Source organism: Pseudomonas wayambapalatensis, from assembly GCF_049942315.1.
In the GTDB taxonomy this organism is placed as follows: Bacteria; Pseudomonadota; Gammaproteobacteria; order Pseudomonadales; family Pseudomonadaceae; genus Aquipseudomonas; species Aquipseudomonas wayambapalatensis.
On the sequence record NZ_JBNFMU010000114.1, the window covers coordinates 1 to 40,836 of the forward strand.

A 40,836-nucleotide genomic window follows, 5' to 3' on the forward strand; every position below is an offset into this window, starting at 1 on the left:
CCACACCGATGATCACCGACTCACCCCAGCCCTTGTGGCAGCACTCGAGCGCCGCACGCATCAGTTGGACATTGCCGATGCACTCGAAGGAGAAGTCAACGCCGCCATCGGTGAGGTCGACGATCACTTCCTGGATCGGGCGATCGTAGTCCTTCGGGTTGATGCAGTCGGTAGCCCCCAGCTGGCGGGCGATCTCGAACTTGGCCGGGTTGATGTCGATGGCGATGATACGCGAGGCCTTGGCCTTCACCGCGCCGATCACCGCCGACAGACCAATACCGCCCAGGCCGAAAATGGCCACGGTGTCACCCGGTTTGACCTTGGCGGTGTTGAGTACCGCACCGATACCGGTGGTCACGCCGCAACCAAGCAGGCAGACCTTCTCCAGCGGCGCTTCCTTCTGGATCTTGGCCACGGAGATTTCCGGCAGGACGGTGTACTCGGAGAAGGTCGAAGTGCCCATGTAGTGGAACAACTGCTGCCCTTTGTAGCTGAAGCGCGTGGTGCCGTCAGGCATCAGGCCCTTGCCCTGGGTGGCGCGGATGGCCTGGCACAGGTTGGTCTTGCCCGACAGGCAGAACTTGCACTTGCCGCATTCCGGGGTGTACAGCGGGATCACATGATCACCAACGGCCAGCGAAGTGACCCCCTCACCCACCGCCTCGACGATTGCCCCTCCCTCGTGACCGAGGATCGACGGGAAGATACCTTCCGGGTCCGCACCGGAGAGGGTGTAGGCATCGGTGTGGCAGACACCGCTGGCGACCACGCGCAGCAGTACCTCGCCCGCCTTGGGCATGGCCACGTCCACTTCGACAATTTCCAGGGGTTTCTTGGCCTCGAAGGCAACAGCGGCGCGGGACTTGATCATGGTGGTCTCCAAGCTAGGTATCAGTTAAGGCCACCAGTGTAATTCATGCTTTTTTGATGAATAATCCGAGCAAATGCAAAACATTATTGCCATGAAGGGATAATCAATGAGCAGTCGCTGGGAAGGAATCGACGAGTTCGTCGCCGTCGCCGAGTCGGGCCAGTTCACTGCGGCCGCCGAACGGCTGGGGGTTTCCTCATCGCATGTCAGCCGCCAGATCGCTCGCCTGGAGGAACGCCTGCAAACCCGCCTGCTGTACCGCAGCACTCGGCGTGTGACCCTGAGTGAAGCCGGGCAGACCTTCCTGCAGCACTGCCAGCGCCTGCAGGATGGCCGCGAAGAAGCGCTGCGCGCGATGGGGGACCTGGCCAGCGAACCCAAGGGCCTGCTGCGCATGACGTGCGCGGTGGCCTACGGCGAGCGTTTCATCGTGCCACTGGTGACACGCTTCATGGCGTTGTATCCACAGTTGCGCGTCGAGGTGGAGCTGAGCAACCGCACCCTGGACCTGCTGCACGAGGGCATGGACCTGGCCATTCGCCTGGGACGCCTCCAGGATTCACGCCTGGTGGCCACGCGCCTCGCACCGCGGCGCATGTACCTGTGCGCATCGCCGGCTTATCTGGAACGTTACGGCAGACCGCACAGCCTGTCGGAACTGGCGCGGCACAATTGCCTGGTGGGCAGCTCGGACCTGTGGGTGTTGCAGCAGGATGGCCGCGAAATCAGCCAACGGGTACAAGGCAACTGGCGCTGCAACAGCGGCCAGGCGGTACTCGACGCGGCGCTGCAAGGAATGGGGTTGTGCCAGTTGCCGGATTACTACGTGCTAGAGCATCTGCATGCCGGGGCACTGGTGCCGCTGCTGGAGGCGCACCAGCCGCCGAACACCGCGGTGTGGGCGCTGTATCCACAGCAGCGGCATCTTTCACCGAAGGTGCGGCGGTTGGTCGACTACCTGAAGGATGGGTTGGCAGGATTGCCGGAGTATCAGCAAGGCTGAAGCGCTGCGCTTGTGCCGATGGCCTCAGCGCCGCCCAGCCCAGCGCTGACGCAACCACTCCAGGTCTTCCGGCCGGGTCACCTTGATGTTGTCGCTACGCCCTTCGATCAGACGCGGCGCATGCCCGGCCCATTCGATGGCAGAGGACTCATCGGTCACCGCCACATCCGCCACCAGGCACTCGGCCAGTGCCCGGTGCAGCATGCCAAGCCGAAACATCTGCGGCGTGTAGGCCTGCCAAACAGTGCTGCGGTCCACCGTGGAGCTGACCCGGCCAGTCGCGTCGGCACGCTTGAGGGTATCGCGCGCAGGCACCGCCAGCAGCCCCCCCACCGGATCGTCGGCCAGCTCCGACAGCAGTTTGTCCAGATCGCTACGCGCCAGGTTCGGCCGCGCAGCATCGTGCACCAGCACCCAGTCGTCGTCGGCCGCCCCTTGGGCGTGCAGCAGCAACAGGGCATTCAGTACCGAATCGGCACGCTCGCGCCCACCCGCTGCACGCTGGATGCGCGGATCGCTCGCACAGCGCAAGCCAGGCCAGTAGGGATCATCTTCGGCAACGCTGACCACCACGCCCTTGAGCGTGGGATGGTCGAGAAAACAGTCGAGGCTATGCTCGAGGATGGTCTGCCGGCCCAGTTGCAGATACTGCTTGGGGCGGTCGGCAGCCATGCGGGCACCAATGCCCGCGGCAGGAATCACGGCCCAGAAAGCCGGCTGTTCTTGGATCATTTCTGTGGCAACTGGTAGAGGGTTTCGCCCTCCTTGACCATTCCCAGTTCATGACGAGCCCGTTCTTCCACGGTCTCCATACCTTTCTTCAACTCCAGGACTTCAGCGTCGAGCACGCGATTGCGTTCCAGCAGCCGTTCGTTTTCGGCATGCTGGTCGGCGATCTGCTGTTGCAGCTCGGCCACTTGCGCCAGGCTGCCATTACCGACCCAGAGGCGATATTGCAGGCCTCCGAGCAACAACAGCAGGACGAGGAACAACCAATAGGGACTGCGCATGAAGATATCCAGGGTAAAAGGCCGCCGCAGCGAGCTTCCGATAGCACGAAGCCTGGCCGAGGCCAGGCTTCGTCGACAGAAACCCGTTTGAAGGCGCTGAACACTCAGTAAGAACGTTCAGACAGCCCCGGCTGCTGCCTTTTTACCATCTCTTGCTCAGCCGCGAAACTCGGCACGGCCACGGTAGACGGCCTTGGCACCCAGTTGCTCTTCGATACGCAGCAGTTGGTTGTACTTCGAGACGCGGTCGGAACGGCACAGCGAACCGGTCTTGATCTGGCCTGCGGCGGTACCGACAGCCAGGTCGGCGATGGTCGAATCTTCGGTTTCACCGGAACGGTGCGAAATGACCGCAGTGTAACCAGCGGCCTTGGCCATCTGGATGGCTTCCAGGGTTTCGGTCAGCGAGCCGATCTGGTTGAACTTGATCAGGATCGAGTTGCCGATGCCTTTCTCGATGCCTTCCTTGAGGATCTTGGTGTTGGTCACGAACAGGTCGTCACCGACCAGCTGTACCTTGGCACCGATCTTGTCGGTCAGGATCTTCCAGCCAGCCCAGTCGGACTCGTCCAGGCCGTCTTCGATCGAGATGATCGGGAAGCGCTCGGTCAGGCCTTTCAGGTAGTCGGCAAAACCTTCGGCATCGAACGACTTGCCTTCGCCGGACAGGTTGTACTTGCCGTCTTCGTAGAACTCGGAAGCCGCGCAGTCCAGGGCCAGGGTGACGTCGGTGCCCAGCTTGTAGCCGGCTTTCTCGACCGCTTCGGCGATGGCCGCCAGGGCATCTTCGTTGGAGGCCAGGTTCGGGGCGAAGCCACCTTCGTCACCCACGGCAGTGTTCAGGCCGCGGGCCTTCAGAACAGCCTTGAGGTGGTGGAAGATCTCGGTGCCCATGCGCAGGCCGTCGGAGAAGGTCTTGGCGCCTACCGGCTGGACCATGAACTCCTGGATGTCGACGTTGTTATCGGCGTGCTCGCCGCCGTTGATGATGTTCATCATCGGCACCGGCATCGAGTACTGGCCAGGGGTGCCGTTGAGGTTGGCGATGTGCGCGTACAGCGGCAGGTCCTGGTCCTGGGCAGCGGCCTTGGCAGCAGCCAGGGACACAGCGAGGATGGCGTTGGCGCCCAGCTTGGCCTTGTTCTCGGTACCGTCCAGTTCGATCATGGCGCGGTCGAGTGCTTTCTGGTCGGAAGGATCCTTGCCCAGCAGCAGGTCACGGATCGGACCATTGATGTTGCCGACGGCCTTCAGCACGCCCTTGCCCAGGTAACGGCTCTTGTCGCCATCACGCAGCTCCAGCGCTTCGCGCGAGCCAGTGGAAGCACCAGACGGCGCGCAAGCGCTGCCAATGATGCCGTTGTCGAGCAGCACATCGGCTTCCACGGTGGGGTTGCCACGCGAATCGAGAACTTCACGACCTTTGATGTCGACGATCTTTGCCATTGTTGTAAGCACTCCAGAATTGACGAAAACAACGCAGCTTTGGGAATTCTTGCCGTTCACCAGGCGACATGGCACGGGCAGGCCTGGCGAAGGGAGCCCCTGACCGGCAGGCCAGGGGGTGGAACGGGCGGTACTTTACCCGAGAAATGAGCTTTACGCGGTCTCTACCGTCGGAAAACTTTTCACCAGATCGTCCAGTTGCTTGAGCTGCGCCAGGAACGGTTCCAGCTTGTCCAGGCGCAGGGCGCACGGGCCATCGCACTTGGCGTTGTCCGGGTCCGGGTGAGCCTCGAGGAACAGGCCAGCCAGGCCCTGGCTCATGCCCGCCTTGGCCAGGTCGGTGACCTGGGCACGGCGACCACCAGCGGAGTCGGCACGGCCGCCAGGCGTCTGCAGCGAGTGGGTGACGTCGAAGAACACCGGGTACTCGAACTGCTTCATGATGCCGAAGCCGAGCATGTCGACCACCAGGTTGTTGTAGCCGAAGCTCGAACCGCGCTCGCAGAGAATGAGCTGGTCGTTACCGGCCTCGACGCACTTGGCGAGGATGTGCTTCATCTCGTGCGGGGCGAGGAACTGGGCCTTCTTGATGTTGATCACCGCGCCGGTCCTGGCCATGGCCACCACCAGGTCGGTCTGGCGCGAGAGAAACGCCGGCAGCTGGATGATGTCGCAGACCTTGGCCACCGGCTCGCACTGGTAAGGCTCGTGCACATCGGTGATCACCGGTACGTTGAAGGTACGCTTGATCTCCTCGAAGATCTTCAGCCCCTCTTCCATGCCCGGACCGCGGTACGAAGCGACCGACGAACGGTTGGCCTTGTCGAAGCTGGCCTTGAACACGTACGGGATGCCGAGTTTCTCGGTCACCCGCACGTACTCCTCGCAGACCTTCAGGGCCAGGTCACGGGACTCCAGGACGTTCATGCCGCCGAACAGGACGAACGGCTTGTCGTTGGCGATCTCGATGTTACCGACGCGAATGATCTTCTGGGTCATGGATCAGGCCTTGTTCTTCTGTGCCAGGGCTGCCTTGACGAAACCGCTGAACAGCGGGTGGCCGTCACGAGGCGTGGAGGTGAACTCCGGGTGGAACTGGCAGGCGACGAACCATGGGTGATCCTTCGACTCGACCACTTCGACCAGCGCGCCATCTTCGGAACGACCCGATACCACCAGGCCGGCGTCAATCAGTTGCGGCAGCAGGTTGTTGTTCACTTCGTAGCGGTGACGGTGACGCTCGGTGATCACGTCGCTGCCGTAGCAGTCGTGAACCTTGGAGCCGGCGATCAGCTGGCAGTCCTGCGCGCCCAGGCGCATGGTGCCGCCCAGGTCGGAAGCTTCGGTACGGGTTTCGACGGCACCGGTGGCATCGGACCATTCGGTGATCAGGCCGACTACCGGGTGGCCGCTGTTGCGGTCGAACTCGGTGGAGTTTGCGTCTTTCCAGCCCATGACGTTACGGGCGAATTCGATCACCGCGACCTGCATGCCCAGGCAGATGCCCAGGTATGGAACCTTGTTCTCACGGGCGAACTGCACAGCCTTGATCTTGCCTTCCACGCCGCGCAGACCGAAGCCGCCCGGCACCAGGATGGCGTCGGCGCCTTCGAGCAGGCCCGTGCCCTGGTTCTCGATGTCTTCGGAATCGATGTAGCGCAGGTTGACCTTGGTGCGGTTGGTGATGCCGGCGTGGCTCATCGCTTCGATCAGCGACTTGTACGCATCCAGCAGCTCCATGTACTTGCCGACCATGGCGATGGTGACTTCATGCTCGGGGTTGAGCTTGGCATCGACGACCTTGTCCCACTCGGACAGGTCGGCGCCATTGCACTGCAGGCCGAAGCGCTCGACGACGAAGTCGTCCAGGCCCTGTGCGTGCAGCACGCCCGGGATCTTGTAGATGGTGTCGACGTCTTCCAGCGAAATCACCGCACGCTCTTCGACGTTGGTGAACAGGGCGATCTTGCGGCGCGACGAGGCATCGACCGGGTGGTCGGAGCGGCAGATCAGCACATCAGGCTGCAGGCCGATGGAGCGCAGCTCCTTGACCGAGTGCTGAGTAGGCTTGGTCTTGGTTTCACCAGCGGTGGCGATGTACGGCACCAGCGTCAGGTGCATCAGCATGGCGCGCTTGGAGCCTACTTCGACACGCAACTGACGGATGGCTTCGAGGAATGGCTGCGACTCGATGTCGCCCACAGTGCCGCCGATCTCGACCAGAGCCACGTCGGCATCGCCGGCGCCCTTGATGATGCGACGCTTGATCTCGTCGGTGATGTGCGGGATGACCTGGATGGTCGCACCCAGGTAGTCGCCACGGCGCTCCTTGCGCAGCACGTGCTCGTAGATGCGGCCGGTGGTGAAGTTGTTGTTCTGGGTCATCGTGGTGCGGATGAACCGCTCGTAGTGGCCCAGGTCAAGGTCGGTCTCGGCACCGTCGTGGGTGACGAACACTTCACCGTGCTGGAACGGGCTCATGGTACCCGGATCGACGTTGATGTACGGGTCCAGCTTGAGCATGGTGACCTTGAGCCCCCGCGCTTCCAGGATGGCCGCCAGGGAAGCCGAGGCAATGCCTTTCCCCAATGAAGAAACAACACCGCCCGTGACGAATATGTAGCGCGTCATGAAAAACCCTAGAAGTCTGCGTTAAGGCGGCCAGCGCCGCCGGAGAAAGCGAAGGAAGGCCGAAGCCCCCGATCACCTGCGTCAATCACAGTGCATCTCGAACAACTGCCGCGTCTGTACAGACCGGGGGTATCCCCAGTGTGGAGCTCGCTCGTCATTTTAAGAATCAGCCCAGCAAAAAACTGCTTGGTAATCGGCAACTCCTGTGTTTTCGAGGAACCCACAGAAGCTGTATCAAGAAGGGAGGGTAGTCTACCGGAATGTACCCTTCAGCTCAAACCTTGCACGTTCGTCGGCGGCTGCCACTGCAACTGCCAACCTGCCGGCCCTAGCTCCGGCAGGTTGGCCACCGCCAGCAGGCGCTCGCCCTGCCACAGCAGCGGCAGGCGATGACGGATGAAATGCGGCACGTGACACTCGTTGAGCAGGCGCTTGAGGTCGCGGTGGCCGCGCCCTGGAATATCGAGCACTTCGCCGCCCTGGCGATAGGCGACATGCAGGCCAGGTCCGGGAATGGCACCTACCACTTGCACGCTGCCATTGCCGGGTAGTGAGAGAGACTGGCTCGGGTCTGGCCAAGGCGCCCCACCCTGCGGCGCCTGCAGCCAATCGCCGCTCAACCACCACAACCGCCCATGACTGCGCTGCAGTTCACCATCGGTCAAGCGCCAGAGCGGCTGGGCATCGGCGGCGGCATCACGCAGGTTGTCCCAGCCGGCCCAATGGCGGCTATCGGGTAGACGTGTACGACTGCTAAGCCAGTACTGCAGGGCGTTCCGCTGGCGCGCCGGCGAAAGCGCCGCCAGCACCCCCAGGTCCAGCGAGTCCAGGCATTGCCAAGGCGCTATTGCGCCAGGGCTTGCGGCAGCGATGTCGGTGGCGGCGAGTTCGTCCAGCAGCGCCAGGGCCTCGCCCAGGTGCGCGGCGCTGCGCGCCAGGCTCTGGCTCGCTTGCGGCCAGCGCTGGTGCAGCAGCGGGAACACGTCGGCGCGCAGGAAATTGCGGGCGAAGCGGGTATCGGTGTTGGACGGGTCTTCGATCCATCTCAGCCCCGATGCCTGGGCATACCGCTGCAACTGATCCCGCGCCAGATCGAGCAACGGCCTGACCAGCCGCCCCTGCCCCAGCGGACGGGATGCGGGCATCGCCGCCAGACCGCGCAGGCCGGCACCGCGCAACAGGCGAAACAGCAGGGTCTCGGCCTGGTCATCGCGGTGCTGGCCGGTGAACAGCACTTCGCCCGGCTGCAGAACCTCGGCGAACGCGTCGTATCGCGCCGTGCGGGCGGCTTGCTCGAGGCTGGCGCCTGAAGATACCTCGACATGAATGACATCGAGCGCAATGCCCAGGCTGTCGCAGACATGGCGACAGTGATCCGGCCAGGCGTCGGCAGCGGCTTGCAGGCCATGGTGAATGTGCAGGGCACGCACCGGTGGACTGTCGTGTTGCCGGGCGTGACTGGCGAGGAGGTGCAGCAGGACAGTGGAGTCGAGGCCGCCGGAGAAGGCAATGTACCAGGTGGGGGCCTGCTGCCAGGGGAGCAGCTTGGGGGTGAGGTCAAGCATCAGGCCCTCACAGGACTTGGAATTGCCGGAGCCGCTCGCGCCCCATTCGCGGGCAAGCCCGCTCCCACAGGGAGATTGGGCTGGACTTTAGATGTTGAACAAGACAGTTGCTCCCAAATAGCATCGTTGCTTCTGTGGGAGCGGGCTTGCCCGCGAACAGGGCGCAAAGCGCCCCTGCCAATCAGAGACCGTAGCTCATCAGGCGATCGTAGCGACGCTTGAGCAGAGTATCGTTGTCGAGCTTGCCCAGCATGTCGAGCTGCTCGAGCAGGTCGGCACGGATGCTGGCCGACATCTTGGCCGGATCGCGGTGAGCGCCGCCCAGTGGCTCGCTGATCACCTTGTCGACGATGTTCAGGCTCTTCAAGCGCTCAGCGGTGATGCCCATTGCTTCGGCAGCGTCCGGCGCCTTGTCGGAGGTCTTCCACAGGATCGAGGCGCAACCTTCCGGCGAGATCACCGAGTAGGTGGAGTATTGCAGCATGTTCAGTTGGTCGCACACACCGATGGCCAGTGCGCCGCCCGAACCACCTTCACCAATCACGGTGGCGATGATCGGGGTTTTCAGGCGCGCCATGACGCGCAGGTTCCAGGCGATGGCCTCACTCTGGTTGCGCTCTTCGGCGTCGATGCCCGGGTAGGCGCCTGGGGTATCGATGAAAGTCAGGATCGGCATCTTGAAGCGCTCGGCCATCTCCATCAGACGGCAGGCCTTGCGGTAGCCTTCAGGACGCGGCATGCCGAAGTTGCGACGGACCTTCTCACGCACTTCGCGGCCCTTCTGGTGACCGATGACCATCACCGGCTTGCCGTCCAGGCGCGCGGTACCGCCAACGATCGCGGCGTCGTCGGAAAAATGACGGTCGCCGTGCAGTTCTTCGAACTCGGTGAAGATGTGATCGAGGTAGTCCAGCGTGTACGGACGACGCGGGTGGCGTGCCAGGCGGGCGATCTGCCAGCTGGTCAGGTTGCCGAAGATGCTTTCGGTCAGGGCACTGCTCTTGTCTTGCAGACGGGCAATTTCATCGCTGATGTTCAGCGAGTTGTCGTTACCAACCAGGCGCAGCTCTTCGATCTTGGCTTGCAGGTCGGCAATCGGCTGTTCGAAATCGAGAAAATTCGGGTTCATAGGCATCCGTCTTGGGTCTACGGCCAGGCGGCCGGCCGGTTGATCCGTTTGGCGCCATACCTTACGGGATCTGGCGCATTCAGGTCGAGATTAAAATTCGTCGTTTCAACGGTATTGCAGGAAGACGTTCTCACGTCCGAACTGGTCACGCAGCGCCTGAATCAGGCCATCGGCGGGATCGATCGACCACTCGTCGCCGAACTGCAGCATGGCCTTGGCATCGCTGCCGGTGTACTCCAGCGTGATCGGGCAACCGCCGCGATGACGGGTGATCAGCTCGCCCAGCCAGGCCAGGCGATCTCCCTTGAGTGCTTCGTGGGCGATCTTCAGGCGCAGGCTTTCGGCCAGCTTGGTGCGGGCATCCTCCATGGTCATCACCTGCTTGACGCGCAGGCGCAGGCCGCCGGAGAAGTCGTCGTTGCTGACCTCGCCTTCGACCACCACCATCGCGTCGGTCTGCAGCAGCGCCTGGGCCGCCATGAAGGCATCGGCGAACAGCGAGGCCTCGATACGACCGGAGCGGTCGTCGAGGGTGACGAAGCCCATCTTGTCACCCTTCTTGTTCTTCATCACCCGCAGGGCAATGATCATCCCCGCGATGGTCTGAGTGTCGCGTGAAGGCTTGAGGTCAACGATGCGCTGGCGAGCGAAACGGCGGATCTCGGTTTCGTACTCATCGATTGGGTGACCGGTGAGATATAGCCCGAGGGTATCCTTTTCGCCTTTCAGGCGCTCCTTGAGCGTGAGCTCGCGGACCTTGTGGTGGTTGGCATAGACATCGGAATCCTCTTCGACGAACAGCCCACCGAACAGGTCGATATGGCCGCTGTCAGCGGTGCGAGCGGTCTGCTCGGCCGACTTGATCGCCTCTTCGAGCGCCGACAGCAACACCGCGCGGTTGCGGTCGATGTTGGCCTGGTAGGCCTTGATCTCGTCGTGGAAGTGCGGCCCCAACCGGTCCAACGCACCGCTGCGGATCAGGGCATCGAGGGTGCGCTTGTTGATGCGCTTGAGGTCGACGCGCTCGCAGAAGTCGAACAGGTCCTTGAACGGGCCGCCTTCGGCGCGCGCCTCGACGATCGCCTCCACCGGGCCTTCACCCACCCCCTTGATCGCACCCAGGCCATAGACGATACGACCGTCGTCGTTGACGGTGAACTTGAAGTCGGAGAAGTTCACGTCCGGCGCATCGAGGCGCAGCTTCATGCTGCGCACTTCCTCGACCAGCACCACCACCTTGTCGGTGTTGTGCATATCCGCCGACAATACCGCAGCCATGAACGGCGCCGGGTAGTGGGTCTTGAGCCAGGCGGTCTGGTACGAGACCAGGCCATAGGCTGCGGAGTGAGACTTGTTGAAGCCGTAACCGGCAAACTTCTCTACCAGGTCGAAGATGTTACCGGCAAGGTCTGCATCGATGTTATTGGCCACGCAACCTTCGATGAAACCGCCGCGTTGCTTGGCCATTTCCTCTGGCTTCTTCTTGCCCATGGCCCGACGCAGCATGTCGGCGCCACCCAGGGTGTAGCCGGCCATCACCTGGGCGATCTGCATCACCTGTTCCTGATACAGGATGATGCCGTAGGTGGGGGCCAGTACCGGCTTGAGGCCTTCGTACTGGTAATCGGAGTGCGGATAGGCCAGCTCCGCGCGGCCGTGCTTGCGGTTGATGAAGTCGTCCACCATGCCCGACTGCAGCGGGCCGGGGCGGAACAACGCCACCAGTGCGATGAGGTCTTCCAGGCAGTCGGGCTTGAGCTTCTTGATCAGCTCTTTCATGCCGCGCGATTCAAGCTGGAACACCGCCGTGGTCTCGGCCTTCTGCAACAGCTCGTAGGTCTTGCGGTCGTCCAGCGGGATGAAGTCGATGTTGACGTCGGGCAGGTCTTTCTTTTTCTGCTCGCGGTTGATGATCTCCATCGCCCACTTGATGATCGTCAGCGTCCGCAAGCCGAGGAAGTCGAACTTCACCAGGCCCGCAGCCTCGACGTCGTCCTTGTCGAACTGAGTCACCAGGCCGCCGCCCTCTTCGTCACAGGCGATCGGCGAGAAATCGGTGAGTTTGGTCGGCGCGATCACCACACCACCGGCGTGCTTACCGGTACCGCGAGTGACCCCCTCGAGCTTGAGCGCCATGTCCCAGATCTCGCGAGCGTCTTCATCGCCCTTGAGGAAGTCGCGCAGGATCTCTTCCTGCTCGTAGGCCTTCTCCAGGGTCATGCCCACTTCGAACGGGATCATTTTCGACAAGCGGTCGGCCAGGCCGTAGGACTTGCCCTGCACACGCGCCACGTCACGCACCACCGCCTTCGCGGCCATGGTGCCGAAGGTGATGATCTGGCTGACCGCATTGCGCCCATAGGCCTCGGCCACGTAGTCGATCACCCGGTCGCGACCATCCATGCAGAAGTCGACGTCGAAGTCGGGCATGGAAATACGTTCGGGGTTGAGGAAGCGCTCGAACAGCAGGTCGTAGGCCAACGGGTCGAGGTCGGTGATCTTCAGCACGTAGGCCACCAACGAACCCGCACCCGAACCCCGGCCCGGCCCCACCGGCACGTCGTTGTTCTTGGCCCACTTGATGAAGTCCATAACGATCAGGAAGTAACCGGGGAAGCCCATCTGGATGATGATATCCAGCTCGAACTTCAGGCGGTCCAGGTAGACCTGACGTTTCTCTTCGTAATTGGGCGTGGTCTCTTTCGGCCAGAGCACGGCCAGACGTTCTTCCAGGCCCTCGTGGGAGACGTGGCGCAGGTAATCGTCGATGCTCATGCCGTTGGGCGTCGGGAAATCGGGGAGGAAGTACTTGCCCAACTGCACCGTGATGTTGCAACGCTTGGCGATCTCGACAGTGTTGGCGATCGCGTCCGGCAGGTCGCTGAACAGCTCGGCCATCTCCTCGGCCGACTTCAGGTACTGCTGATCGCTGTAGCCGCGCGGGCGCCGCGGGTCGTCCAGGGTCCAGCCCTCGCCGATGCAGACGCGGGTCTCGTGGGCGTCGAAGTCAGTCTGTTTGATGAAGCGTACATCGTTGGTCGCCACCAGCGGCGCGCCGACCTTGTCGGCGAGGGCCACGGCAGCGTGCAGGTATTCTTCGTCGCCTGCGCGATTGGTGCGCTGCACTTCTACATAGAAGCGCTCCGGCAGCATCTGCATCCAGTCGCGTAGCAAGGCCTCGGCCTCGTCGCTGCGACCGGAGAGCAGCGCCATGCCGATATCGCCCTCGCGCGCCGCAGACAAGCCAATCAGGCCCTCGCTGGCGGGCGCGATCCATTCACGCTGGATGATCACCAGGCCGTTGCGCTGGCCTTCGGTCCAGCCCTTGGAGATCAACTCGGTGAGGTTGCGATAGCCCCGGGGGTTCATGGCCAGGAAGCAGATACGCGACAGCGGTGCCTCCGGATCGGCACCGGCCAGCCACAGGTCGGCGCCGCAGATCGGCTTGATCCCTGCGCCCATGGCGGTCTTGTAGAACTTCACCAGCGAGCACATGTTGCTCTGGTCGGTGATCGCCACCGCCGGCATGTTCATTCCGGCCAGGGCCTTGGCCAGCGGCTTGATCCGCACCAGACCATCGACCAGGGAGAACTCGGAGTGCACACGGAGGTGAACGAAGGAGACCGACATTGAAGATCCTGTGGCAATGCTGAACGACAAGGGCGGGATTGTAGCGTAATTAGCCGGAATGTTTTGGGGCCGCATAGCGGCCCCGACAGATCAGATCAGCGTACTGGCACGCCCTTCAAGGACTTCCCAGGCGGCCCTCACCGGTGCGAACGAGCGCCGATGAATGGGCGTAGGCCCCAGCCGCGCGAGAGCTTCGAGGTGCAACGGCGTCGGGTAGCCTTTGTGCCCGCCGATGCCGTAACCCGGGTAGATCAGCTCGAACGCGCTCATCTCGCGATCACGCGTGACCTTAGCCAGGATCGAAGCAGCGGCGATGGCTGGCACCTGGGAATCCCCCTTGACCACCGGCGCAGCTGGCACCGACAGTTTCGGGCAGCGGTTGCCATCGATCAACGCCAGTTTCGGCGTGACGCTCAACCCTTCCACCGCACGCTGCATGGCCAGCATGGTGGCCTGCAGGATGTTCAGCTGGTCGATCTCACCGACCGTGGCACGAGCGATGCAAAACGCCAGTGCCTTTTCGCAGATTTCGTCGAACAGCAACTCACGACGTGCCTCGGTGAGCTTCTTCGAGTCGTTCAGGCCAAGGATCGGCCGCTGCGGATCGAGGATCACCGCTGCCGTGACCACGTCTCCGCACAGCGGGCCACGCCCGACTTCGTCTACACCCGCGACCAGGTCTTCGACCAGGTTGAAATCAAGTCCCATCTGCATGTCATCGATCCTTCAGCAGGCCCAGCACTGCGTCGGCAGCCTGGTTGGACGCATCACGGCGCAAGGTGCGGTGAATCTGGTCGAAGCCTTCGGTCTGCTCATTGCCCTGCGTCACCAACGGTGCCAGCGTGGCCGCCAAAGCGTCAGGCGTTGCGGCGTCCTGCAGCAGCTCAGGGACCAGCAGGCGCTGGGCGAGCAGATTGGGCAGCGACACATAGGGACTCTTGACCATGCGCTTGAGAATCCAGAAGGTCAGCGGCGCAAGGCGATAGGCGACCACCATGGGGCGCTTGTACAGCAAAGCTTCGAGCGTGGCAGTACCCGAGGCAATCAGGACCGCATCGCAGGCCGCCAACGCCTGGTGCGATTGCCCATCGAGCAAGGTCAATGGGAGCTCGCGCCCCTGCAGCATCTGTTCGATCTGGGCACGTCGTGCAGGATTGGCGCAGGGCGACACGAAACGCACACCCGGCACCAGGGTTTGCAGACGTTTGGCGGTCTCGAGGAACAACTCGCCGAGCCGCCCCACTTCGCCACCACGACTACCCGGCATCAAGGCTACCAGCGGCCCTTCGCCCAGCCCCAGCGCTGCGCGCGCGGCAGTGCGATCGGCCTCGAGCGGGATGGTATCGGCCAGCGGATGGCCGACAAAACGTACCGGCACACCCTTTTCTTCGTAGAATTTCGCCTCGAAGGGGAACAGCGTCAGCATCAGGTCGCAACCTTCACGAATCTTCAGCACACGCTTCTGCCGCCACGCCCAGACCGATGGACTGACGTAATGCACGGTCTTGATCCCGGCCTGACGCAGCTTCAGTTCGATATTGAGGGTGAAATCCGGTGCGTCGATGCCGATGAACACGTCGGGCTTCTCGCCGATCAGTGTCTGGATCAGGTCCTTGCGCCGCTTGAGCAGCTCGCGCAGGCGCCCCAGGACTTCGACCAGCCCCATGACCGCCAGGCGTTCCATGGGGAAATACGACTGCAGCCCTTCGGCTTCCATCAACGGGCCGCCGACACCAATGAAACGCACATCGGGATGACGCGCCTTGAGCGCGCGCATCAGGCCGGAGCCGAGGATGTCGCCGCTGGCCTCACCGGCGACCAGCGCTACGCAAAGCGACGCCATGTCAGCGGGTGATGCCGCGGGCAGAATTGAGGATCGACTGGCGGAACAGTTCGACTTCCGGGTGCTGCCCGGCCAGTTCGTCCAGCTCTTTGATCGCCTCTTCCACGGTCAAGCCTTGGCGATAGACGATCTTGTAGGCACGGCGCAAGTCATGGATGACCTCGTCGCTGAAACCGCGACGGCGCATACCTTCAAAGTTCATGCTGCGCGCCTCGGCCGGGCTGCCGAACACCGTGACGAACGCCGGAACATCTTTGCCGATCGCCGTGCCCATGCCAGAGAACGCGTGAGCGCCGATATGGCAATACTGGTGCACCAGGGTGTAGCCGGACAGGATGGCCCAGTCGCCCACGTGCACATGCCCGGCCAGCGCCGTATTGTTGACCAGGATGCAATGGTTGCCGATCACGCTGTCATGGCCGATGTGGGCATAGGCCATGATCAGGTTGTGATCGCCAAGCGTGGTTTCCGAACGGTCCTGCACAGTACCGCGGTGAATGGTGACACCTTCGCGGATCACGTTGTGATCGCCGATCACCAGGCGCGTCGGCTCCCCCTTGTACTTGAGGTCGGGCGTGTCTTCGCCGATGGAGCTGAACTGATAGATGCGATTGTGCTTGCCGATCCGGGTGGGCCCCTTGAGCACCACGTGCGGACCAATGACGGTGCCCTCCCCGATTTCGACATCGGGGCCTACGATCGACCAAGGGCCGACCTCGACGCCGTCGGCCAGCTTGGCCGAGGGATCGATGATCGCCCGCGGATCAATCGAACTCATAGGGAGCGTTCCGCGCAGGTGATCTCGGCCGAGCAGACCGGCTTGCCGTCGACCAGGGCACGGCACTCGAACTTCCAGATCATGCTCTTGCGGCTGAGGAACTTGGCTTCCAGCACGAGCTGGTCACCCGGCAACACCGGCTGACGGAAACGCAGCTTGTCGGAGCCGACGAAGTAATAAAGTGTGCCATCGGCAGGCTTCGCATCGAGCATCTTGAAGCCGAGAATTCCGGCCGCCTGGGCCATTGCCTCGATGATCAGCACGCCCGGCATGATCGGGTGCGCCGGGAAATGGCCGTTGAAGAACGGCTCGTTGATGCTGACATTCTTGTAGGCACGAATGCTCTGGGCCTCGAAGTCCAGCTCCGTGACCCGGTCCACCAGCAGGAACGGGTAACGGTGAGGCAGGTATTCGCGAATCTCGTTGATGTCCATCATTTCGGGGGGAAGCCTGTAATAAGAATAGGGAGCGCAGGTGCTGACCACACGCTCCTTTTGCAGTCCAAAGAGGAGCCAGCTAGCGACTGTTCACTCTTGCTCAGGAAATGGTATCAGCCTTCTGATGCCGGCTGGCCACCTGAGGTCACGGTCTCGACGCGTTTTTCCAGTTGCTGCAGACGCTTGGACATCTCGTCGAGCTGGCGTATACGCGCTGCGCTCTTGCGCCACTCGGCCAACGGCTGCATGGCAGTACCGGAAGAATAGCCGCCCGGCTCGGTGATCGAGCGGGTGACCATGGTCATACCGGAGACGAAGACGTTGTCGCAAACATCAATATGACCAACCATGCCGACGCCGCCCGCGATCATGCAGTGCTTGCCGATACGCGTGCTGCCGGAAATTCCGACGCAAGCCGCCATTGCGGTATGGTCTCCGATCTGCACGTTGTGGGCGATCTGAATCTGGTTGTCGAGCTTGACGCCATTGCCGATTCGCGTGTCAGACAGCGCACCACGGTCCACAGCGGTGTTGACACCGATCTCCACATCGTCACCCAGCGTCACGCCGCCGATCTGGGCAATCTTCTGCCAGACACCTTTCTCGTTGGCGAAACCGAAGCCCTCACCACCGATCACCGCACCCGACTGAATGACCACACGCTTGCCGATGGTGACATCGTGGTACAGCGTCACACGCGGGGCAAGCCAGCCACCCTCGCCGATGATGCAACGTGCACCGACAAAGCAATGTGCGCCAACGGTCACGTTCGCACCGATGCGCGCACCGCTTTCGATGACCGCGAACGGCCCGATGCTGGCGCTCGCATCCACCTGGGCATCGTCAGCTACCACGGCGCTGGGATGAACTCCCGCCACAGCCTTGGGCTTGGGATCGAACAAGTGAGAAATACGAGCATAAGCCAGGTAAGGATCGGGGACGATCAGCGCGTTACCGGTGAAGCCTTCGGCATCCTCGGCCTTGATCAGTACCGCTGCCGCCTGGCTGTCATCCAGGAATTTGCGGTATTGACGATTGGCGAGGAAGCTCAACTGCCCCGGACCGGCTTCCTGCAAGGTAGCCAGTCCGGTGATTTCAAGCGACTCGGGGCCACTGAGCGTGGCCCCGAGGGTCTCGGCCAACTGACCGAGCGTCATGGTCACGGTCATATCAACGCGCTTGGTTCATGCGCTCGATGACCTGGCGGGTGATGTCATACTGAGGTTTGACATCGATTACCGCACCACGCTCGAGCACCAGGTCGAAACCACCTTTCTTGATGACTTCCTCGACGGCACCGTCGAGCTTGGGCTTGAGCTGCTTGAGCATGTCGCGATCAGCAACGGCCTTCGCTTCGTTGAGTTCCTTGGACTGGAACTGGAAGTCACGGGCTTTTTGCTTGAACTCGAGCTCCAGGCGCTCACGCTCCTGCTGCTGCATCTTGTCGCCACCCTTGATCAGTCGATCCTGGATGCCCTTGGCGCTGCTTTCCAGAGTTTTCAGCTGGTTCAGTTGCGGACCGAACTTCTTCTCGGCATCGACAGCGTACTTTTTGGCGGCGTCTGATTCGAGCAGCGCCATCTGGTAGTTCAGAACGGCAATCTTCATTTCGGCGAAAGCCGGGGTGGCGACCAGCGCCGCGGCCACTACGGCCAGTTGAGTCAACTTACGCACGATGCACTCCTGGATAAACCGTTGTCGTTAAGCAAGGGCCAAGCTTAGAAAGTCTGGCCCAGAGAGAATTGGAACACCTGGGTGTCGGCGTCGTCCGGCTTCTTGATCGGCATCGCCAGGCTGAAGCTCAACGGGCCCAGCGCGGTAATCCAGGTCACGCCCAGGCCGACGGAGCTGGCCATGTCGGAGAAACCGACCTTCGCGCAGTCAGGCTTGGAGCCGCAGTTGGTGTCGAACACGTTACCCACATCCCAGAAGACCGAGGTACGCAGCGAACGCTGGTCCTTGACGAACGGCAGCGGGAACAGCAGCTCGACACCACCCTGCACGAGGACGTTACCACCGAACGGCAGCGGGTCCTGGTCCGGGTCACGAATGGTACCCGGATTGGTGCCCTGGCTCGGCGTACTGCGCGGGCCCAGGCTGCTGTCCTTGAAGCCGCGGACAGAGTTGAAGCCACCCGCATAATAGTTCTCGTAGAACGGCAGGCCCGAGGTACCGCCGAAACCATCACCATAGCCCAGTTCAGTGTGCAGGCGCAGGGTGTAGTCATTGCTCAGTGGCTTGAACAGCTGGCCGCGGTAGTCGAGCTTGTAGAACGACAGGTCGCTGCCCGGTACGGTGGTTTCCAGGGTCAGGCTTTGCGAGTGACCACGGGTGGCCAGCACGCCCTTGTTCAGGGTCGATTCGGACCAGCCGATCGACGCCTTGAAGTTCAGGAAGTTGTCGCCTTCCTTGTCGAGGAACTTGAAGATCTCGTCGACGGTGTAGCGGCCGGTCTTGATCTTGTCTTGCTGCACGGTCAGGCCGTAGGTCAGGCGTGAGGTCTCGCTGATCGGGTAACCCAGGCTGACGCCGGCACCGAGGCTGTCTACTGCATAGCTCGCCACATCGACGTCAAGGTCGTCGTAGTTGGTGCTGCGGTAGAAGGCGTTGTAGCCCAGGCTCACGCCATCGGCAGTGAAGTAGGGGTCGACGAAGCCGAAGTTGTATCGGGTCTGGTATTCGCTTCGGGTCAGGCCGATGGACACCTTGTTACCGGTACCCAGGAAGTTGCTCTGGCTGATCGAACCACCCAGGATCAGGCCCGCGCTCTGGGCGAAACCGACGCTGGCGGTGATCGAACCGGAAGCCTGCTCCTCGACCGCATAGTTGACGTCGACCTGGTCGTCGGTGCCTGGCACCGGCGGCGTCTCGACGTTGACTTCCTTGAAGAAGCCCAGGCGCTCGAGGCGGGTCTTGGACTGGTCGATGAGATAAGTGGATGCCCACCCACCTTCCATCTGACGCATCTCGCGACGCAGCACCTCGTCTTCGGTCTTGGTGTTGCCGCGGTAGTTGATGCGGTTGACGTAGGCACGCTTGCCCGGATCGACGACGAACATGATGTCGACGGTGTGATCCTGGTCGTTAGGTTGCGGCACGCCGTTGACGTTGGCGAAGGTATAGCCTTCGTTACCCAGTCGACGGGTGATCAGGTCGGAGGTGGTGGTCATCACCTTGCGCGAGAAGACCTGGCCTGGCTGCACCAGCAACAGCGACTTGACCTGGTCTTCCGGCACTTTCAGGTCACCGGAGAGTTTCACGTCACGAACGGTGTACTTCTCGCCTTCGTTGACGTTGACAGTAATGTAGACGTGCTTCTTGTCCGGGGTAATCGATACCTGGGTGGACGCGATGTCCATGTTGATGTAGCCGCGGTCCAGGTAATAGGAACGCAGACGCTCCAGGTCACCGGAGAGTTTTTCACGTGCGTACTTGTCGTCGTTCTTGAAGAACGACAGCCAGTTGGTGGTTTTCAGTTCGAAGAGCTGGGAGAGGTCTTCGTCGCTGAACACGGTGTTGCCCACCACGTTGATGTGCTGGATCGCCGCGACGGTACCTTCGTTGATCTTGATCTTCAGGCCGACACGGTTGCGTGGCTGCGGCACGACCTCGGCATCGACCTCGGCCGAGTAGCGGCCCTGGGCCACGTACTGGCGCTGCAGCTCGTTACGCACGCCCTCGAGCGTGGCGCGCTGGAAGATCTCGCCCTCGGCCAGGCCGGACTGCTTCAGGCCCTTCATCAGGTCTTCGGTACTGATCGCCTTGTTGCCCTCGATCTCGATGCTCGACACCGATGGGCGTTCGACCACGTTGATGATCAGGACATTGCCGTCGCGATCCAGCTGGATGTCCTGGAAGAAACCGGTCTTGAACAGCGAGCGAGTCGACTCCACCAGGCGGCGGTCATCGACCTGGTCGCCTACGTTCAACGGCAACGCGCCGAACACGCTGCCGGCGGAAACCCGCTGCAGGCCGTTGACACGAATATCGGAGATGGTGAAGGACTCGGCGTGAACTTCAGCGATCATCAGTGCGGAGAGGACCGCAGTTAGCAGCAGACGTTTCATGAAGTCCTTTTATTCCAACTGGCAATAAACAACCCGCCACCGCAGCACGGCGGCAGGTTCGCAATAGAGCGAAGCGTTAAAGTCGACCCAGATCGTTGATCAGGGCGAGCAACATCACCCCAATGACCAAACTGATACCGATCTGGACCCCCCAACCTTGCACCCGATCCGAGAGCGGACGACCGCGCGCCCACTCGATCAGGTAGAACAGCAAATGCCCCCCATCCAGTACCGGGATGGGCAGCAGGTTCAGAACCCCCAGGCTTATGCTCAGGTAGGCCAGGAAATTCAGGAAATCCCCAACGCCCGACTGGGCTGAAGCGCCCGCCACTTTAGCAATGGTTATCGGTCCGCTCAAGTTTTTTACCGAGAGCTCCCCGAACAGCATTTTCTTCAGCGATTCAAGGGTCAGGACACTCATGTTCCAAGTGCGCGAGAGCCCCTCGCCGACCGCCTCCAGCGGCCCGTAGCTGACTTCTCGAAGCATGTTCGCAGGCCACTCGGCGCCTTTGACCCCAGCCCCCAGATAACCTCCGGACGCCTGCCCTTCCCCTTTGCGCGCCAGCGTCACCGGCAGTTCCAGCTGCGCGCCATCACGCTCGATACGCAGTAGCACCTTCGCCTCGGGGCGCGCCCGAACAGTGTCCACCACCTGCTGCCAGTCACCCAGTGCGACACCATCGAGTGCCAGGAGTCTATCGCCGGTCTTCAGCCCGGCAGCAGCGGCCGGGCCCTTGGGATCGATTTCGGCGAGCACCGGACTTACCGCCGGCCGCCAGGGGCGCAGCCCCAGGGACTGGATCGGGTCAGGCTCATCGGCACCCTTGAGCCATTGATTCAGGCGGATTTCATGCTGACGCTCCAGCGTGGCGCCGTCGTCGCGCACGCCCACCCGCAAGCTGCCGCTCTCGCCCAGGCGACGCACCAGTTGCAGATTGACCGCCGACCAGCCACTGGTCGGCTTGCCATCGATCGAAACAATTTCCTGGCCTGCCACAAGGCCTGCAGATGCCGCCAGGCTGCCCGACTCGACCGCTCCGATGACCGGACGCACCTGCTGGCTGCCGAGCATGGCGACCACCCAGAAGAACAGGATGGCGAGCAGGAAGTTGGCAATCGGACCGGCGGCAACGATAGCAATACGCTGTCCAACCGATTTGCGATTGAAGGATTGATCAACAAGCGCGGGCGGCACATCGCCTTCGCGCTCATCGAGCATCTTGACGTAGCCGCCCAGCGGAATCGCTGCGACGACAAACTCGGTGCCATGGCGGTCGTGCCAGCGCACCAACGGCGTGCCGAACCCCACCGAGAAGCGCAGGACTTTCACTCCGCACTTGCGTGCCACCCAGAAGTGGCCGAATTCGTGAAAGGTGACCAGTACACCCAGAGCCACCAGGGTGCCGATAATCATGTAGAGCGCAGTCATATCCATCTCCGAATGACGTTCAGCCAGGCCTGGGGCCGACGGGAAATCAGCGGCCGTGGCGCCTCAACCACTCCCGGGACAGCTCCCGGGCTCGCTGGTCGGCGGCGAACACCGCATCCAGCGAAGGCAACGGCACTACCGGCTCCTGCTCGAGCACCTGTTCGATCATACCCGCGATTTCCGGGAAGCGGATACGCCGCTGGAGAAATGCCTCGACCGCCACTTCGTTGGCGGCGTTGAGCACGGCAGGCGCACTGTTGCCCGCTTCGGCAGCTTCTCGCGCCAGGCGCAGGCAGGGGAATCGCTGCTCGTCGGGCGCCTGGAAATCCAGACGGGCGACCGCGAACAGGTCCAGCGGCGCGACACCGGAATCGATCCGCTCAGGCCATGCCAGAGCGTTGGCGATCGGTGTCCGCATGTCCGGGTTGCCCAACTGCGCCAACACCGAACCATCCACATAGTCGACCAGCGAATGGATCACACTTTGCGGGTGTACCACCACCTCGACCTTGGCTGGCGCAGCATCAAACAGCCAGCAGGCCTCGATCAGCTCGAGCCCCTTATTCATCATGCTTGCCGAGTCGACCGAAATCTTGCGCCCCATCGACCAGTTCGGATGAGCACAGGCCTGCTCCGGCGTGACGTCCATCAGCGCCTGCGCCGCGGTTTCACGGAAGGGCCCACCAGACGCCGTCAGCAGGATACGACGCACACCAACGTGCGCCAGGCCACGGGCATAGTCGCCGGGCAAGCACTGGAAGATGGCATTGTGCTCGCTGTCGATCGGCAGCAGCACTGCACCACTGGTGCGCACTGCCTCCATAAACAGCGCGCCGGACATCACCAGCGCCTCCTTGTTGGCCAGCAGCACCTTCTTGCCGGCCTGCACCGCCGCCAAGGTCGGACGCAGACCGGCAGCGCCGACGATGGCAGCCATCACGGTGTCCACCTCGCAGGCAGACGCAACCTGGCAGAGACCTGCCTCGCCTTCCAGCACTTCGGTGGCGCTGCCCGCCGCCGCCAGCCCTTCACGCAGGCGGGCGACCGAGTCGGCGTCCGGCACCACCGCATACGCCGGACGATGGCGCAGGCACAGGGCCAGCAATTCATCCAGGCGCGAATAGCCGCTAAGGGCAAACACCTGGTAGCGCTCGGGGTGACGGGCAATCACATCCAGCGTACTCAGGCCGATCGACCCGGTCGCACCGAGCACGGTAATCCGCTGCGGATGACTCACATCACCCCCCATTCGGCCGCCCAGAGCAGCACGGCGAACATCGGGATCGCCGCGGTCAGGCTGTCGATACGATCCAGCACGCCGCCATGACCAGGCAGCAGGTTACTGCTGTCCTTGATGCCTTCGCGACGCTTGAACATGCTTTCGGTCAGGTCGCCAACCACCGACGACATGACCACGATCACCGCGCCGACCAGGCCGAGCAGCAACTGCCCCAACCCCCAGTCGCGCACGACCCCGACCACCAGGGTGATCAACAGGCTCACGGCCATGCCGCCATACACACCCTCCCAGCTCTTGCCGGGGCTGACGTGCGGCGCCAGCTTGCGCTTGCCAAAGGCACGACCAGAGAAATATGCACCGATGTCGGCAGCCCAGACCAGCACCATCACGGCCAGGATCAAGCCATTGCCCAATGGCCAATGCTTGAGCAGCAACAGGCCTTGCCAGGCGGGTAACAGCACCAGCAGACCGATCAGCAGACGGCAGGCGGCACTGCTCCACAACTCACCGCTGCGTGGGTAGGTGAGCACCAGCCAAGTCGCCAGGCCCCACCAGATCACCGACGCCCCCAGCACCCAGGGCGCAAGGTCCGGCATGAGGTAGAGCACCATCAGCGCTCCAGCGACCACGGCGGCATAGGCGATGCGCAATGGCTGGGCCATCAACCCGGCCAGACGCGCCCATTCCCAGGCACCAAGGGTCACCACGAAACCGATGAACAGGGCGAAATCCGCGCCGTTGAGCAGGAAGAAACCGCCCAGCGCGATCGGCAACAGGATCAGCGCGGTAATGATGCGTTGTTTAAGCATTAAGCACGAGCTCCAGCCTCGACCTGCTCGCTGGTCTTACCGAAGCGGCGTTGGCGCGAAGCGAAATCGGCCAGTGCATTACGCATGGCCTCGTGTTTGAAGTCCGGCCAGTACAGGTCGGAGAAATACAGCTCGGCGTAGGCCAACTGCCACAACAGGAAGTTGCTGATGCGGTGTTCGCCGCCGGTGCGAATGCACAGGTCGGGCAACGGCAGGTCACCCGTGGCAAGGCAGGTCTGCAGCAGACCGGGCGTGATATCGTCCGGGCGCAGATGGCCGGCCTGGACTTCGCGCGCCAGGCGCTGGGCAGCCTGGGCGATATCCCACTGACCGCCATAGTTGGCAGCGATCTGCAGGATGAAACGATCGTTGCCGGCGGTCAGCGCTTCGGCTTCTCGCATCGCGGCCTGTAGCTCCGGATGGAAGCGCGAGCGGTCACCGATGATGCGCAGGCAGATGTTGTTGTCGTTCAGGCGCTTAGCCTCGCGGCGCAAGGCCGAGAAGAACAGCTCCATCAACGCACCCACCTCATCGGCCGGACGCTGCCAGTTCTCGCTGGAGAAGGCGAAGAGCGTGAGCACTTCGACCTTGGCCTCGGCACAGACTTCGATCACCGCACGCACCGCATCGACGCCGGCCTTGTGCCCGGCAACGCCAGGCAGCAGGCGCTTTTTCGCCCAGCGGTTGTTGCCGTCCATGATGATAGCGACGTGACGCGGCACCGACGAGGGTGCCGCCTGCTTGGTCTTTTCCATGAAAAAGTCCTGGCCTCAGACGGCCATCAGGTCCTTTTCCTTGGCTTTGAACGCAGCATCGACGTCTGCCACGAACTTGTCGGTCAGCTTCTGGATCTCGTCAGCTGCACGACGCTCTTCGTCTTCGCTGATTTCCTTGTCCTTGGTCAGCTTCTTCAGGTCGGCCAATGCGTCGCGACGCACGTTGCGCACGGCAACCTTGGCATCCTCGGCAACGCCGCTGGCCTGCTTGGTGTAGCCCTTGCGGGTTTCTTCGGTCAGGGCCGGCATCGGCACGCGAATGGTGGTACCGGCGCTCGACGGGTTCAGGCCCAGGTCGGAGGTCAGGATGGCCTTCTCGATCGCGGCGCTGAGGTTCTTGTCGTGGGCGACGATCTTGAGGGTGCGGGCGTCCTCGACGGTGATCGCGGCCACCTGGTTCAGCGGCATCTCGCTACCCCAGGCCGGAACCTTGACGCCATCCAGGATGCTTGGGTGGGCGCGACCGGTGCGGATCGCTGCCAGGTTGCGGGCCAACGCCTCGAGGGACTTGCCCATGCGCTCCTGCGCGTCTTTCTTGATGTCGTTGATCATGCTTCGCCTTCCTCGATCAAAGTACCTTCAGCGCCACCCACCACGATGTTCAGCAGGGCGCCAGGCTTGTTCATGTTGAATACCCGCAATGGCATCTTGTGGTCGCGGCACAGGCAGATTGCGGTCAGGTCCATGACACCGAGCTTGCGATCCAGCACCTCGTCGTAGGTGAGGTGGTCGAACTTCTCGGCATGCGGATCCTTGAATGGGTCGGCAGTGTACACACCATCGACCTTGGTCGCCTTCAGCACCACGTCGGCATCGATTTCGATGGCACGCAGGCAGGCTGCGGAGTCGGTGGTGAAGAACGGATTGCCGGTACCGGCGGAGAAAATTACCACATCCCCGGAGTTGAGGTGGCGAATAGCTTTGCGACGATCGTAATGATCGGTGACGCCGACCATGGAGATGGCAGACATGACCAGTGCCGGGATGTTCGAGCGCTCCAGCGCATCGCGCATGGCCAGTGCGTTCATTACAGTGGCCAGCATGCCCATGTGGTCGCCCGTGACGCGGTCCATGCCGGCTGCACTGAGCGCGGCGCCGCGGAACAGGTTACCACCACCGATCACCAGGCCGACCTGGACACCGATACCGACCAGCTGGCCAACTTCCAGGGCCATGCGGTCCAGCACCTTCGGGTCGATCCCGAAGTCTTCCGAGCCCATCAGGGCCTCGCCGCTAAGTTTGAGCAAAATGCGTTTATAGCGAGGTTGGCGACCACTCACCTGCTGAGCCATTGCGAGTCTCTCCTGCGGCGTACTTTTAGAAAATTCCGTGCGGGCTGTGTGCAGCCTGCTAACTGTAGCGTGGCACTGCTTCAGTGCCAGCGCACAGGGCCAGATAAACCCTTGCGCGCTTTGACAAAGAGGCTGCGCGCGTGAGCGGGCAGCCTCTTCGGGGCGACAGACGAGTCCGTCTTACTGCTTGGCGGCAGCGACCTGGGCGGCAACTTCGGCAGCGAAGTCGTCAACCGGCTTCTCGATGCCTTCGCCAACTTTGAAGTAGGTGAAGGAAACGATTTCAGCACCGGCTTTCTTGGCCAGATCGCCGACCTTGACTTCCGGGTTCATGACGAAGGCCTGCTCTTTCAGCGAGGCTTCTGCCTTGAACTTGGTGATACGGCCGTTGATCATGTTCTCAACGATGTTTTCCGGCTTGCCAGCGATCTTGTCGGCGTTCAGCTGCAGGAAGACGCCCTTCTCGCGCTCGATGGCCTCGGCGGAGATTTCCGACGAATCCAGGAACTCAGGGTTCGAAGCTGCAACGTGCATGGCGATGTTTTTGGCCAGCTCTACGTCACCGCCTTTCAGAACGACGGCAGCGCCGATCTTGTTGCCGTGCAGGTAGGCACCGACCACGTCGCCTTCGACGCGAGCCAGACGACGGATGTTGACGTTCTCGCCGCACTTGGCGACCAGGGCTTCACGAGCGGCTTCACGCGAAGCGATCAGCGGAGCGGCGTCGGTCAGCTTCTGGGCGAAGGCTTCTTCCAGGCTTTCGGCAACGAAAGTCTTGAAGTCGTCTTGCAGGGCCAGGAAGTCGGTCTGCGAGTTCACTTCCAGCAGAACGGCGACCTTACCGTCGGTCTTGACGGCGATAGCACCTTCAGCGGCAACGTTGCCAGCCTTCTTGGCGGCCTTGATGGCGCCCGAGGCACGCATGTCGTCAATGGCTTTCTCGATGTCGCCGCCGGCCTTTTCCAGGGCCTTTTTGCAATCCATCATGCCTTCGCCGGTACGCTCGCGCAGTTCTTTGACCAGCGCTGCAGTAATTGCTGCCATTTCAAAATCCTCTTGGAAAGTTTTTCAACCATTCCACCCGTTCATCACGGGCGTTCAATTCTGGAAATCCGCTGTCTTCACACCAGCGCCACGCATGATGCGGCGTGCTTGCTGACAGGAGGATTTCAGGTGGCAAAAAGGGGGCCAAGCCCCCTTTTCGCGTGCCAAGTAGACGCCAGGCGTCAATTACTCAGCAGCTGGTGCCGCCGCTTCTTCAGCGTAGACTTCGGTACCGCCGGCAACGTTGTTGCGACCGCGGATGACGGCGTCAGCCATCGAAGTCATGTACAGCTCGATGGCGCGGATTGCGTCGTCGTTGCCTGGGATCACGAAGTCAACGCCTTCCGGGCTGCTGTTGGTATCGACAACGCCGATGACCGGGATGCCCAGCTTGTTGGCTTCGGTGATTGCAATGCGCTCGTGATCGACGTCGATGACGAACAGTGCATCAGGCAGACCGCCCATGTCCTTGATACCACCCAGGCTGCGATCCAGTTTTTCCAGGTCGCGCGAGCGCATCAGGGCTTCTTTCTTGGTCAGCTTGGCGAAGGTGCCATCTTCGGCCTGGGTTTCCAGGTCGCGCAGACGCTTGATCGAAGCACGGATGGTCTTGTAGTTGGTCAGCATGCCGCCCAACCAGCGGTGATCAACGTATGGCGAACCGCAACGAGCAGCTTGCTCGGCGACCAGTTTGCCAGCGGAACGCTTGGTGCCGACGAACAGGATCTTGTTCTTGCCCTGGGCCAGGCGCTCTACGAACGACAGAGCGTCGTTGAACATCGGCAGGGTTTTTTCCAGGTTGATAATGTGGATCTTGTTGCGCGCGCCGAAAATGTACTTGCCCATTTTCGGGTTCCAGTAACGGGTCTGGTGGCCGAAGTGCACACCGGCCTTCAGCATATCGCGCATGTTGACTTGGGACATGATAGTTCCTTGATAAGTCGGGTTGGGCCTCCACGTATCCCAATGACCAACCCATGGATCCGAAGATCCCGGGCACCCAGGCCATCGTGTCGACACGTGTGTGGGTTTGAGCTGACGGGGACCTCCCCGAAAGCGGCGCATTTTATACCACAGACAGAAGACGAACGGAACCCGCAAGGTGCTTCATCCGTCAGTGGCTTTTGCAGCAGCCCGGCAATCGCGCCAGAATGCCCTCCATAGACCACCGGATCCGCGGTTTTCTCCCCACAGAACGCCGCCCTGCTCTGTTAGAATCCGGCCTTTCCCGTTTGTTGTGCGCCGCCCGGCGCCGTAGAGAGCCTGTAATGACCGTCACCATCAAGACCGCAGAAGACATCGAGAAGATGCGCATCGCCGGCCGCCTGGCCGCCGAAGTCCTCGAAATGATCGAAGAGCACGTCAAGCCTGGCGTGACCACCGAGGAACTCGACCGCCTGTGCCACGACTACATCGTCAACGTCCAGCAGGCGATCCCGGCGCCGCTCAACTACAAGGGCTTCCCCAAGTCGATCTGCACCTCGATCAACCATGTGGTCTGCCACGGCATCCCCAACGAAAAGCCGCTCAAGGATGGCGACACCATCAACATCGACGTGACGGTGATCAAGGATGGCTACCACGGCGACACCAGCCGCATGTTCCATGTCGGCACCGTCGCGCCCTGGGCCGAGCGCCTGTCCAAGGTCACCCAAGAGTGCCTGTACAAGGCCATCGAGCTCATCAAGCCGGGCTGCCGCCTGGGCGACATCGGCGAAGTGATCCAGAAGCACGCGGAAAAGAACGGTTTCTCGGTGGTTCGCGAGTTCTGCGGCCATGGCATCGGCAAGGTGTTCCATGAAGAACCGCAGATCCTGCACTACGGCAGGGCCGGCACCGGCATGGAACTGAAAGAAGGCATGACCTTCACCATCGAGCCGATGATCAACCAGGGCAAGGCCGACACCAAGGTGCTGGGCGATGGCTGGACCGCCATCACCAAGGATCGCAAGCTCTCGGCACAGTGGGAACATACGCTGGTGGTCACCGCCACGGGCTATGAAATCTTCACCCTGCGCAAAGACGACACCATTCCCCGTACCTCGGCGTAATTCAACTCAGGAAGGCGACTCGATGCCCCAGGTGGATCCAGAGCTGTTCGACCGTGGCCAGTTCCAGGCGGAACTGGCGCTCAAGGCAAGCCCCATTCCCGCCTTCAAGAAGGCTCTGCGCCAGGCCGCAGAAGTCTTCGACAGACGCTTTCGCGAAGGCGTCGAGATCCGCCGCCTGATCGAGGACCGCGCCTGGTTCGTCGACAATATCCTGCAACAGGCCTGGAACCAGTTCGACTGGGGCAATCCGGACGGCATCGCCCTGGTCGCGGTCGGCGGCTACGGCCGCGGCGAGCTGCACCCCTGGTCGGACATCGACCTGCTGATCCTGCTCGACCAGGCGGAACACGAGCAGTATCGCGACGCCATCGAGCGCTTCCTGACACTGCTGTGGGACATCGGCCTGGAAGTCGGTCAGAGCGTGCGCACCGTCGAGGAATGCGCCGAGCAGGCGCGCGCCGACCTAACAGTGATCACCAACCTGATGGAAAGCCGCACCGTCGCCGGCCCCGAGACGCTGCGCGAGCGCATGCTGGAAGTCACCAGCACCGCGCACATGTGGCCCAGCAAGGAGTTCTTCCTGGCCAAGCGTGCCGAGCTCAAGGCACGGCACCACAAGTACAACGACACCGAGTACAACCTGGAGCCCAACGTCAAGGGTTCGCCAGGTGGCCTGCGCGACATCCAGACGGTGCTCTGGGTTGCCCGGCGCCAGTACGGCACCCTCAACCTGCACGCGCTGGCTGGCGAAGGTTTTCTGCTGGAAAGCGAGAACGACCTGCTGGCTTCGTCGCAGGCCTTCCTCTGGCGCGTGCGCTACGCCCTGCACATGCTCGCCGGACGCGCCGAAGACCGCCTGCTGTTCGACCACCAGCGCAGTATCGCGGCGCTGCTCGGTTACAGCGACGAGAACCCCAAGCGCGCCATCGAGCAGTTCATGCAGCAGTACTACCGGGTGGTGATGAGCATCAGCCAGCTCTGCGACCTGATCATCCAGCACTTCGAGGAAGTGATCCTCGCCGACGACAATGGCAGCACCCAGCCGCTGAACTCGCGCTTTCGCCTGCATGACGGCTATATAGAGGCGGTCAACCCGAACGTCTTCAAACGCACCCCGTTCGCCATGCTGGAGATCTTCGTGCTGATGGCCCAGCATCCGGAGATCAAGGGCGTACGCGCCGACACCGTGCGCCTTCTGCGTGAACATCGGCACCTGATCGACGACAAGTTCCGCAACGATATCCGCAACACCAGCCTGTTCATCGAGCTGTTCAAGTGCGAGATCGGCATCCACCGCAACCTGCGGCGCATGAACCGCTATGGCATCCTCGGTCGCTACCTGCCGGAATTCGGCCTGATCGTCGGACAGATGCAGCATGACCTGTTCCACATCTATACGGTCGATGCGCACACGCTCAACCTCATAAAGCACCTGCGCAAACTGCAGTACACCCCGGTGTCGGAGAAATTCCCGCTGGCCAGCAAGCTCATGGGACGCCTGCCCAAGCCTGAGCTGATCTACCTCGCCGGCCTTTATCACGACATCGGCAAGGGTCGCCAGGGCGATCACTCCGAGCTCGGTGCGGTGGATGCTCAGGCGTTCTGCGAGCGCCATCAGCTACCGGCCTGGGACTCGCGGCTGATTGCCTGGCTGGTGCAGAGCCACCTGGTGATGTCCACCACCGCCCAGCGCAAGGACCTCTCCGACCCGCAGGTGATCAACGATTTCGCCCTGTTCGTCGGCGACGAAACCCGCCTGGACTACCTCTACGTGCTGACCGTGGCCGACATCAACGCCACCAACCCCAGCCTGTGGAACTCCTGGCGCGCCAGCCTGCTGCGCCAGCTCTACACCGAGGCCAAGCGCGCGCTGCGCCGGGGCCTTGAGAACCCGCTGGACCGCGAGGAGCAGATCCGCCAGACACAAAGCGCCGCGCTGGACATCCTCGTGCGCGAAGGCACAGACCCGGACGATGTGGAGCAACTCTGGTCGCAGCTGGGCGACGACTATTTCCTCAAGCACACCGCCGCCGATGTGGCCTGGCACAGCGATGCGATTCTCCAGCAGCCGGCCGATGGCGGCCCGCTGGTGCTGATCAAGGAAACCACCCAGCGCGAGTTCGAAGGCGGCACGCAGATCTTCATCTACGCGCCCGACCAGCACGACTTCTTCGCCGTGACCGTGGCGGCGATGTCGCAGCTCAACCTGAACATCCACGACGCCCGCATCATCACCTCCAGCAGCCAGTTCACCCTCGACACCTACATCGTGCTCGACAACGACGGCGGCTCGATCGGCGACAACCCGCAGCGGGTCAAGCAGATCCGCGAAGGGCTGACCGAGGCACTGCGCAATCCCGAGGATTACCCGACCATCATCCAGCGGCGCGTGCCGCGCCAGCTCAAGCACTTCAACTTCGCGCCGCAGGTGACCATCCTCAACGATGCCCAGCGCCCGGTGACCATCCTCGAAATCACCGCACCCGACCGGCCCGGCCTGCTGGCGCGCCTGGGGCGGATCTTCCTGGAGTTCGACCTGTCGCTGCAGAACGCCAAGATCGCCACCCTCGGCGAGCGCGTGGAAGACGTGTTCTTCATCACCGACGCCGACAACCAGCCGCTCTCCGACCCGCAACTGTGCAGCCGCCTGCAGGAAGCCATCGTCGAACAGTTGCAGGCCGGCCAGTCCAGCGATATCAGCCCTACCCGCGTGACCTTCTGACGATTACGAGACCTTGCGCCGATGAACCATGCCTTGACCCAGCTTCAGCCCTATCCCTTCGAGAAGCTCCGCGCCCTGCTCGGCGGCGTGAAACCTGCCGCGGACAAACGCGCCATTGCCCTGTCGATCGGTGAGCCGAAGCATGAATCCCCGGCGTTCGTCGCCAAGGCCCTGGCCGACAACCTCGATAAACTGGCGGTCTACCCCAGCACCCTCGGCCTGCCGGCCCTGCGCCAGGCCATCGTCCAATGGTGCGAGCGCCGTTTTGGCGTGCCCGCTGGCTGGCTCGATGCCGAACAGCATGTCCTGCCGGTCAATGGCACCCGTGAAGCGCTGTTCGCCTTCACGCAAACGGTGGTCAACCGCGCCGACGACGGCCTGGTGGTCAGCCCCAACCCGTTCTACCAGATCTACGAAGGCGCGGCGCTGCTGGCCGGAGCTACTCCGCACTACCTGCCCTGCCTGGAAAACAACGGCTTCAACCCTGATTTCGACGCGGTGCCGGTCGAGATCTGGAAGCGATGCCAGATCCTGTTCCTGTGCTCCCCCGGCAACCCCACCGGCGCACTGGTGCCGATGGACACCCTGAAAAAGCTGATCGCCCTGGCCGACGAGCACGATTTCGTGATTGCCGCCGACGAGTGCTACAGCGAGCTGTACTTCGACGAAGACGCTCCACCACCAGGCCTGCTGAGCGCCTGCGCCGAGCTCGGCCGCAACGACTTCAAACGCTGCGTGGTGTTCCACAGCCTGTCCAAGCGCTCCAACCTGCCGGGTCTGCGTTCGGGCTTCGTCGCTGGCGATGCCGAGATCATCAAGCCATTCCTGCTGTACCGCACCTACCACGGTTGCGCCATGCCGGTGCAGACGCAACTGGCCAGCGTCGCCGCCTGGCAGGACGAAGCCCATGTGCGCGCAAACCGCGACCAGTACCGCGCCAAGTACGATGCCGTGCTCGAGATCCTGCAACCGGTGATGGACGTGCAACGCCCGGATGGCAGCTTCTATCTGTGGGCCAAGGTGCCGGGCAGCGACGCTGATTTTACCCGTGACCTGTTCGAAGCCGAGCACGTGACCGTTGTGCCGGGCTCGTATCTGTCGCGTGAAGTGGATGGCGTCAATCCGGGCGCAGGACGCGTGCGCATGGCGCTGGTTGCGCCTCTGGCCGAGTGCATCGAGGCGGCCGAGCGGATTCGCGGGTTCCTCGCAGGGCGCTGAAATGCCTCTCCCCTTGGGGCTGGCGTCGATGTCAGCCCCTAGGTAACTATCTAACGGCACTCGGGCGCTGGGATGCCTGAACGCGTGTCACCGCACAGACTTATGTAATGCCACGTAGCTTGATCGGTCGCAGATCATCCTGAGTTCCAACCACACCAGGAACTCTCCGATGTATACACTCGCCTCACTCCGTACTCGCCACCGCATCGATCAGCAGCTCTCCCATGATCTGGCCGTTACCGAGAACCCCCGCAACAGGGGCCAGAGCAACGGCGGTCGAAAAAAGCGCGGACTGATCGAGACCGGCCGACTATGGGCACCCGGTCGTACTTTGTGGATCTCGTCTCTCGGTGCTCCGGACAGAAAGCTCAAGATGTCGATCTTCGAACTGGCTTGCCAGTGGGTGGATCTTTCCGGCGCCAACCTGGAGCTTGATCTGTCAGAAGATGATGACAAACATGCCCAGATCAGGATCCTCACAGGCGAACATGCAGAGCACAACGAATCAGACATCGGCACCGATGCACTGGCTAGTGAAGACTACACCATGTCGCTGAATGTCATACCGGGGGATGAATCATTCAAATCCACCGTGTTACACGAGTTCGGCCATGCACTAGGATTCGAACATGAACAGCTACACCCCGATGCCACCATCCCCTGGAACGAGCCGGCTCTATTCGAAGCTGCCAAGCAATCGGATGACTGGTCAGAGCAAGACATCAGGGAGACTTACCTGAACAAACGGCCCGACAACGAACTGATCAAAACCCAGTACGATCCGCTCTCTATAATGCATTACCCGATTGCGGCCTGGATGACCTTGGATGGATCCGAGGTAGTCCAGAATACGGAGCTCAGTGCGAAAGACCTCGAGATGATGCGCCTGGCCTACCCACACGACTGACGCTAACGAACCTGCCCCAGGTTCGCCTCGCTCATGTCCAGTTCACCCAGCACCTGGCGCACTACTTCATCCCCCACCAGGTGCTGGCGATGCAGGCTGTACAGCTCCAGCCGCTGTGCGCGCAATGCACGCAAGCGCAAACGGCGCTCCAGAAGATCCATCTGCTCGGCCAGCGCACGCGCTTCGGCGCTGTCGTTGTAACTGTCCAGCTCATCCCGGTATTCCGCCATCAGGCGCGCCTTCAACTCGGTCGCCAGCGTCGCCTGGGCGGCATCCTGCGGGGCATTGGCATCGATGACCTCCTCGGCCTCCAGTGCATGGATAGCGGCTTCCGCGGTGCGTCTCCAGGCTTCCTGTACTTCCTGATGCAGGCGTTCGTCCGGGCTCTTGGTCACCCCGCGCAACAGCATCGGCAGGGCGATGCAGGCACTGATCAGCGACAGCAGGATCACCCCGGCGGCAATGAAGATCAGCAGATCACGCTCCGGGAACGCCTGGCCGGCCCCGATCAGCAAGGGCACCGACATCACACCCGCCAAGGTCACGGCCCCGCGCACGCCGCCCAGGGTCAACAGCCAGCACGAACGTGCGCTGGGCATCAGCACCAGCGCCGACTTACCGCGCCAGCGGCGCACCACGCCGATAGCGCGCCACACGCTTTGTACCCAGACGAACCGCAGCAGCACCAACGCCACGAAGATCGCCACCACATCGAGGCAGCGCCAGGCCAGGGTCGGCCACAACGACGTTTCATGGCTGACCACTGCCTTGATGATGTCGGGCAGTTGCAAGCCCAGCAGCAGGAAGATCAGGCCATTGAAGGCGAACTCCAGCAGCGACCAGACGCTGCGATTGAGCAGGCGCGTACTGGTCTGGCGCGGCAACAGGTCGAGCCAGCTCTGCATCATCCCTGCCGCCACCGCCGAGAGAATGCCCGAGACACCGAGCCGTTCGGCCAGCACGTAGGCGGCAAAGGGCAACAGCAGCATGAACACCACATGCGTCGCCGGATCGTCCCAGCCCCGAGCGATCATCCAGGCACGCAGGCGCCCCACCAACCAGCTCAGTCCCACCCCGACCGCAAGCCCGCCGATGGCCACCAGCACGAACGTCAGGCTGGCATCGGTCAACGAAAACACCCCGGTAATGGCTGCCGCCAATGCGAACTTGAACGTCACCAGGCCCGAAGCATCGTTCATCAGCGCTTCGCCCTGGAGCATGTGCATCAAGGGTGTTGGCAGGCGATCCTGGGTAATCGCCGAAACTGCCACCGCATCAGTGGGCGAGAGCACCGCAGCCAGGGCGAACGCTACCGGCAGTGGAATGCTTGGCAGGATCCAGTGGATGAAGTACCCCGCTCCCACCACGGTGAACAGCACCAGCCCCACGGCCAAGGCCACCACCGGGCCACGAATGCGCCATAGCTCGCGCTTGGGGATACGCCAGCCATCGGCGAACAGCAACGGTGGCAGGAACAGGAACAGGAACAACTCGGGATCCAGGGCCACGTGCAGGCCGAGTGTTGGCCAGGCCAGCAGCGCTCCAGCGCCGATCTGCACCAGTGGCAGGGGCAGCGGGATCATCCGCCCCACCAGCTTGGAGACACTGACCAGCATCAGCAGGATAAGAACGGTATAAGCTGACTGCATGTGGCGTGTTTCCCTTTTCGATTCAAAAGCGGTTCTGGTCGCCTTGGACAACGCCGTCGGTAACTGGACACATATAGTAACGAGCCAAGCCGCCAACGAACTGCTGCACCTAAGTCGCAAGTCGCCGGAGAAGATGTAACACCATGCTACACAAACAGCTGATTCAGAAACCGCTGTTATAACCCCACCATCGTCACAACAAGGAAGGCCTTTCGATGAGTACTGCACCGAGCAACCACACAATCAGCAAAGATAGCCCCGATCGCGCGCTGCTCGTGATCGATATCCAGAATGACTTCACCCCCGGCGGCGCCCTGGAGGTGCCCCGCGGCGACGAGATCGTGCCGCTGGTCAACCAGATCGCCGTGAATTTCCGCACTGTGGTCCAGGCCCAGGACTGGCATCCCGCCGGACATATCTCCTTCGCTTCCAGCCATCCCGGCAAGAACCCCTACGACATCATCGAACTGCCCTACGGCCCCCAGGTGCTTTGGCCGGATCACTGCGTGCAGGGCAGCCAGGGTGCGGAATTCCACCCCAAGGTAGACCTGCCCCACGCCCAGTTGATCGTGCGCAAGGGCGGCAACCCGCTGGTAGACAGCTACTCGGCCTTCTTTGAAGCCGACCAGAAGACCACCACCGGCCTCGCCGGCTACCTGCGTGAAAAAGCGGTCACCAGCGTCTACGTGGTGGGCCTTGCCCTGGATTTCTGCGTGGCCTGGACTGCCCTGCACGCACGGCGCGAACGCTTCACCACCTATGTAGTGCTGGACGCCTGCCGCGCCATCGACAAAGACGGCTCGCTGGAAAATGCAATGAGCAAGATGCAGCACGCCGGGGTGAATTTCATCAAGTCCGGGCAGTTGCTCGACAAAGGCTGAAAACTCGTCGGTCAGAAGCCGGCGCCACAGCCGTGGCGCCGTGCCGAGAGTTACCGCATAATCCTGCCCACCCCAATTTTCGAGGAGTTGCGGGGTCGGCCCGGAAAGCTCCGACGACCCTTGACGTTCAATGGCTTACATTCTCTACGGCATCAAGGCCTGCGACACGATGAAGAAAGCGCGTACCTGGCTCGAGGAAAAAGCCATCGGCTACGACTTCCACGACTACAAGACCCAGGGCATCGACCGTGACAGCCTGAACCGCTGGTGCGACGAACACGGTTGGGAAAAGATCCTCAACCGCGCCGGCACCACATTCCGCAAGCTCGACGACGCGCAAAAGGCCGACCTTGACCAGGCCAAGGCCGTCGAGCTGATGCTCGCCCAGCCGTCGATGATCAAGCGCCCGGTCCTCGACCTCGGCGACAAGACCCTGGTGGGTTTCAAACCGGATCTGTACGCGGCCGCCCTGCAGTGAGCCGCCCGTTGTCAATCCATTTCAGTACGAGGTAACCGCATGTCCACCACTCTGTTCAGCCTGGCCTTCGGTGTCGGCACCCAGAACCGCCAGGGCACCTGGCTGGAAGTCTTCTACGCTCAGCCCCTGCTCAACCCGTCCAGCGAGCTGGTCGCGGCCATCACCCCGATCCTCGGCTACGAAGGCGGCAACCAGGCGATCGCCTTCAGCCCGGCCCAGGCCGCCCAGCTCGCCGACGCGGTCAAGGGCGTGGATGCCATCCAGCACGCACTGCTGACCCGCCTGGCCGAAAGCCACAAGCCACTGGTCGCCACCCTGCTCGCCGAAGACGGTGCGCTGACCTCCACCCCCGAGGCCTACCTCAAGCTGCACCTGCTGTCGCACCGCCTGGTCAAGCCGCACGGTGTTTCCCTGGCCGGCATCTTCCCACTGCTGCCGAACGTGGCCTGGACCAACCAGGGCGCCATCGACCTGGCCGAACTGGCCGAGCAGCAACTGGAAGCACGCCTGAAGGGCGAGCTGCTGGAAGTGTTCTCGGTGGACAAGTTCCCGAAGATGACCGACTACGTGGTCCCGAGCGGCGTGCGTATCGCCGACACCGCCCGTGTGCGCCTGGGCGCCTACATCGGCGAAGGCACCACCATCATGCACGAAGGCTTCGTCAACTTTAACGCTGGCACCGAAGGCCCGGGCATGATCGAAGGCCGCGTCTCGGCCGGCGTGTTCGTCGGCAAGGGCTCGGACCTGGGCGGCGGCTGCTCGACCATGGGCACCCTGTCCGGTGGCGGCAACATCGTCATCAAGGTTGGTGAAGGGTGCCTGATCGGCGCCAACGCCGGTATCGGTATCCCCCTGGGCGACCGCAACACCGTCGAAGCCGGCCTGTACATCACCGCTGGCACCAAGGTGAACCTGCTCGACGAGCACAATGAGCTGGTCAAGGTGGTCAAGGCCCGTGACCTGGCCGGCCAGACCGACCTGCTGTTCCGCCGCAACTCGCTCAACGGTGCGGTGGAGTGCAAGACCCACAAGTCGGCCATCGAGCTGAACGAGGCGCTGCACGCGCACAACTGAGCACTTTGCAAGCCGCTGCAAGAGCGGGCTTGCCCGCGATCAGCGGACGCTCGGTGCTTGAGATGTTAAGATCGGGTCTGGCACTAAGCCAGACCCGATTTTCATTCCAGGCCCCGCGATCATGTTCCAGCCCTCCCCCTGGCGTGCCGACTTTCCCGCCATCACCGCCCTGCAACGGCAGCGTCAGACCTACCTGGACAGCGCCGCCACAACGCAGAAACCCCAGGCCCTGCTTGACGCCCTGAGCCACTACTACAGCCATGGTGCAGCCAATGTGCACCGCGCCCAGCACCTGCCCGGTGCGCTGGCGACCCAGGCATTCGAGACCAGCCGCGACAAGGTTGCCACCTGGCTCAACGCCGTTGACTCCCGGCAGATCATCTTCACCCACGGCGCCACCTCGGCGCTCAACCTGCTGGCCTACGGTCTGGAGCATGGCTTCGAAGCCGGCGACGAAATCGCCGTCAGCGCACTGGAGCACCACGCCAACCTGCTGCCCTGGCAACAATTGGCGCAGCGCCGCAATCTGCGTCTGGTGGTGCTGCCGCTGGACGAGCATGGCCGGATCGACCTCGAGCACGCCTTGCAACTGATCGGGCCGCGCACACGCCTGGTCGCGCTGAGCCAGTTGTCCAACGTGCTCGGCACCTGGCAGCCATTGCCTGCGCTGCTTGCTCATGCCCGCGCCCAAGGCGCTTTGAGCGTGGTCGATGGCGCCCAGGGCGTGGTTCATGGCCGCCACGACGTGCAGCAATTGGGCTGCGATTTCTACGTGTTTTCCAGCCACAAGTTGTATGGCCCGGACGGGGTTGGCGCGCTCTATGGCCGCACAGAGGCCTTGGCACGGCTGCGACACTGGCAGTTCGGCGGTGAGATGGTGCAACTGGCCGACTACCATGAGTCAAGCTTTCGTCCCGCGCCACTGGGCTTCGAGGCGGGTACGCCGCCGATCGCCAGCGTGATCGGCCTGGGCGCGACCCTCGACTACCTCGCCAGCCTCGATCCTGCGGCCGTGGCGGCCCACGAAACCAGCCTGCACCAGCACCTGGTGCGCGGCCTGGCCGACCGCGAAGGCGTGCGCATCCTCGGCACCCCACAGAGCGCACTGGCCAGCTTCGTCATCGACGGCGTGCACAACGCCGATATCGCCCACCTGCTGACCGAACAAGGGATCGCAGTGCGCGCCGGGCACCATTGCGCCATGCCATTGCTCAAGGGGCTTGGGCTGGAAGGCGCGATCCGCGTTTCGCTGGGGCTGTACAACGACAGCGACGACCTGCAGCGCTTCTTCGATGCGCTCGACCAGGGTCTGGAGCTGCTGCGGTGAGCCTGCCCGAAGCAGCCCAGCAGGCGCTGGACACCTTCACCCAGGCAAAAGGCTGGGAGCAGCGTGCGCGCCTGTTGATGCAGATGGGTGATCGCCTGGAGCCACTGGACGAGTCTGACAAGACCGACGCCAACCGCGTGCATGGCTGTGAAAGCCTGGTCTGGCTGGTGGCTGTGCAGGTCGACGGACAGTGGCGCTTCAAGGCAACCAGCGATGCCCGGCTGCTGCGCGGCCTGCTGGCGTTGCTGCTGGTGCGGGTGCAGGGGCTGGGCAGCGACGATCTGGCCGGGCTGGACCTGCGCGAGTGGTTTACGCAACTTGGACTGGAGCGACAGCTTTCGCCCTCACGCAGCAATGGGCTGCATGCGGTGTTGCTACAGATGGCGGAGTTGGTAACCAGCCCTTGAGTCGAAAGCGCCTGCTTGGCGCTTATTGCGCCTTGACCCGCTCCGACGGCCGCCGCGCGCCAGCCACCAGCTTCTCCACGGCCTTGCTCACGGCCACCATGCCGAAGGTCGCGGTCACCATCATCACCGCGCCGAAGCCCCCCGAACAATCCAGGCGCACGCCTTCTCCCACGAAACTCTTCTGCAGGCACACACTGCCATCCCCCTTGGGGTAGCGCAGTTGTTCGCTGGAGAACACGCAAGGCACACCATAATTGCGGCTGACATTGCGCGAGAAGTTGTAGTCCCGGCGCAAGGTGGAACGTACCCGCGACGCCAGTGGGTCGTTGAAGGTCTTGTTGAGGTCGCCAATCTGGATCTGGGTCGGATCGATCTGTCCGCCCGCCCCCCCGGTGGTGACAATCGCAATCTTGCGCCGCCGGCACCAGGCGATCAGCGCGGCCTTGGCCTGCACGCTGTCGATGCAATCGATCACACAATCCAGCGACTCGGTGATGTATTCGAGCATGGTGTCACGGGTGACGAAGTCAGCTACCGCATGCACGGTGCAGGCCGGATTGATCGCGCGCAGGCGCTCGGCCATGACCTCGACCTTCGAGCGCCCCACCTGCCCCTCCAGCGCATGGGCCTGGCGATTGGTGTTGCTGACGCAGACATCGTCCAGATCGAACAGGCTGATTTCGCCCACGCCACTGCGCGCCAGGGCTTCTGCCACCCAGGAACCCACACCGCCAATGCCGACGACCGCCACGTGGGCCTGGCGCAGACGTTGCAGGCCGTCATCGCCGTACAGCCGGGCGACACCGGCAAAGCGTGGATCTTCTGTGCTCATGTTCATACCCCGAAAAAACCGGCGCGCATTATATGCCATGCGGACACGCCGGTGAGGGCTTGTCGACATGATGCTCCTCTTCGCGCAGCGCGCGTTCATTAGGAAACAGCCTACCAATCCTGCTTTAATGTCTTATCAAACAAGCAGATCTGGACGACAACAGAGCGGGATCCACGGCGCTCGCTTCCCGCTCCCTTCCTCGGAAACTGAATCACCTATGTCATCACGCAAATTCGGTCTCAACCTGGTGGTTGTTCTGGCCATTGCCGCGCTGTTCACCGGCTTCTGGG

At 62.4% G+C, this 40,836-nt stretch carries 37 protein-coding genes; 11 read left to right on the plus strand and 26 right to left on the minus strand.

Annotated features, from left to right (window positions below):
• Positions 1 to 871, minus strand: an 871-nt coding sequence (locus ACPZMI_RS05865) for an S-(hydroxymethyl)glutathione dehydrogenase/class III alcohol dehydrogenase (protein ID WP_426351853.1), incomplete at its 3' end; no start/stop codon positions are given.
• Between the two features lie 106 nt (positions 872 to 977).
• On the opposite strand from ACPZMI_RS05865, the gene ACPZMI_RS05870 reads away from it, so the two are divergent.
• Positions 978 to 1,874 carry a LysR substrate-binding domain-containing protein gene (locus ACPZMI_RS05870; RefSeq protein WP_186667222.1) on the plus strand — a complete coding sequence of 299 codons (897 nt, stop codon included), beginning with the start codon at positions 978 to 980 and terminating at the stop codon, positions 1,872 to 1,874.
• 24 nt (positions 1,875 to 1,898) lie between these two features.
• Here ACPZMI_RS05870 and ispD read toward each other — a convergent pair whose 3' ends face one another.
• From ispD to rpsB, 23 genes are all read right to left on the minus strand, one after another.
• Positions 1,899 to 2,606, minus strand: coding sequence for a 2-C-methyl-D-erythritol 4-phosphate cytidylyltransferase (ispD, locus tag ACPZMI_RS05875; RefSeq protein ID WP_186718859.1), 708 nt, complete (start codon positions 2,604 to 2,606; stop codon positions 1,899 to 1,901).
• On the minus strand, positions 2,603 to 2,884 hold the full coding sequence (gene ftsB, locus ACPZMI_RS05880) for a cell division protein FtsB (protein ID WP_054891061.1): 282 nt from the start codon (positions 2,882 to 2,884) through the stop codon (positions 2,603 to 2,605). Before ftsB ends, ispD begins: the two co-directional genes overlap by 4 nt.
• Positions 2,885 to 3,040: 156 nt before the next feature.
• Positions 3,041 to 4,330, minus strand: a complete 1,290-nt coding sequence (gene eno, locus ACPZMI_RS05885; RefSeq protein ID WP_054891062.1) for a phosphopyruvate hydratase — start codon at positions 4,328 to 4,330, stop codon at positions 3,041 to 3,043.
• Positions 4,331 to 4,483: 153 nt separating this feature from the next.
• On the minus strand, positions 4,484 to 5,329 hold the full coding sequence (kdsA, locus tag ACPZMI_RS05890) for a 3-deoxy-8-phosphooctulonate synthase (RefSeq protein ID WP_186667224.1): 846 nt from the start codon (positions 5,327 to 5,329) through the stop codon (positions 4,484 to 4,486).
• A gap of 3 nt (positions 5,330 to 5,332) precedes the next feature.
• Positions 5,333 to 6,961 (minus strand): CTP synthase, encoded by a 1,629-nt coding sequence (locus ACPZMI_RS05895; protein WP_186667225.1) that lies wholly within the window; start codon positions 6,959 to 6,961, stop codon positions 5,333 to 5,335.
• A gap of 269 nt (positions 6,962 to 7,230) precedes the next feature.
• Entirely contained in the window at positions 7,231 to 8,526 is a 1,296-nt protein-coding gene (tilS, locus tag ACPZMI_RS05900) for a tRNA lysidine(34) synthetase TilS (protein WP_426351854.1), read from the minus strand.
• A gap of 181 nt (positions 8,527 to 8,707) precedes the next feature.
• Positions 8,708 to 9,655, minus strand: coding sequence for an acetyl-CoA carboxylase carboxyl transferase subunit alpha (gene accA, locus ACPZMI_RS05905; protein WP_186667227.1), 948 nt, complete (start codon positions 9,653 to 9,655; stop codon positions 8,708 to 8,710).
• A 105-nt stretch (positions 9,656 to 9,760) separates the two neighbouring features.
• Positions 9,761 to 13,285 carry a DNA polymerase III subunit alpha gene (dnaE, locus tag ACPZMI_RS05910; RefSeq protein WP_186709876.1) on the minus strand — a complete coding sequence of 1,175 codons (3,525 nt, stop codon included), beginning with the start codon at positions 13,283 to 13,285 and terminating at the stop codon, positions 9,761 to 9,763.
• 90 nt (positions 13,286 to 13,375) lie between these two features.
• Entirely contained in the window at positions 13,376 to 13,999 is a 624-nt protein-coding gene (gene rnhB, locus ACPZMI_RS05915) for a ribonuclease HII (protein WP_186667229.1), read from the minus strand.
• A 1-nt stretch (position 14,000) separates the two neighbouring features.
• Complete coding sequence (lpxB, locus tag ACPZMI_RS05920; protein ID WP_186718849.1) at positions 14,001 to 15,128, minus strand: lipid-A-disaccharide synthase; 1,128 nt, start codon at positions 15,126 to 15,128, stop codon at positions 14,001 to 14,003.
• A 1-nt stretch (position 15,129) separates the two neighbouring features.
• Complete coding sequence (gene lpxA / locus ACPZMI_RS05925; protein WP_186667231.1) at positions 15,130 to 15,906, minus strand: acyl-ACP--UDP-N-acetylglucosamine O-acyltransferase; 777 nt, start codon at positions 15,904 to 15,906, stop codon at positions 15,130 to 15,132.
• Complete coding sequence (gene fabZ, locus ACPZMI_RS05930) at positions 15,903 to 16,343, minus strand: 3-hydroxyacyl-ACP dehydratase FabZ (RefSeq protein WP_011535269.1); 441 nt, start codon at positions 16,341 to 16,343, stop codon at positions 15,903 to 15,905. The genes lpxA and fabZ overlap by 4 nt, the downstream gene beginning before the upstream one ends.
• 113 nt (positions 16,344 to 16,456) lie before the next feature.
• Positions 16,457 to 17,512: a UDP-3-O-(3-hydroxymyristoyl)glucosamine N-acyltransferase gene (gene lpxD / locus ACPZMI_RS05935; protein WP_426351855.1), complete on the minus strand. Its 1,056-nt coding sequence runs from the start codon at positions 17,510 to 17,512 to the stop codon at positions 16,457 to 16,459.
• A gap of 1 nt (position 17,513) precedes the next feature.
• Positions 17,514 to 18,017, minus strand: a complete 504-nt coding sequence (locus ACPZMI_RS05940; RefSeq protein WP_054891073.1) for an OmpH/Skp family outer membrane protein — start codon at positions 18,015 to 18,017, stop codon at positions 17,514 to 17,516.
• A 44-nt stretch (positions 18,018 to 18,061) separates the two neighbouring features.
• On the minus strand, positions 18,062 to 20,410 hold the full coding sequence (gene bamA, locus ACPZMI_RS05945) for an outer membrane protein assembly factor BamA (RefSeq protein WP_151925105.1): 2,349 nt from the start codon (positions 20,408 to 20,410) through the stop codon (positions 18,062 to 18,064).
• Between the two features lie 76 nt (positions 20,411 to 20,486).
• The gene (gene rseP / locus ACPZMI_RS05950; RefSeq protein ID WP_186667233.1) at positions 20,487 to 21,839 is read right to left on the minus strand and encodes an RIP metalloprotease RseP; all 1,353 of its coding nucleotides are present in this window, start codon (positions 21,837 to 21,839) and stop codon (positions 20,487 to 20,489) included.
• A gap of 46 nt (positions 21,840 to 21,885) precedes the next feature.
• Entirely contained in the window at positions 21,886 to 23,076 is a 1,191-nt protein-coding gene (gene ispC / locus ACPZMI_RS05955; RefSeq protein WP_426351856.1) for a 1-deoxy-D-xylulose-5-phosphate reductoisomerase, read from the minus strand.
• Positions 23,073 to 23,888, minus strand: coding sequence for a phosphatidate cytidylyltransferase (locus ACPZMI_RS05960; protein ID WP_426351857.1), 816 nt, complete (start codon positions 23,886 to 23,888; stop codon positions 23,073 to 23,075). Before ACPZMI_RS05960 ends, ispC begins: the two co-directional genes overlap by 4 nt.
• Positions 23,888 to 24,643, minus strand: coding sequence for a polyprenyl diphosphate synthase (uppS, locus tag ACPZMI_RS05965; protein ID WP_186667235.1), 756 nt, complete (start codon positions 24,641 to 24,643; stop codon positions 23,888 to 23,890). Before uppS ends, ACPZMI_RS05960 begins: the two co-directional genes overlap by 1 nt.
• 15 nt (positions 24,644 to 24,658) lie before the next feature.
• Positions 24,659 to 25,216, minus strand: coding sequence for a ribosome recycling factor (gene frr, locus ACPZMI_RS05970; protein ID WP_186667236.1), 558 nt, complete (start codon positions 25,214 to 25,216; stop codon positions 24,659 to 24,661).
• The gene (gene pyrH, locus ACPZMI_RS05975) at positions 25,213 to 25,956 is read right to left on the minus strand and encodes a UMP kinase (RefSeq protein ID WP_023381972.1); all 744 of its coding nucleotides are present in this window, start codon (positions 25,954 to 25,956) and stop codon (positions 25,213 to 25,215) included. The genes frr and pyrH overlap by 4 nt, the downstream gene beginning before the upstream one ends.
• Positions 25,957 to 26,136: 180 nt before the next feature.
• Positions 26,137 to 27,000, minus strand: coding sequence for a translation elongation factor Ts (gene tsf, locus ACPZMI_RS05980; RefSeq protein ID WP_186667237.1), 864 nt, complete (start codon positions 26,998 to 27,000; stop codon positions 26,137 to 26,139).
• Between the two features lie 186 nt (positions 27,001 to 27,186).
• A complete protein-coding gene (gene rpsB, locus ACPZMI_RS05985; RefSeq protein WP_054891081.1) occupies positions 27,187 to 27,924 on the minus strand; it encodes a 30S ribosomal protein S2 in 738 nt (245 codons plus the stop codon).
• Between the two features lie 344 nt (positions 27,925 to 28,268).
• Here rpsB and map point away from each other — a divergent pair, with 344 nt between their 5' ends.
• The 4 genes from map (at position 28,269) to ACPZMI_RS06005 (ending at position 33,898) form a co-directional block, all read left to right on the plus strand.
• Positions 28,269 to 29,051 carry a type I methionyl aminopeptidase gene (map, locus tag ACPZMI_RS05990; RefSeq protein WP_186667238.1) on the plus strand — a complete coding sequence of 261 codons (783 nt, stop codon included), beginning with the start codon at positions 28,269 to 28,271 and terminating at the stop codon, positions 29,049 to 29,051.
• A gap of 22 nt (positions 29,052 to 29,073) precedes the next feature.
• On the plus strand, positions 29,074 to 31,773 hold the full coding sequence (locus ACPZMI_RS05995) for a [protein-PII] uridylyltransferase (protein ID WP_426351858.1): 2,700 nt from the start codon (positions 29,074 to 29,076) through the stop codon (positions 31,771 to 31,773).
• Between the two features lie 21 nt (positions 31,774 to 31,794).
• Positions 31,795 to 32,991: a succinyldiaminopimelate transaminase gene (dapC, locus tag ACPZMI_RS06000; RefSeq protein ID WP_426351859.1), complete on the plus strand. Its 1,197-nt coding sequence runs from the start codon at positions 31,795 to 31,797 to the stop codon at positions 32,989 to 32,991.
• A gap of 169 nt (positions 32,992 to 33,160) precedes the next feature.
• Positions 33,161 to 33,898, plus strand: coding sequence for a M12 family metallopeptidase (locus tag ACPZMI_RS06005; RefSeq protein WP_426351860.1), 738 nt, complete (start codon positions 33,161 to 33,163; stop codon positions 33,896 to 33,898).
• Between the two features lie 2 nt (positions 33,899 to 33,900).
• Here the strand turns inward: ACPZMI_RS06005 and ACPZMI_RS06010 are convergent, their stop codons facing one another.
• Complete coding sequence (locus ACPZMI_RS06010) at positions 33,901 to 35,547, minus strand: Na+/H+ antiporter (protein ID WP_426351861.1); 1,647 nt, start codon at positions 35,545 to 35,547, stop codon at positions 33,901 to 33,903.
• 215 nt (positions 35,548 to 35,762) lie between these two features.
• Here ACPZMI_RS06010 and pncA point away from each other — a divergent pair, with 215 nt between their 5' ends.
• The 5 genes from pncA (at position 35,763) to ACPZMI_RS06035 (ending at position 39,714) form a co-directional block, all read left to right on the plus strand.
• The gene (gene pncA / locus ACPZMI_RS06015; RefSeq protein WP_426351862.1) at positions 35,763 to 36,428 is read left to right on the plus strand and encodes a bifunctional nicotinamidase/pyrazinamidase; all 666 of its coding nucleotides are present in this window, start codon (positions 35,763 to 35,765) and stop codon (positions 36,426 to 36,428) included.
• A 130-nt stretch (positions 36,429 to 36,558) separates the two neighbouring features.
• Positions 36,559 to 36,906: an ArsC family reductase gene (locus ACPZMI_RS06020; protein WP_426351863.1), complete on the plus strand. Its 348-nt coding sequence runs from the start codon at positions 36,559 to 36,561 to the stop codon at positions 36,904 to 36,906.
• Between the two features lie 39 nt (positions 36,907 to 36,945).
• Positions 36,946 to 37,980, plus strand: coding sequence for a 2,3,4,5-tetrahydropyridine-2,6-dicarboxylate N-succinyltransferase (dapD, locus tag ACPZMI_RS06025; RefSeq protein ID WP_186709269.1), 1,035 nt, complete (start codon positions 36,946 to 36,948; stop codon positions 37,978 to 37,980).
• Positions 37,981 to 38,101: 121 nt separating this feature from the next.
• Positions 38,102 to 39,307, plus strand: a complete 1,206-nt coding sequence (locus ACPZMI_RS06030) for a cysteine desulfurase (protein ID WP_186718844.1) — start codon at positions 38,102 to 38,104, stop codon at positions 39,305 to 39,307.
• Positions 39,304 to 39,714, plus strand: coding sequence for a SufE family protein (locus ACPZMI_RS06035; RefSeq protein WP_186667247.1), 411 nt, complete (start codon positions 39,304 to 39,306; stop codon positions 39,712 to 39,714). The genes ACPZMI_RS06030 and ACPZMI_RS06035 overlap by 4 nt, the downstream gene beginning before the upstream one ends.
• Before the next feature lie 22 nt (positions 39,715 to 39,736).
• Here the strand turns inward: ACPZMI_RS06035 and tcdA are convergent, their stop codons facing one another.
• The gene (tcdA, locus tag ACPZMI_RS06040) at positions 39,737 to 40,546 is read right to left on the minus strand and encodes a tRNA cyclic N6-threonylcarbamoyladenosine(37) synthase TcdA (RefSeq protein ID WP_426351864.1); all 810 of its coding nucleotides are present in this window, start codon (positions 40,544 to 40,546) and stop codon (positions 39,737 to 39,739) included.
• Between the two features lie 67 nt (positions 40,547 to 40,613).
• Here tcdA and ACPZMI_RS06045 point away from each other — a divergent pair.
• The coding region (locus ACPZMI_RS06045; protein ID WP_426351865.1) for a hypothetical protein at positions 40,614 to 40,836 on the plus strand (223 nt) is incomplete at its 3' end.

Bases quoted from the DNA above. Each gene is read 5' to 3' on its own strand.
- ACPZMI_RS05870 (WP_186667222.1), top strand. From the start codon at position 978: ATGAGCAGTCGCTGGGAAGGAATCGACGAGTTCGTCGCCGTCGCCGAG.
- ispD (WP_186718859.1), bottom strand. From the start codon at position 2,606: ATGATCCAAGAACAGCCGGCTTTCTGGGCCGTGATTCCTGCCGCGGGC.
- ftsB (WP_054891061.1), bottom strand. From the start codon at position 2,884: ATGCGCAGTCCCTATTGGTTGTTCCTCGTCCTGCTGTTGTTGCTCGGA.
- eno (WP_054891062.1), bottom strand. From the start codon at position 4,330: ATGGCAAAGATCGTCGACATCAAAGGTCGTGAAGTTCTCGATTCGCGT.
- kdsA (WP_186667224.1), bottom strand. From the start codon at position 5,329: ATGACCCAGAAGATCATTCGCGTCGGTAACATCGAGATCGCCAACGAC.
- ACPZMI_RS05895 (WP_186667225.1), bottom strand. From the start codon at position 6,961: ATGACGCGCTACATATTCGTCACGGGCGGTGTTGTTTCTTCATTGGGG.
- tilS (WP_426351854.1), bottom strand. From the start codon at position 8,526: ATGCTTGACCTCACCCCCAAGCTGCTCCCCTGGCAGCAGGCCCCCACC.
- accA (WP_186667227.1), bottom strand. From the start codon at position 9,655: ATGAACCCGAATTTTCTCGATTTCGAACAGCCGATTGCCGACCTGCAA.
- dnaE (WP_186709876.1), bottom strand. From the start codon at position 13,285: ATGTCGGTCTCCTTCGTTCACCTCCGTGTGCACTCCGAGTTCTCCCTG.
- rnhB (WP_186667229.1), bottom strand. From the start codon at position 13,999: ATGCAGATGGGACTTGATTTCAACCTGGTCGAAGACCTGGTCGCGGGT.
- lpxB (WP_186718849.1), bottom strand. From the start codon at position 15,128: ATGGCGTCGCTTTGCGTAGCGCTGGTCGCCGGTGAGGCCAGCGGCGAC.
- lpxA (WP_186667231.1), bottom strand. From the start codon at position 15,906: ATGAGTTCGATTGATCCGCGGGCGATCATCGATCCCTCGGCCAAGCTG.
- fabZ (WP_011535269.1), bottom strand. From the start codon at position 16,343: ATGATGGACATCAACGAGATTCGCGAATACCTGCCTCACCGTTACCCG.
- lpxD (WP_426351855.1), bottom strand. From the start codon at position 17,512: ATGACCGTGACCATGACGCTCGGTCAGTTGGCCGAGACCCTCGGGGCC.
- bamA (WP_151925105.1), bottom strand. From the start codon at position 20,410: ATGAAACGTCTGCTGCTAACTGCGGTCCTCTCCGCACTGATGATCGCT.
- rseP (WP_186667233.1), bottom strand. From the start codon at position 21,839: ATGACTGCGCTCTACATGATTATCGGCACCCTGGTGGCTCTGGGTGTA.
- ACPZMI_RS05960 (WP_426351857.1), bottom strand. From the start codon at position 23,888: ATGCTTAAACAACGCATCATTACCGCGCTGATCCTGTTGCCGATCGCG.
- uppS (WP_186667235.1), bottom strand. From the start codon at position 24,643: ATGGAAAAGACCAAGCAGGCGGCACCCTCGTCGGTGCCGCGTCACGTC.
- frr (WP_186667236.1), bottom strand. From the start codon at position 25,216: ATGATCAACGACATCAAGAAAGACGCGCAGGAGCGCATGGGCAAGTCC.
- pyrH (WP_023381972.1), bottom strand. From the start codon at position 25,956: ATGGCTCAGCAGGTGAGTGGTCGCCAACCTCGCTATAAACGCATTTTG.
- tsf (WP_186667237.1), bottom strand. From the start codon at position 27,000: ATGGCAGCAATTACTGCAGCGCTGGTCAAAGAACTGCGCGAGCGTACC.
- rpsB (WP_054891081.1), bottom strand. From the start codon at position 27,924: ATGTCCCAAGTCAACATGCGCGATATGCTGAAGGCCGGTGTGCACTTC.
- map (WP_186667238.1), top strand. From the start codon at position 28,269: ATGACCGTCACCATCAAGACCGCAGAAGACATCGAGAAGATGCGCATC.
- ACPZMI_RS05995 (WP_426351858.1), top strand. From the start codon at position 29,074: ATGCCCCAGGTGGATCCAGAGCTGTTCGACCGTGGCCAGTTCCAGGCG.
- dapC (WP_426351859.1), top strand. From the start codon at position 31,795: ATGAACCATGCCTTGACCCAGCTTCAGCCCTATCCCTTCGAGAAGCTC.
- ACPZMI_RS06005 (WP_426351860.1), top strand. From the start codon at position 33,161: ATGTATACACTCGCCTCACTCCGTACTCGCCACCGCATCGATCAGCAG.
- ACPZMI_RS06010 (WP_426351861.1), bottom strand. From the start codon at position 35,547: ATGCAGTCAGCTTATACCGTTCTTATCCTGCTGATGCTGGTCAGTGTC.
- pncA (WP_426351862.1), top strand. From the start codon at position 35,763: ATGAGTACTGCACCGAGCAACCACACAATCAGCAAAGATAGCCCCGAT.
- ACPZMI_RS06020 (WP_426351863.1), top strand. From the start codon at position 36,559: ATGGCTTACATTCTCTACGGCATCAAGGCCTGCGACACGATGAAGAAA.
- dapD (WP_186709269.1), top strand. From the start codon at position 36,946: ATGTCCACCACTCTGTTCAGCCTGGCCTTCGGTGTCGGCACCCAGAAC.
- ACPZMI_RS06030 (WP_186718844.1), top strand. From the start codon at position 38,102: ATGTTCCAGCCCTCCCCCTGGCGTGCCGACTTTCCCGCCATCACCGCC.
- tcdA (WP_426351864.1), bottom strand. From the start codon at position 40,546: ATGAGCACAGAAGATCCACGCTTTGCCGGTGTCGCCCGGCTGTACGGC.